This window comes from Kocuria sp. CNJ-770 (genome assembly GCF_001942375.1).
Taxonomy (GTDB): domain Bacteria; phylum Actinomycetota; class Actinomycetes; order Actinomycetales; family Micrococcaceae; genus Kocuria; species Kocuria oceani.
Map to the genome: position 1 here is coordinate 1 of NZ_MKJW01000092.1, position 42,407 is coordinate 42,407.

A 42,407-nucleotide genomic window follows, 5' to 3' on the forward strand; every position below is an offset into this window, starting at 1 on the left:
CGACGCTGCGTACTACCTGTCGAAGAAGGACCGCGGGTTCCCCGAGAAGATCTATCTGCTCGGTGCCGACCACCACGGCTACATCGGCCGGTTGAAAGCCATTGCCGCCTGCGCCGGGGACGACATGGAGCAGAACATCCAGGTGCTCATCGGCCAGACGGTGTCCGTGAACGGAGCCCGCCTGTCGAAGAGGGCAGGGAACATCATCGAGCTGCGGGATCTGTTGACCTGGCTGGGCACAGATGCGCTGCGATACTCGCTGGGCCGATCCTCGGCGGACTCGGCGATGTCCATCGATCCGCAGCTGCTGCAGAAGAACACCAACGAGAACCCGGTGTTCTACGTCCAGTACGCCCATGCCAGGACCCACGCCGTCGCCCGCAACGCGGTGTCGGCCGGAGTGGACACCAGCAGCTTCGACGCCGCGTCGCTGAGCCATCCCACCGAGAGCGACCTGCTGGCCGCGCTCGGGCAGTTCCCCGGCGTGGTCGCCCAGTCGGCGACCTTCCGGGAACCCCACCGCGTCGCCCGCCACCTCGAGGTCATCGCCGGCACCTACCACCGTTGGTATGACGCCTGCCGCATCGCTCCCCTGGGAGACGCTCCGGTCGAGGTCGTGCACCGCTCGCGCCTGTGGCTGAACAACGCCACGCAGCAGGTCCTGGCCAACGGCCTCGACCTCCTCGGCGTTTCCGCACCCGAGAGGATGTGACCGAGTACGCATCGATCTGTCCCGTGCCGGGTTCAGCAGAGCTTGCCGGTGTGCCTCGCGATTGCCGGAGGCAGACCCGCCCCGGCACGTGGATCGGAAGGTGCTGACGTCCCGCACCGCGCATCCAGGAGATGCCGTCCTGTCGTTGTGGGCAGCTCACGACGGGGGCGTTCCTGAACGCACATCCCGTGATGGACCGGGTGCTGATGTGCGGCGGCGGAGGGCAACGAGCAGGGCAGCGGTGGCAGGTTCATAGGATCGGACGACCGCGGTTCACCTGCCTCGTGCGGCCAGCCACACCGAGCAGGCGAACAGCGGGGCGGTGAGCACAGCAGCCGCGATCACCGCGGTGCCCAAGGGCACCCCGTTGCCGCTGTCGTTGCCGAGGGCCTGAGTGGCGATGCCACCGCCCATGCCCAGCCACAGGGCGGCCACTGCTTCTGCCAGTCCGAAGTGCCGGGGGCGTGTCGTGCGGGCGCGTGCGCGAGTGAAGTTGCCCAGCATGACCAGCACGATGAGTGCCCCGAAGACGACAGGGCCACGGGCCCCGCCCCACAGGTCGGCGCCCAGATAGAGGAGCGCGGTCATGAAGAAGCCGCCGATGAGCGTCCAGCTCGCCAGGATCAGCGCCTCGCTCCGGCCGGAGCCACGGTCTCGGGTCACGGGAGTCGCCGCGGATGTCGATTCGGTGTGAGGCAGTGCGTCGTCTCCGTCCATGTCTTCACGGTAGTGATCACTCCGCTGATGGCCAACAGGCACGGGGGAATGGGCCAGGTCGCCGAACGGCGTGGGCGGAAGAGGCAGGAGACCCGCATGAGACTCGTGCGGCACTCGTCCGTGCATTCCATCGGCCCAGCCCTGGCCGAGGCGGCTCAGGCACGCACTGTGTCGCCGTTGGGGTTCCCGCTCGGGCTCCGACGACGTCGGCGCACCGTGCTTCCGCTGCAATTGGCGACGAGCTGCGCCGGAAGCTCCTCTGGTGCGCGCGGTGTCCGCCACGCAGGGTTGTGCAGGTGTTCCCGGTGCGCGAGGAGTTATGGTCGCACTTCCGGAGAGCTCCGGCAGTAGAGCTCCTGCGCGAGAGGACTTGATGAGCGAGCAGCCCGTCACCGTCGAGGCTCCGCTGCACGGCCCGTGGGGACAGATCCAGTCCTGGTTGCAGGCCGGCCCACCCGGAGCCGGCCGGCTGCTGGAGCAGGTGGCGTTCTCACCGGTGCTCAGCGACCAGTCCTTCGCCCCTGGCGACGAGGAGCTGCGCGAGCTATGGGGCACCGGCGGATGGGTCAGCTGGCTGGGCGGTCCCGCCGCAGCACCCCTGGACGGGTGGCCGCGCACGGTCGATGGCACCGCCCTGGCGCACGTGCTCACCCTGCATCTGGCCGATCTTGCCGGGGTGCTCGATGACCAGGCAAGGCCGTGTGGTCCGGACTGCGGGAAGGGCTTCCTACCGTCGGGGTGCTGGAGGTCTTCCATGATCTGCGCACCTTCGGCACGGACGCCACCGATCAGGACCGCGGCGCCTGGGTGGTGCGCTGGGTGGCGGACCCTGCGCGCACCGAGCTGGTACAGCCACCAAAAGGGGTCGACACGCCCTCGGCGGCGTGCCAAGTGGTGCTGGCCCTGCCCGGGTTCACCCTGCCCCCGGCCGCCGATGCCGCCGGTGGGGCGGAGGAGGAATTCGAGAGCGCCCGGGCCGTGGAAAAGTCGGTACGACGGGCGTGGCTGGCCCAGCGCACCGGCTCCACACGGGGCCATCCGACCTTGGTCAGCCACGTCTACGGGCACAGCCAGCACGGGGAGATCCGTGCCCGGGCCCTGCTGCACAACGTGCTGCCGCTGAGCGCTGCCGGTGATGAGCACCGCCTGGTCCTGGACCTGGAGAGCTGGACGGCCCTGTCAGGGTGGTTCGGCGACGCCGGCAGCCTCGAGGTCTGGATGCGCGACTCCGACCTGCAGGCCCGTCGATTCGACCGCGCGTGGTGCCTGATCCGCACCGACTGAACCGGATCCACGGCCGGCGCCCTGAGCGACCGCCTCAGATCCCGGCCGCCTATCGCAGTTCGGTCTCCTCTCATCGGCAAGGACCACGAAGGATCCGTGCGGGCCACGGAGCGAGGTGGGTTGACGGCGAACTCTGGAAGGGGGCGCCTATCGTCGATGCTCTGCATCGCCGAGCTGGCCCCGGATGTCATCCACGTCGTAGTACCGGTGTTCCTCCACGATCTCCCCCTCGGGCCCGAAACGACAGAACAACGCCACCGTGAACTCCAACGGGCGCCCGGTCGGCGGTCGCGTCCCGGTGGCCAGGACCAGCAGCCCGGCATGCACCCCACGAACCGTCACCTGCGCCGCCGCGCAGTCCTGATCGACGACGACGCGGTTCAGCTCCGCGCTCACATTGGGCAGGGCGACCATGTAGGCCCGGGTGTCGTCCTGGACGGGTTTACGCCCCCGCAGCGGTTGCCGGTGGGCGGGATGCACGACCCAGGCGTCCTGCCCGTAGAGGGCGGCGACGCCCACGGCGTCGTGGGCGTTGAAGGAGGCCACCCACCGGTGGAAGACATCCCGGTGCTGATCCGCTGATGAGGTGCTCACGATGCGAGTTCCTGTTCTGAGGTCCTGTCTGGTGCGGGGTGCTCTTCGAGAGTAGGAGGCCGCGGCCGGGTCCCGGATGACCTCACCGGATGTTCCCCGGATCGCCGTCAGTTCGACATGTCCAGCGGAGCTCGGGACGTCACCCCGGATCGGCTGGCCGGGCTCAGCGACCGCGAGCACGAGGTCGCCGAGGGGGTCGCCCGAGACCTGTCCAACACCCGGATCGCCCAGGACCTGTACCTGTCCGCACCGGCCGTCAAGACCCACGTCGGGCGCATCGTCACCGAACTCGGCATCGACAACCGGGTGCGACTGGCCATCCGGGTCCTCGAAAGCCGCCAGGAGACCACCTCCGGGTGACACGACCGCCGGCTTCCAGCCCTCGACGGCACCCTGGAGCCGGCGCTTGCCCGCGTCTGCATCATGAGATCTGCACCGTGGGGAATGGCGAGGGCCGCAGGAGTCAGTCCAGGGGTGCGATCGCCAGCCACAGTTCGACGTGGACCGGGCGCCCGTGCTGGTCGAGGACGGTGGCTGGGAGCTCGGGTTCTGCCAGCGGTTCGTAGGGGTTGGCCGCGGACCACTGTCTTTGAGCACGTCCAGGCCCAGCTCGTCGCGGAATCGCTCCATCGCCGGGTTCGGGCCGTGGTGGACCAGCGGCATCCTGCGCCGTCGCCCGAGGAGGGTGAATGCTGCCTCGTCCTGGAGCCGGTAGTCCATGGGGCGTGTTCCTTCTACGGAGAGGGAGAAACGCAGCGGAGGTCGGGACCGCAGCACCGCACCCGAGCGTCGGGCGTCCGCCGGGCCTGCTCCGTGCACGGCCCGGAAGGCGCTGCTGAAGCGTCGGCCTAGCCATAGCCGAAGCGCACGGCGATGTCCTGCAGCGGTTCTTCACCGGCGAGCACGGGCGAGGCTGCAACGGTCATGCGCCGGCGCCGAACGTACTCCGAGACGGGCATGCCCGCCAGGACCGAGAACATCCGCCGGAAGTGGTGCTGCGAGGTCAGGGTGATCCGTGCCAGGGCGGCGACGTCGATCGCACCGGTGCCCCGGTGCGCGGCGCCCTCGGCGAGCCGCTGCTCGATGTGGGCCATTGCTCTGTTCCACGGTTCCATGCTTGGCCTCTCCTGCGTTTCTGCTGACAAGTCCACGCTAGGCCGCCGGCGAATGGAAGCGCACGACGATCCGTGCCCTTCCTGATCGGGTCCTCATGCCCGATATCGCGGTGCGAACTCCGTGGTGGCTCTCGTGACGGCGACCGGGAAGGCTCCGATCGACCGCCGCACCCACGGCACTGCAGTCAGGGGCGTTGTTGGGGTCGGTGGGGTGTCGGGTTGTTGCCAGTCCGCCAGACCTGCGTGAGGGGACAGGGCGTGGGCCCGGAGTCGTCGTGGGGGCTGGGTGCCGTCGAGGGGCAGCCGGTAGAGCCGGGGGCGGTACCTCGCCACCGGCAACCGGGCCGGTCCCTCACGGTCAAGGACAAGCCCCCGAAGGCCCTGGGCCGTCGTTCCGCCGGTCGACATCCCGTCCGCCTGGGACCCCGCCATGGACGCGAGGGAGCGTCCCAGGACGTCACTGCCGGTGAGCTCCCCGACGGTCCACCGATCGAGGGCCGCAGACGGGCCCGAGGACGGTCAGCGCATCCCCGCCGTTCGGGGCGATCGCTGTCCCGACGAACCAGAACCATGCGCACGCCGACCACAGGCAGGCCCGGCTCAGCTGCCCGTGACGGCGTCAGCCCAGCCGCGGACGCTGGGGCAGCGGTCCGGTCTCCCCGCGGCGATGCGTGCGGTGCTCGTGGTGCAGCACCAGGGCGAAGGCCAAGGCACCGACGACTCCCACGACCGTGTGCGGCAACCAGTACCCCGCCCTGTCTCCCCGCTACCCCGGGCAGGGACGACGTGAACGGCGAACACCAACCCGGTGACCACGAGCGCGCCGGCCAGGGCACCACCGCAGCGACCAGTGGTGCCGGCAGCTCCGCGGTGTCATCCCGCCTCTCCCGATCCTCGTGGGCTCAACGCAGCCAGGCCGGGCCCCTCGTGTCCGTCCGCACACATGGGGGAGAGCTGACGAGAACGGCGGCTGCGGAGCCGGACATAGGCTGGAGCGAGCGCGACCGTAGGTCATTCGTTCACACCCGTCTCTGTGGAGCTGGCGACCATGATCCTCCCGAAGGTCCGCGATCCCCGTCTCGTGACCATCCGCCGCGGTGGCACCTTGACGGACACCGACCACCGCCTGCTGGCGCTCTGGGCGGCATCCTGCGCTGAGCACGTCCTGCCCCTCTTCGAGTCGGCGCACCCCGGCGACCTGCGCCCGCGCGCAGCCATCGACCATGTCCGCGCCTGGGTGCGCGGGGAGCTCACGATGATGGAGTCCCGGGCCGCCGGAGGCCACGCCATGGGGGCGGCCCGGAACAAACGCGGAGCGGCCCGGCACGCCGCCTACGCCGCCGGGCAGGCCGGCGCGGTGGCGCACGTGGCCGCCCACGAGCTCGGCGCGGCCGCCTACGCGATCAAGGCCGCACGAGCCGCCGCCGTGGACGGTGAGGCCGAGGCCGCCGGCCGAGCAGAATGCCGGTGGCAGCGCGAGCAACTGCCGGACGGCATTCGCCAACTCGTGCTCGAGGACCAGCGATTGCGCAACGACATCTGCTGGCGGGTCTTCGACTGCTGAGCACACGGGGATCCTTCGGGACGCTCGACTACGTGACCTGCCGCGTTGCAGCAGGAATTCCTGTCTGATCCACCTCGGGGAGGTCGCCGTCGGCGCCGCCGCCATGGGACGCTTCTTCGCGCTGCTGCAGAAGAACGCCCTGAACCGCCGTCGCTGAGCCACTCTGCCGGTGCAGCAGTCCCAGGGGGACCACTGTTCAGCTGTATCGCCGCACCCCGCCCTGCCCCCGCGGGTCTGAACAGGAGCGCCCAGCAGCGCCACCTCGCAGGCGGATCAGGCTGATGTCTCTGAAGCGATGCGCGCAAGCTCCTCGCGCAGGATCTCGATCGCCCAGACGCTGTCCTCCGAGGGGAACTGCATCAACAGGTGGAGCGCCAGTCCGTCGATGAGCGCGTGCAGGCGGCGTGCCTGATGGAGGATGTGCTCGTCGCGCGGTCGTCCTGTGAGCAGTTCGACGAGCCGGGTGCAGCCCTCGCCCAGCTGTTGGTAGGCGTGGTTCCTGATCGTCACCAGTTCCGGCAGTGCGGGAGCTTCGGCGACGAGCGCGATGTTGACCTCCAGTTCCGCCCTGCGGTGCGGATCCAACGGCAGCAACTGCATGAGAACGTCGAGCGCGTACTGCTGCGCATCACCGGCGGAGGGAAGGGCGACGATGCGGTCCGTGGCCCGTTGCACCATGAGCTCCGCGGAGAACCTCAGCAGCCCCGCCCTCGTCAAGCGCTACGGAACGGATTACACGAAGGAAGTCTGGAAGGACGCCGCCCGGACCGGGCTCGCAGTCGGTATCGCCGCCGGCATCCTGTGGATGCTCATGACCCTCATCGCCGGCCCCAGCAGGACCCAGGCACTGCTCGGGGTCTACCCGATCCTGGGCATCTGGTTCGCGATCGACTTCATCTGGGCGATCAGCTAAGCGGTGTGGCCCAGACGAACGCCTGCGGTGAAGACACAGACGACCTCGGACGAGGTCGGTGGGGAGCACCGCCGGCGATGCAGAACGATCGTGGTCGACGCTGGCGGCAGGAGAACGCGCTACGACCTTGCCTTGCCGAATTCCGAGGCGCTGAAACTCGCGGGCGTTGCTCAAGGGCACAGCCCATGCCGCGCAAAGGTGTCGGGATCGGGCGATGTCCCCTCGGGGTGCCGGGCAGAACGGCGCGCTTCCACGGCACGACCGGATGCCCCCAGCCGGGTCAGCGGAGGCGACGGACCCGTGCGGAGGAGCCCTCGGGTCACGACTACGTCGTCCTCGAGGGGCCGTCGAGGCGCTGGTCCAGCACGTTCCGGGGTGCGCCTGCGGCGTCGTCGGGGCGTCTTTGACGTTCGTTCAGTCGCTGCTTGCCGATGGCCTCCTCGACGGCGTCGGCGGCGCGAATGAAGCCGAGATGGCTGAACGCTTGCGGAAAGTTACCGGCCAGCCGGCCGGAGGTGGGATCGTATTCCTCGGCGTAGAGGCCGAGGTCGGTGGCGTAGCCGGCCAGCTGCTCCAACAAGGCCTGCGCCTGGCGGTGACGGCCGCTGTGCGCGTACTGCTTCACGAGCCAGAAGGAACAGATCAGGAACGGGTACTCGTTTCCGGGCAGGCCGTCGAGGCCGGCCTCGGTGCGGTAGCGGTGCAGCAGTCCGGACTCGTCCAGCAGGTCCTGTTCGATCCGGGCCACGGTGCCCAGCATCTGAGGGTCGTCGTAGGAGAGGAAGCCCGTGTGCGGCAGTTGGAGCAGGGAGGCGTCCACCTCGGTGTTGTCGTAGGTCTGGGTGAAGCAGTTCAGTTCGGCGTTGAACCCCTTGTCCAGGATCTCTTGGCGCAACCGGTCCCGCAGTTCCCGCCAGCGCTCCACCGGGCCGTCGAAGTCGTGTTCTTCCACGGCCCGTACTCCTTGGTCGAAGGCCGCCCACATCATGGCGCGTCCGTGGACGAAGAACGTCGGTTGCCCGCGCATCTCCCAGATGCCGTGGCCGGGACGCTCGAAGTTGTCCTCGCAGAAGCGCAGCAGGTTCTTCTGCAGCCCCCAGGAGTACTCGTCCTCCTCGATCCCGGCGTCGCGCAGAGCGGCCAGGGCGAGCATGACTTCTCCCACGACGTCGGCCTGGTACTGGCCCACGGCGCCGTTGCCGATCCGCACCGGGGTGGAGCCCTCGTAGCCGGCCAGGTGGCTGAGGTCCGTCTCGGGCAGCTGACGCTCACCGGCGATCCCGTACATGATCTGGAGGTCTTCGGGGTGCCCGGCCACGGCTCGCAGCAGCCAATTGCGCCAGTGCAGTGCTCCGTCGGTGAAGTCGTGTGCGATGAGCGTTTCGATGGTCAGAGCCGCATCGCGCAGCCAGGTGTACCGGTAGTCCCAGTTGCGCACGCCACCGAACCGTTCGGGCAGGGAGGTGGTGGGGGCCGCGACGATTCCACCGGTGGCCTGGTGGGTCAGGGCCCGCAGCACCATCAGGGACCGCAGCACCAGTTCGTCGTGGCCGTGGTGGCTATCCACCCGCTGGGACCAGTCCTGCCAGTAGGCCACCGTCCGTTCCCGGACGTCCTGGGGTTCCACCGGGGTGGGTGGGTAGCGGTGTGACTTGTGCCAGGTGAGCACCCAGTTCAGGGTTTCGCCGGCGGTCAGGCGGAAGATTCCGGTGAGCCGGTCGGCGACGGCGCCCTGGTAGTCGTCGGGGTGTCCCTTCGGGGAGACCTCGTGGCGGTGTTCCATGCCCTCTTGCGGCTCAGTGCGCTGGGCTTCGTGGGGGTGCAGCAGCGGCCCGGCGAGCAGCAGGGCGTTGGGTCCGGCGACCGAGAGCAGCCCCTCGCGGGCGGTCCCTTGCAGGTCCACCCGCCGGGTCCAGGGTTTGGCCCGGTTGTAGTCGAAGCGGATCCGCAGATCGTGCTCGATGGCCACTGTGCCGCGGGTGCACGTCACCTGCCGCACCAGGTCCGCCTGGCGGTCGCTGGGTGGCATGAAGTCGGTGACCACCGCTGTCCCGGTCGGAGTGGCCCAGGTGGTCTCGAGCACGAAGGTGCGCGGCAGGTAGCGGCGGGAGAGGACCCTCCCGTCCACGGCGGAGAGCTTCCACCGTCCGTCCTCCGGGCCTCCGAGCAGGGCCGCGAAGACCGAGGGGGAGTCGAAACGGGGGAAGCACAGCCAGTCGATGCTGCCCGCACGGGACACCAAGGGCCCGGTGCGCAGGTCGGACAGCAGGGCGTAGTCCTCCAACGGGGTGGAGGCGGTCTCAGCGCGGTCATCGCTCATGCACATATTCAACCAGCGGCTCCCGGACCCGGGCCGGGACAGCAGGAGTACCGTGCTGATATGGACACCACCGGTACGGAGACGATCGGCACCCTGGTTGTTCTGGGCGCCACCGGAGACCTCACCTCGCGGCTGCTGCTGCCCGGCCTGGGCCGGTTGCTCAGCGAGCAGCCCGAGCGGCGGCTCCGTCTGATCGGCGCCGACCTCGCTCCGCGTGACAGCCGGCAGTGGACCGAGGTGGTCCGGGAGGCTTTCGACGGCGTCGGGGCGACCGGGCCGGCGGTGGAGCACACCGTGGCCCATGCCGATTACCTGGTCACGGACGCCTCGTCCGCCGAGGACCTCGAGCAGGTGCTGGCCTCGACCACGGGCATCCCGGCCGTGTACTTCGCTCTGCCCCCGGCCGTGACGTCTCGAGCCATCGGGGCCCTCCACCGGATCACGATTCCGGACGGCACCGTGCTGGCCCTGGAGAAGCCTTTCGGTGTCGACCAGGTCAGTGCCGCCCAGCTCAACCGGCGCCTGACCGCCCTGGTGGGCGAGGACCGCGTCTTCCGGGTCGACCATTTCCTGGGCAAGTCCACGGTACTCAACATCTTGGGTCTGCGTTTCACCAACTACCTGTTCGAGCCGCTGCTCAATCGCGACCACGTCGCGAAGGTCGAGATCGTCTACGACGAGGCACTGGGGCTGGAGAACCGCGCCGGTTATTACGACCGGGCCGGCGCGCTGGTGGACATGATCCAGTCGCACCTGCTGCAGGTCATGGCGCTGGTCACCATGGACGCACCGCTGTCGGTGCACGCCACAGAGCTGCGCGCGGCCAAGGCCGAGGCCCTGCGCGCGGTCCGCCCCTACGCCGGCGACGCGGTGGCGGCTGGCCGCCGCGCCCGTTACACCGCCGGGAGCATCGGCGGACGCGACCTGCCCTCCTATGCCGAGGAGCAGGGAGTGGACCCGGACCGCCAGACCGAGACCCTGGCCGAGGTGACCTTGGAGTCCACCACCTGGCGGTGGGCCGGAGTGCCGTTCGTGCTGCGTTCGGGCAAGGCCCTGGACGCCGCCCGGCGCGAGATCGCCGTCACCTTCCGTCAAGTGCCCCACCTGCCCGTGGGCCTGGACGGGGTCACGGCTCCCACGGTGCTGCGGATCTGCCTGGGCCCGGACCGCATGGTGCTGGAGCTCAACGTGAACGGCTCCGGCGATCCCTTCGTCCTGGATCGCGGCCGTCTCACTGCCGAGTTCGGGGCCGGCCGGCTGAACCCCTACGGAGAGGTCCTCCACGGACTTCTGGACCGTGACCCGTCCCTGTCCATCGGGGGCGAGGCCGCCGAGCACTGCTGGCGGATCATCGATCAGATCCGAGCCGCCTGGCAGGCCGGTCAGGTGCCCCTGGAGGAGTATCCGGCAGGGTCCACCGGGCCTGAGCACTGGGCCTCCGCGGGGTAACACTTCTTGCACCCAGCGGAAGCGGCGTCATCCGAACCGGAGGCTTCACGGGTGCCCAGCCGGAGGCGGGCGCCCCCGGAGCCGTGCTGCTGGAATTGTCGGCGATACCGTTCCTCCACCGGGTCCGGATGACTTCCCGGCACGGAAGAAGGCCGTGGTGGACGGCCCATGGGCTTCGGGGGGGCGCTGAAAAGCGGGTGACGTCCTCCACGCCTCCGTGGCACCGATGTCACCTCGCCGCCACGGGTCCGCTTGGAGGACCCGGCACTGGACCTGTACGACCCGGGAACGGTCCCGGAGTCCCGCAGCAGTTCCCGCTCGACGACGCCGTAGCCATCCTGGCCAGGTGTCGCTCTGCCGGGCTTCCTGACGAGTCGGGGGACGGGGGAGCTCACTGCTCTGCCGGGTGGGCCGGCTCCTCGCCGGGAGCGGACTCGATGTGCTCCGGGCTCGCGCCCACGTCCCGGACCGTGTGCCCGCCGAACTGGTTGCGCATCGCCGCGATCATCTTCATCGCCGGAGCCTCGTCCTGCCGTGAGGTGAACCGGGCGAAGAGGGCGTTGGCGATGTTGGGCACCGGCACGGCGAGGTCCAGGGCGGCCTCGACCGTCCATCGGCCCTCACCCGAGTCCTCGGCGTAGCCCTTGAGCTGGTCGAGGTGCTCGTCCTCGTTGAGCGCGTTCACCGCCAGGTCCAGCAGCCAGGACTTGATGACCGACCCTTCCCGCCAGGAGTTGAAGGTCTCCCGGACCGAGCGGACGTGCCCGGCGGCCTCGAGCAGTTCCCAGCCCTCCGCGTAGGCCTGCATGATGGCGTACTCGATGCCGTTGTGGACCATCTTCGCGAAGTGGCCGGCACCGTGCTCACCGGCGTGGACGAAGCCGAACTCACCGGCCGGCTTGAGCGAGTCGAAGATCGGCTGCACCTTGGCCACGGTGCCCTCGTCCCCGCCGACCATGAGGGCATATCCCTGGGTGATGCCCCACACGCCGCCGGAGACCCCGCAGTCCAGGTACTCGATGCCCCGGCCCGCCAGCCGCTGCGCCCGCGGACGGTCGTGCACCCAGCGGGAGTTGCCGCCGTCGATGATCACGTCGCCTTCCCCGAGCACTCCGGCGAGCTCGTCGATCACGGTGTCCACCACCGTGTCCGGGACCATGATCCACACGACTCGGGGCGTGCTGTCGATCTGCTCCACCATGTCGGTGAGGCTCTCGGCGTCGGAGAGCCCGGGGTCGGTGTCGAAGCCGACCACGGTGTGCCCGGCCTGGCGCAGCCGCTGCCGCATGTTGCCGCCCATCTTGCCCAGTCCTACGAGTCCCATCTGCATGGCGCGCTCCATCGTCGATCGAAGTCTTCCGTCCGCCGCGGCACGGCGGCACCGATTCGAGCGTGCCGGCCGAGACCCGCCGGGTTCGCCATCGTGCCCGACGACAGCAGGTAACGGCAATGGGAAGCAACGGTGAAGGTGCTCGTAAGACGCACTGGAGCCGGCAGGCGCGCTCCGGCCGGACGAGGGAACGCACCAGGAGCCAGAGAAGGATCTGCACGAAGCCGGGGTCGGTCCCACCCGTGTCCGTGGTGCCCGGCAGCACCGGTGCTGGTCCCCGCACCGCTGGTGCCTCAGCTGTTGGCAGGACCTCCGGCACACCGCACATTGGTCCGCCGCGCCATGAGGCGACAGCTGGTGGCGTTCGTGAACTCCGAAGCCCTGGTCACGGCAGTCTCGCGCGTGCCGTGTTGCCACCGTTCCAGGGCAGTGGGAATCCGGTGTCCGGCAACTCTGGGGCGGCCTGGAAATCGCCGTGGCGCCGGGACCATGGATGGGGCGCAGACGGACCACCCGCGCACGGACGTGCCGGTGGCGCGACCTGCCTCGCGTGCTGGATCAGCCGAGTGCCGGCCGTTCAGCAGGAGGGCACATGCGTACCGTCGGGATGTTCGACGGCATGAGCTGGGATTCGACGGCGGGGTGGCAACGGCTGGCCAACAAGGTGGTACGTGCTCGACGTGGCGGTGTTCGTTCAGCTCGTGTCCTGCTCGACTCCGGGGGCATCGCCGATGTGCAGCGGTTGCCGTCGGCGGGGCCACCCCTCAAATCAGCTGCGCGAGGGCGAGGGACGGACGAACGGGAACGTCAGCACCTCACGGATGGTGGTGCTGTCCGTGAGCAGCATCACCAGTCGGTCCACTCCGATGCCCAGGCCTCCGGCCGGGGGCATGCCCGTCTCCAGGGCGTAGAGGAAGTCCTCGTCGATCTCCATGGCCTCCACGTCCCCGGCGGCTGCTCTGAGGGACTGCTCGGTCAGTCGCCGCCGCTGCTCGACGGGATCCGTCAGTTCCGAGTACGCGGTGCCGATCTCCATTCCGTTGGCCACCAGGTCCCAGCGTTCGACGAGACCGGGAACGCTGCGATGAGGGGCGGTCAGCGGGGACGTCTCGGCCGGGAAGTCGCAGTAGAAGGTGGGGTGGATGGTGGCCGGTTCCACCAGCTCGCCGTAGAGCTCCTCGAGCACGGCCCCCGCTCCCTTGCCCGGCCCGATGGCGACCTCGTGCTCCCCGGCGATCTGCAGCAGCTCGTCGAGATCGGTGTCGATCGAGACGGGGCGTCCGACCGCCCGTGAGACGGCGTCGGAGACGCTCACCACGGGCCAGGGTCCGGAGACGTCGGTGAGCACGGAGGCCCGGCCGGCGCCGTGGACGTCGCGCAGGGGGAGCAGGGGCGAACCGTGCAGGGCGGTGGCCATGGTCTTGATGAGGCGTTCGGTCAGTTCGCGCATGTCGTGGTAGTCCGCCAGCGGCTGGTAGGCCTCCAACGAGGTGAACTCCGGGTTGTGGGTGGCGTCCGCGCCTTCGTTGCGGAAGTTGCGTCCGATCTCGAAGATGGGCCCCGAGCCGGCCACGAGCAGCCGCTTGAGGGCCAGTTCCGGGGCGATGCGCATGGTGAGCGCGGTGCCGTAGGCGTTGATGTACGTGCGGAACGGGCGTGCGGAGGCCCCACCGTGGACGGTGGCGAGCATCGGGGTCTCGACCTCGCGATAGCCGGCTTCCACGAGGAACCGGCGCATGGCCGTGATCGCGGCCGATCGGTCCTCGAGCACGGTCAACGCCTGCGGGTGCACCATCAGGTCGGTGGAGCGGCGCCGCAGGCGCGCCTCCGGGTCCTCGAACCCGGAGAAGGGCACCGGGTGCAGGGCCTTGGCCACCACGGTGAGGGCGGACACGAGCAGGGAGGGCGTCCCGTTCCGGGATCGGCCGGGGCGGGCCTCGACGACGACGAGGTCACCGGTATCCAGGGCCCGGGTCAGCACCCCGAAATGCTCCGCCCCGAGGACGTCGCGCTCGAGGACGGCTTGCCGGGTGGTCCCGGCGTCCGTGAGGTCGAGGAAGACCACCCCGCCGTGGTGGCGGATCGCCCGCACCCGTGCGTGCACCCGCCATCGGGGTCGGGCCCCGACCTCGCCGTCGGGCGGTGTCGTGCTCGTGGCCGCGGCCGGATCCACGAGCCCGACGGACGAGGCCGGCGCCACTCCGATCGGGTACGGGGGCGCGCCGGCCTCCTGGAGCATGCGCGCGTGCCGGAGCCGGTCCTGGGTCTGCCGGCTGCGTCGCGGCTCCCGCACGGACACCGGCACCTCCTGGAGGGCCCGGATCCGGCGCAGCTGGCTCTCGTCGAGCCGGTGCCCGCCTGCCGGTGCGGTGAACGGCATGGGCAGGAACCCCTCGGCCTGGCCTGCCGCGGCCCCGGCGCGGGCCAGGGCGAGGGCGCCGTCGAAACAGAGATACCGGGGCACCCACTCCGGGCGGTACTTGGCGTTGGCTCGGTAGAGACGTTCCAGCTGGAAGAACCGGTCGAAGAACCCCAGCACCGAACTGTGCATCCTGGTCAGCCCGCCGGCGCCCAGCAGCTCGGCGTCGGCGAAGACCGAGCGGAACATCGCGAAGTTCAGCGACACCTTCGTGATCCCGCGCGCCGAGCCCTTGTCCATGAGTTCGGCGACCATCATCTCGGTGGTTCCGTTCGGCGCCTCGGGGGAGCGGCGCATCACGTCCAGGGAAAGGCCACGCCGCCCCCAGGGCACGAACGAGAGCAGTCCCACCACCTCGTCCTCGCCGCGATGCGCGGTCACCACCACGCACTGCTCGTCCGCCGGATCGCCCCACCGGTTCAGCGCCATGGAGAATCCGCGGTCCGGTTCGTTCCCGCGCCACTGCTCCGCCAGGGCACCCAGTTGCCCCAGCTCATCGGCGGGCAGCTCCGCGTGGCGGCGGATCCGCACGCTCAGCCCCTCCCGGCCGGCTCGGCGCACCGCCCGGCGCACCTCGGTCATCGACGTGCTGGCCAGGGAGAACCGGTCGGTGTGCAGCACGGCCTCGTCCCCCAGCGCGGTCACCGCCAGCCCCGCGGCGGCATGCGCCCTCGCTCCGGCCTCGGAGGCCGCCAGCACCGCCGGGGCCCAGCCGTACCGGCGCGCCCGGTCCTTCCACGCGGCCACGGCCTGGGGCCAGGACGACGGGTCACCCACCGGGTCGCCGGAGGCCAGCGACACGCCGCCGACCACCCGGTATGCCACCGCTGCCCGGGCATCGGGGGAGTAGACGATCTCCTTGTCACGGCGTGTGGCGAAGTAGCCCAGCGAGTCGTCCTCTCCGTGGGCCGTCAGCAGAGCACGCAGTGCCACCTCCTGTTCACCCGACCACTCCTCGTTGCGCCGCGACGGGCGGAGGAACACGTAGAGCGCCGAGAGCAGGGTCAGGGCCAGCAGCAGCGACGTGAGCAGCGGGATCCATTCGGGCACCGCCTCGTGGTAGCGCGGATTCCCGACCGGGACTCCCAGGGCGCGAGAGATCGCCGCGGCCAGGACACGCCAGTCGTCGACCGCCGTGGCGGTGACGGCCAGGAGCAGGAGGTGCGTGAGGGCCACGGACGCAGCGGTCCCCGCGACGAGCGTCAGCGCAGCGGCACCACCGGCTCCGGACCGGGTCCGGGCCGGGAAGGCGTCCCGCACCCACCAGGTCAGCCACAGCAGGGGCAGGCCGATCACCACGGCCAGCACCTCGAAGGCGAGATGTGCGGGTCCCGTCGTCCGGATCCGGTCCACCTCGAGGCCGAACCCCCACGCGCCGACGAGGATGGCCGCGGAGATCAGCATTCCGGCGATCTCGAAGGCAGCCACGACCACCAGCGCCATGCGCTTGCGCCGGACGAGGGCACCGGTGAGCAGCAGCAGCGTGACGACCGAGACCAGCGACGGGCTCAACGGGATGTTGAGCGCGCCCAGGACCACGGTCGGCCAGTGCACGAGGGACGGTCTCAGCAGACGCACGAGCAACAGCAGGAGGGCGACCACCGTGGCCAGGGCGAAAGCCCGGATCAGGATCCGCGCCCACCGCTCTCGGGCGGGCGGCACCGGAGCGCGGTCGGCCTCGGGCACCGGCCCGTCGACGTCGCTGGCCGCGGGAACCGAGGGGACCAGTGCGGAACTTCCCATGGGCGCAGATCCTTCCCGGTGACATCCGCTGCCAGCCTAGGCACGGGAGCGGTCCTGCGATAGACAGAGCACGTTGATCGGCAGGTCGATGAAGCGGCCGGCGCGGCGGTGGAAGGGCAAGCGGTGGACCTCTGGAGCTTTCTGGGAGCAGCGGCCGCGACCGGCCTGGGCGGCTTCGACCCCGGCCCCGCCCTGATCGGGGCCGCCGCGCTGGGCTCCGGGATTCCCCACCGACACGTGCTGGGCTTCGGAGCCCTGCTGATCTCGGGAACCGCGGCCTGCGGCATCGGAGTGACCGCACTGATCGGTTCGCGGCTGTCCCGGGTGGACTGGCACGTGCTGCTCCGCGACGGGGCCACAGCGGCCTGGATCGAACTGGCCGTGGGTGCGGGGCTGCTCGGTTATGCCGCGCACCACCTGGTCCGACACCGTCACGACGCGAGGGGCTCGACCCGGCGTCCTCCCAACGTGGCGGGTCTGTACCTCACTGCCCTCGGATTCATCGGCATCGTCGTGTTCGACGTGCCGTTCGAGATCTTCGTGACCACCGCAGGCAGTCAACCCCAGTGGCTGGTCGGCACCGGATGGATCCTCTGGGCCGCCATCTCCCAGCTGCCGTTGGCCCTGCTCCTCGTCGCCGTCCTGGCCAAGAGGCACACCGCAATGGTGCGTCTCGTGACGGCCGCACAGCAGCGCCTGGGCCCGCTGACCCATCGGCTGCTCGGCATCGCACTGGGCCTGGTGGGACTGTTCCTGACCGCGGACGCGCTGCGGTTCCTGGCCATCGGCCGGTTCCTCGTCGATTAGACCGGACCCCGGCGGGCGCCGGTGGAGCTCGTGCGAGCTCTTCCACGGGTGCGCGGCGCCTCTGTTCCGGAGGCTCTCGGCGGCCTCGACAGGACGTGATGCCGCCGCCGGGACAGTCGTCAGGGGCGTGTGGCGACGACCGCTGTCGGGTCCAGGACGCCGGGATCCTTTCTCCGCCGGCAGGCGTACGATGAGCCGCGTCGGCGTCCACCGGCCGGAGGAAGTGGTTCCTGTGCGCACCTTTCCGCACTTTCTCGCTGTTCGCCACCAGTCGGAGCGCCACGAGGCGGAATTTTCGCCCCGCGCGCTCCTGCCTCCGGGAACGGCCTCCGCCGGTGCACCGTCGCCTCCTGCGCCGTCGCCTCCTGCGCCGCAGACGGTGTCCTCGTGGGCCGACGGGCTGGGCCGGGCCGGGGCCCGGGCCGTGCAGCTGCTGGCCATCACGGCCGTGGCCGTGATGGTCCTCTACGCGCTCCTGGCGCTGAGGATCGTCGTCCTGGCGGCCTTGATCGCGCTCATCCTCGCCTGCGCGGTCCGCCCGCTGGTGGTTCGGTTGACCCGCCACGGGTGGAGCGGCACCGGCGCGGCCGTCACCGTCTTCGGGGCTTGCTCGGCGTCATGGGCGGGATCGTCACCGGAGTGGTGCTGGGCGTGCGCGGGCAGCTCGACGACCTCGTGACCGCGTCCACCACCGGCTGGGAGCACCTGCAGCAGCTGCTCGCGGCCGGGCCGCTGCCGGTGGACGCGGGCACGGTCAACGCGGCCCTGGCGCAGCTGCGGGACTACCTGGCCAGCGCCGGTGCGCGGCAGAGCGCTCTGAGCGGTGTGACGGTCGCTTCCGAGGTACTGACCGGCGCCGTGCTGATGGTCGTCGTCCTGTTCTTCTTCCTCAAGGACGGCCCGCGGCTGTGGAACTTCGTGCTGCGCTGGTTCGCCGGGAACACCCGGGCCAGACTCGCCGAGTCCGGGGACCGGGTGGTGAGCATCCTGGGCTCCTACGTGCACGGCATCGCCCTGATCGCCACCGTCGACGCCGCCTTCATCGGGATCGGGCTCTGGGCGCTGGGGGTGCCTCTGGTCGTCCCGCTGACGGTCATCGTGTTCCTCACCGCCTTCGTGCCCATCGTGGGCGCGCTGGTGGCCGGAACACTGGCCGCGCTGGTGGCGCTGGTGACCCATGGTCCGGTCTCGGCGCTGATCGTCGTCCTGATCGTGGTGGTCGTCAATCACCTCGAGGGCTACTTCCTGCACCCGGTGGTGCTGGGGCACACGCTTCGCCTGCACGGACTGGTGGTGCTGCTGGCCCTCGCCGCAGGGAGCGTGCTCGTCGGGGTCGCCGGAGCGGTGCTGGCGGTGCCGCTGATCGCCGTCGCCTGGTCGGTCCTGCAGGTGTGGACGACCCGCTACCAATTCGGCGAGGACCCGGTGCTGGGACCCGATCCCGTCTCCCCGAAGGAGAGCACGGCCGATCGGGTCAGCCGGCTGAACCGCCGCCGGTACCAGCGCATGCGTGGCCCAGCTCGTGCCGCCCCCTGGGCCGTGCCCCCGCCACCGCGGCTGCCCTCCCGGACCCGGAGCTCGCCCTGACCCAGGGGATCGCGAGGTCGTCCGGCGCCCGCAGTCGGCAGGACGGGCGGTGAAGCCTCGTGCGCAGCGGTGCCGGCGCGTGCAGGCACGTCGTCACGGCGCGGACTGCTGTCGCGCCGGGAGCGAGAATTGCCGCCCGCGCCGGGTTTCGCCGCCGGCGCGGGATCCGTGACCTGTGAGGCCCTGGTATGTGCCGGTCGGCGTTCTGGGTCGGGTGTGAAGGTGTGGCCCGGCGGGGTGAAGCCCTGGGCGTAGGGCTCCGGCATCTCGGTGGATTCCCCGGGCCAGTGGTCTCGTCGAGTCCGAGGGGGTCGAGGATCTGCTCCTCGAAGACCTCCCCGACCGGCTGCCCGGTGACCTGCTCGGTCACCATCCCCAGCAGGATGTAGTCGAAGTCCTCGGGCAACGGCTCGGTCGTCTGCGAGCCGGGTTCCCGGGTGACGACGTCGTCGACATCGGTCACACGGGCTGCGGAGTCCGGGTCCGGAGGCGACGGTGTTCCTGACGCGGCCGGGGTGGCCGACGGGCCGGCCGGGGAAGACGGGCCGGCGGCTGCCCCGCCGGCCCCGGATCGTTCCCCGACCACCCACGACGTCCCGCCGGCCTTCGGTCCGGGGATGTCGCCGTTCAGCCCAGGGTGTGGAGGCTGAAGGCCGCCAGGAAGCCCAGGGTGGCGATCAGCCGGAGTACAGGGCTGCCTTCTCGAAGGCCTCGGGGATCATGGTGTCGGTGATCATCGCCAGGATCGCCCCGGCCGCCAGGGCGTTGACGAAGGCCAGCGTGGCCGGTGGAGCCCCGTCCAGCAGCAGGTAGCCGGCCAGGGCCGCCAGGCCCGAAGCCACCGCGATCGCCCCCCAGATGCCGAACACGTACCCGGGCCCGCGCCCGGCGTTCTTCATCCCGGCGCTGCTGGAGAGCCCCTCCGGGACGTTGGAGATGAACACCGCGGCGAACATCGGCAGGCTCAGACCGCCCCCGGTGAGCAGGCTCAGTCCCAGCACCATGGATTCGGGCACCCCGTCCAGCAGCGCCCCGATCGCGATCGCCCCGCCGCTGCCGGACTGATCGGACGGAGAGGGCTGCTGATCCCCGGAGCGCTTCCGGTGCTGGGCTCCCTGCCGGGCCAGCAGGACGTTGAGGGCCACGTAGGCGACCGCCCCGACCAGGAACCCCCACGCGGTGGGTCCCAGCCCGCCGCGCTCCACGGCTTCCTCCACCAGCTCGAAGGACAGCGCGGAGATCAGCACCCCGGACCCGAAAGCCATCACCACCGCGATCACCTGGGCCGGCACCCGGACGAACCAGGCGATCATCGCGCCCAGCAGCAACGCGGCCCCCGCGACGAGGCCGGCTCCACCGGCGAGCAGCCACTCAGGCACGAAGGCACCTCGACTTGATGATCACCGTGCTGACTATATGGGCAGACATCGCAGCGGCACCAGCCGGTCCCACCGCCCGCCCGATGGGTGCACCGCCCCTTCCCGGCCCACCGGGGCGCCCCGTGGCCGACGCCTGTGGTGGAGGGTTCCTGTCACATCGCCGGCGTGGGATCTCCTCCGGAGGCATCCACAGTGGCACAGCCTTACCGGCAGGTCGGGGCGGAAGCACCGGGTGCTGGACAGGGTCAGGTGTCGAAGTGGGTGGTGGCCGGACCTGTGCCCACGGTGGCGACCAGGTCCGCGGCCAGGTCGCGCAGCTTGGTGTTGCGGTGGCTGGAGACGGCCCACCGGGAGTCGGTGACCACATCACCGACGCGCACCACGGTGTGCTCTCGGATCGCGGTCAGGCAGGGGCAGTTGCGGAACCGGTTCTGGGTCTCGTCCAGGGCTCCGGCCTCGGGGCTGGAAGAAGCCACGGTGGTTCCTTCGCGTGCACGCAACAGGGTGACCCCGCACCAGACGTCGGTGCCCTCGGGGGCCGGGCGGCGGGCCAGGGTGGCGGTGAACTCGTTGAGCAACTCGACGATGTCCTCGGGGTCCAGCAGCAGATGGGGGCGCAGGTCGCGGGCGGCACCGCTCGGAGTCCGGGCTGACCTTGCGGGGCGTCCGTTCCTGGCGAGTACGGCCCGCGAGACCCGCAGAGCGTAGCCAACCCGACGAAGCGCCAGCACTTCCGAGTCCACGCCTGGACGACGACCGGCTCACGGTGCCGCCGCAATGCTCCCGTGCCGGGGGCGCCGGCACCGTGATCGATGCAGCAGCCGGGACCGTCTCGGACCCAGTCGGCGGAGTGGCCGTCCGGACCCCGATTCGAGAAGCATCTCGACAACACCGCCCGGCAGCACCCCCCCTGGGGCACCCGCCCCGGTGGGGCGTCCATGGTGGGTCCGGTGACGTGCTGTCCACCTGGTGTCCAGGACTTCGTTATGCCCGTGTGACGGGTTTCGGAGATACGGAGGAGGCTGAGCTCCTACGTTGGAATGACCAGCAGAAAACCATCGAGTCGAACGGAGAACATCATGTCGACCAGATCGAAGAAAACAATGTTCGCTCTGCCGGCCGCGGCGGCTGTCGCCTCGGCGCTGATGGTCGGTTGTGCCGAGGAGACGCCGGTCCAGGAGGCCCAGGAGGCGGGTCCCACCGCGGAGGCCGCCATTCTCAACGAGACGGTCACGATGCAGAACGAGGTCACCGAGATCCTCGGCCCGAACCTCTTCACCGTCGGTGAGGACGAAACCCCCGTGGTGGGCGTGAACGCGTCCGCCGAGGACATCCAGGACGGGGACATGGTCCAGGTCACCGGCACGGTCCGCCAGATCCTGGAGACCGACATCGAGACCGGCTGGGGAGTCGACTTCGACGAGAGCGAGACGTCCTACCTGGTCGAGCGTGAGCTCGACCTCGGCGTGGTCGCCGAGGACGTCCAGGTCATCGAGCAGGACCCCTGATCCCCAGGGGATACGGAACCCTCCCCACCGGTGAGGTGGGGAGGGTTCCCGTTCGGGTCGAGCGAACCGGGCACCCGTTCGACGACGGTGACCATGGCCCCGGCCCGGCCCGGCCCGGCCCGGCCCGGCCCGGCCCGGCCCGGCCCGTCGCGGCGTGGTCGCCAGCTTGGGGGACGAGAGATCCGGCCGCCGAGGTGGTGCCTGCCGGCGCCGGTGGTGCTCATCGGTGTGCGGTCCACAGCAGAAAGGATGTCGATGAACTCCTCCGCGCACGCCGACGACGGCCGGCGGCACCGGCACAGCCGTGTCAGGTCCTGGTTGACCGGGATCGTGGCCGTGCTGGCCGTCCTGGGGCTGATGGTCACCGGGTACGGGGTGGCGGTCGAGCCGCGGCTGATTCTCGACGAGGAGCGCATCCAGGCCCGCATCCCCGGGCTGGGTCCGGGGTGGGAGGGCGCTGAGGTGATGGTGTTCTCCGACCTGCAGGTCGGCATGTGGTGGGACAACACCGGAATGATCGAACGCGTCGTGGAGACCACCGTGGCCGCCGACCCGGAAGCGGTGCTGCTGCCCGGGGACTTCGTCTACCGGAGCGAGGCCGACCTCGATGAGCGCGTGCAGGACGTCACCCGACTGCTGGACCCGCTGACCGGGGCCGGAATCCCGGTGTACGCGGTGATGGGCAACCACGACTACGCCGTCGGTGCCGTGGAGGAGCTCACCACCGCCTTCGAGGAGCACGGCATCGAGGTGCTGGCCAACGAGGCCGTCCCGGTGCCCGGCGCCGCTCCCGGCCCCGGGTTGTTCATGGTCGGGATCGGGCCGTCGTCGGTCGGGAAGGCCGCGCCCCAGGAGGCCTTCGACGGCGTGCCGGAGGCCGCCCCGCGGCTGGTGATGATGCACGACCCCACCACGTTCCCGGAGCTGCCCGCCGGTGCCGCCCCGATGGCGGTGGCCGGGCACACCCACTGCGGCCAGATCGCGGTGCCGCTGCCGTCCCGGTGGTCCTATCTGGGGCTGACCGAGGAGGAGGAGCTCGTCGCCGACGGCTTCGCCCCGCCCGACTACGGGGCTGAGGGCAACGAGATGTTCGTGACCTGCGGGATCGGCTTCAGCCTGGCCCCGGTGCGGATCAACGCCCCGCCCCAGCTGCTGACCATCGAGCTGCACGGGGCCTGACCCGCCCCGGTCGTCACCCGCGCAGGACTGCTCGGCGCCGAGACCGGCCTGGTCCGAGGAGGACCGGCCGATGTGCCGGTCGCAGCAGCCGGCTACCTCGTCCACGTCGTCCTGGTCGACACGACCCTGGAAGTCCATTGCCAGGGTGCCGGTGACCTCCGCGCCGGCGCTCTCCTCGGCGTCGGGAAAGGCGTACTGGGCGCTGACCAGCCTGTGGGCTCGGTGGCAGCGGTGGGAGGCGGTCCTCGTGCTGCTTCCAGGGTGTTGCCACGCTGTTGCCAGGTCCTGTGGGGCTCCGGGGCGTCTAGCCTGGGCCCACGAGGTGTGCATGATCGAGGGATCGGGGGACCTCATGCGGGTGAGCGTTTTCGGGGCCGAGAACGACATCGGCCGCCAGGTCGTGGAGGAGCTGCTGTGCCGGGGCTACACGGTGCGGGTCTTCGTCACCGACCCCACCACGGTGCCGGTCGCCTGGGGGCCGCGGGTGCGGCTGAGCACCGGGCGGCTCACCGACCCGGTGGCCGTCGGCGCCGCCGTGGGGTGGGGGGAGGCGGTGGTCAACGCCCTCGATCCTCGGCTGACCCGGCACGGTGCCCACCTGGTGGAGGGCACCGGGGTCGTGGTGGCCGCGATGGCCCGGCACGGGGTGCGCCGGTACATCGGCCTGGGCAGCCCCGCCGTCGGGCTGTGCCCGAGCGAGCGCCCGACCGCCCGGGTCCGTGTCCACCGGGCCTACCTCCGGGTGGTGCACCCGCGGGTGCAGCACCGGATGCAGCAGATGATGGCCCTGGTCACCGGCACGGGGCTGGACTGGACGCTCGTGCGGTTCCTGCGCCACACCGGCGGCCGGGGGCCGGGGCTGAAGTACGTGGGCTACTTCGGCCGCGACGACCTGGGGTGCTGCGCGGCCGCCGGTGACATCGCCGCCTTCGCCGTGACCCAGCTGCTGGACACCCGTCACGTCACCGACGCCCCGGCCGTGAGCAACTAGAGCAGCGCCGGCCCCCTGCGCTCGAGGAGCTGGCGGGCACGGTGAGCCCGCGGCCCACGACGGTGAGCGGGGGAGCATCGGCCGGAGGGGTGTGTGGTCCCGGGCGCGCCGGCCAGGCATAACGATCTGCTCACGGCGCGGTCGGAAGACGCGCAGAAGGGCCGGGTGCTCCTTGCAAAGGGATGAACAGCTTCCTTAGGGTCGTTGGGCATCAGCCGTGGGCGCAGCTCGAGCAGGCCCTCGGCGAGAACGACCGCACCGCAGGAGGCGCACCATGAGGACACGAGACCGACGCAGCACCCGGGCGATGGCCGCCGGCATCGTCGCCGTCGCCGGACTCGGGCTGGCCGGATGCAACACCGAGGGCCCTGAGGAGGGCACGGACGTGGAAGACGTCTCCGAGGGCGAGGTCCTGGAGTCATCGCCCGCCCCGGACAACAACCCGACGGCAGGGGACACGTTCATCGGCAACTACGACCAGGATTTCTACGACGAGAGCGAGACCTACGCCGGTCAGGAGGTGACCCTCTCGGCGGAGGTGACCGAGACGCTGTCGACCGACACGTTCGTCATCGCCGGGGCCTCCGGCACCGCGGTGGACCCGCTGCTGATCGTCGAGGAGCAGGAGATCCCGCCCCTGGACGACGGGCAGGTGGTGCAGGTGACCGGCACGGTCGCCCAGGACTTCGACATCGCCGCCACCGAGGACGAGCTGGGCATCGACCTGGAGGACGAGCTCTACGCCGACTACGAGGGCGAGCCCTACCTCATGGCCACCCGCGGGGAGATCCTCGAGCAGGAGTGACTCCCGGCCGACGTCGACCACCACCATGGGGCGGGCATTCCCGGACCGGAGGCCCGGCCGGCCGGGGCCCGGCCCCGCACATGCACCCCGAGTTCAGCGCCCCGTGGGGCTGCTGAGCGATGACCGTGTCAGGATCGACCCATGGCCTCGACCGCTCACGGCGCGCAGCGCCCCGCCGAACCGGGGCCAGAACGTGAGCTGCCCTCAGCGCACGGCAGTGCCGCAGCAGCGGTGCCCGTGCCGGTGCGGGTGGCCGCGGCCTGGTCCTGGCGGGTGCTGGTCGTGGCCGCGGCCGTGGGAGTGGCCGGCTATCTGCTCTCCACGGTCACGGTGGTCGTCGTCCCGGTGCTGCTGGCGGGCCTGCTGGCGGGTCTGCTCTTTCCCCTGACGAAGTGGGCGCGCAGCCACCGGGTGCCGGCCGGGGCGGCCGCCGGTGCCACCGTGCTGGGACTGGTGGGCTTCGTCGTGGGACTGCTCGTGCTGGCGGGCCAGCAGATCGTGGTCGGCTTCGCCGAGCTCTCCGGCAGCGTGGTGGCCGGCACCGGGGAGCTGCTGGACCGGCTGCAGGACACCCCCCTGAACTTCGGCACGGGAAACCTGGAGGCCTGGGTCACCGACCTCGGGGCCACGGTCCAGGACAACAGCGAGGCCCTGCTCGACGGGGCACTGTCCTTCGGGGCCACGGCCGGGCACGTGCTCACCGGCATCCTCGTCCTGCTCTTCACCCTGCTGTTCCTGTTGGCCGACGGGGAGCGGATCTGGCTGTTCGTCGTCGGGCTCTTCCCGCTGCCGGCCCGCCGGGCGGTCAACGGCGCGGGACGCAACGGCTGGGAGGCCCTGGTCCAGTACGCCCGCGCCCAGGGACTGGTGGCCGCCATCGACGCGGTGGGCATCGGCACCGGGGCCGCCGTGCTCGGGGTGCCCCTGGCCCTGCCGATCGGGATCCTGGTGTTCCTGGGCTCCTTCATCCCCATCGTGGGGGCGGTGGCCACCGGGGCGGTGGCGGTGCTGGTGGCGCTGGTGGCCAACGGGACGACGAACGCGCTGCTGATGCTGGGCGTGGTGGTCCTCGTCCAGCAGCTGGAGGGCAACGTGCTGCAGCCGCTGATCCTGGGCAAGGCGGTGTCCCTGCACCCGCTGGCCGTGTTCCTGGCCGTGGCCACCGGGTCGATCCTCTACGGCATCGCCGGGGCGCTGTTCGCGGTGCCGATCCTCGCCTTCGCCAACACGGTGGCGCGCTACCTCCTCGACGGCACCTGGCGCACCGACGAGCGGATCGCCTCCCAGCCGTTCTACTACCCCTGGGAGATCCGCCGCCACGCCCGCCGCCACCAGGCCACGCACGAACAGCTCCTGGCGCAGCTGGAGCGCTTCCACCGGACCCGGACCCTGGAACGGCGCCGCGCCCGCAGCGAGGATCGGAACGCCGAGCACTGACGCACGCTCCCGCCCGTTCACCGGAGGAGGGAGGACGCTTCTTCGCAGAATCTTCATCGCCTCCGGCCCACCGGAAGGGACCAGAGGTCTACCGTCGGTAGTACGTCACGGCCGGCGGCGCCACGTTGCCGCGACCGATCCAGCACCGGCAGAACGGAGGAGACCCGTGCCCAGCACCAGCAACGACCGGAACCACGAGCACCAGCAGGAGCACAACCAGCACGGCCAGGACCAGCACGAGGGCGATCAGCAGAACGGACGCTCGCCCCACGGGGGCCTGAAGATGTACTGGCGCTTTGCGGCCATGATCCTCACGGCCATGGTGGTGATGTACGCGACCATGTTCATCGGCTCCTGGGAGTGGAGTCACGTGCGCTGGAGCGAGAACCGGCTGTTCATGACCCTGACCATGGGTGGGACCATGGTCCTGGTCATGCTCGCCTGGATGCTGAACATGTACCAGAACACCAAGGCCAACGTGGCCGTGGTCGTGGTCGGACTCCTGATGTTGGGCGGTGGGGCGTTCCTGGACCGCAGCCAGACCACGGTGCAGGACACCGCGTACATGAGCTCGATGATCCCGCACCACTCCTTGGCGATCACCCGCTCCGAGCGCGCCGAGCTGGCCGATGTGCGGGTGTGCCAACTGGCGGTGGAGATCAGCGAGGCCCAGCGGCGGGAGATCGACGAAATGGACTGGCTGATCGCCGACATCGAGGCCAACGGCGTCGCCGAGACGCTCCAGGAGGCCCAGGCCCGGCCGATCCCCGACTTCCCGGCCTCCGCCCAGCGCCAGTGCCCGGGGGAATGACCGGGGCCTGTTTCACCGCAGTGTCCACCCTCCGAGCCGGGCCGGTGGGCACAGGGCCAACCCCTCCGACGTCGGTCTCAACCGGCGCGACCTCGGTGGGCGGATCGGGCTGTGACGTGGCCTGATGATGTTCGGCTTCTTTCCCTGAGCGGTTGCGCCCGGCACGGAACCCGGGAAAGGTATTAAGCACGCTGATCATTCGATCGGCTCGGCGTGGAGCACGACCGGTGGGACGGTGCGCGTCGTGCCCGTCGCGCCGTGGACACGATTCTCAGGAGGACACCATGACGGATCAGAACTTCTCCGGAGCCACCACCCCCAGGGGGCGGCGCAACGACGTCGTGGCCGCCGAACGAGAAGAGTACGGCGGCATGAAGTTCGGCTCGGCGTTCTTCGGCTGGCTCACCGCCACCGGCACGGCGGTGCTGCTCACCGCGCTGCTCTCGGCCATCGGGGCCGGAGTGGGAGTGGCCACCAACACGGATCCGGGTCAGGTCGCCCAGCAGGCCGCCCAGGACGCGACCACGGTGGGGATCGTCAGCGGCATCGTGCTGGCACTGATCCTGCTCATCGCCTACTTCTGCGGCGGGTACGTGGCCGGGCGCATGGCGCGTTTCGACGGGGCCAAGCAGGGGATCGCCGTGTGGCTGTGGGCCCTCCTGATCGCCATCGTGCTGGCGGTGCTCGGCGCGCTGGCCGGATCCCAGTTCAACGTCCTGGCTCAGCTCAACGGCTTCCCCCGGATCCCGATCGGCGAGGGAGCCCTGACGACCGGGGGGATCATCGCCCTGGTCATCGCCGCGCTGGTCCCGCTGATCGGGGCGGTGCTGGGTGGGATGGCCGGGATGCGCTTCCACCGCAAGGTCGATCAGGTGGGAACCGCCCATCGAGCCGGCCTCGGCGGCTGAGGCCGACCGGCCGTCAGAACCGTGGCTGCGCCCGGCACCGATGTCACCTCGGTGCCGGGCGCAGCACCGTCTGCTTCAGGGTGCGTCGCGGTCCTCGAGTTCGGTCACCGCTTCGCGGTGACGGTCGAGCGTGACGGGGTGGGTCCCGGCCGGATCGGTGAGGTCCTCGTGGTCAGGCGGACGACGGACCCGGCTGCGCGGCACGTGGATCTCGGCCGCCGGGAGCTCCCGGAGTGCGGTGAGCAGACCGTCGAGCAGGGGGGAGAATCCGCACCGCTCCGACTCGTACCCGGCGCGGCTACAATTTGGGCAACTGACCAAGGCACGTGCCCAACCGAAGGTGGAGGCCGTGGGTTCGTCGACCTCGTCCGCGCGCGGTGTCGAGGTCCGCCGGCGGCTGCTGGCGGCCGCCGCGGAGCTGATCCCCCAGCTGGGCTGGCGCGGGGTGAGCACCCGGGTCGTGGCACGGAGGGCCGGCGTGGCCCCTGGGCTGGTGCACTACCACTTCGGATCGGTGCCGTCGCTTCTCCGGCAGGCCGTCGTCCAGGTGATGGGAGACGTGCTGGCTGCGGTCCCGCCCATGCTCTCCGAGGCGGAATCCGGGGACGAGGCGCTGGGGCGACTGCTCGCGTCCTTCGACGACTTCGACGGGACGGACCCGACGTCCTTGCTGTTCGTCGAGGCCTACCTCGCGGCGACCCGGGACCCCCAGCTGCGGGTGGAGCTCAGCCGGATGCTCGACGAAGTGCGCGCCGCCGTGGCCGCCTGGCTCGACACCAGGGGCACGCCGGCGCCCGCCGCGACGGCCGCCGTGCTGGTCGCAACGCTGGACGGTGTGATGCTGCACCGGGCCCTGCAGCCGACGGTGACTCCCGAGGAGGTCGCGCCGGTGCTGCGCCGGCTGCTGGGTGACCCTCCGAGCGGGACGCTGGGAAAGGGGAGCGAGGGATGATGAGAGCTTTGATCTGCGGAGCCGGCATCGCCGGTCTCGCGCTGGCGCAGCGGCTGAGCGCCCACGGATGGGCGGTCACCGTGGTGGAGCGAGCGCCACGCCCCCGGGAGCAGGGGTACATGATCGACTTCTTCGGCCTGGGCTACGACGCGGCCGAGGCGATGGGTCTGCTGCCGCGGCTGCGCGAGCTCGCCTACCCGATCGAGGAGGTGTCCTACGTCGATGCCTCGGGGCGGCGCCGCGCCGGCATCGACTACGTGCGCGCCGCCCGGCTGGTCGACGGGCGGCTGTTGACCCTGATGCGGCCCGATCTGGAACGGGCCCTGCGCGAGCAGGTCGCACCGGAGGCCGACCTGCGGTTCGGGTGCACGGTCGGGTCCCTGGACCTCCTGCCGGCCGGCGTCCGCGTGGCCCTGACCGACAGCACCGTCATGGAGGTCGATCTGCTGGTCGGCGCGGACGGCATCCACTCCTCGATCCGTCAGATGGTCTTCGGGGACGAAGCGCAGTTCTTCCGCTACCTGGGCTTCCACACGGCGGCCTACGTCTTCGACGACCCCGTGATCCGGCGACGTATCGGCAGCAGCTACGCTCTGACCGACACGGTCGACCGTGCGATGGGGTTCTACGGGCTGCGCGACGGACGGGTCGCCGCGTTCGCCGTTCACCGCGACCCGGTCGCGGTGATCCCCGCGGACACCCGCGCCGCGATGCGACGCGCCTACTCCTCACCCGGCTGGGTCGCACCCCGGGCGCTGGCGGCCTGTCCGCCGCCGTGCGACCTGTTCTACGACCTGGTCGCCCAGGTCGAGGTGCCGCAATGGCATCACGGCCGCGTCGTCCTGCTCGGTGATGCCTGTCAGGCCGTCTCCCTGCTCGCGGGTCAGGGTGCCTCGCTGGCGGTCGCCGGAGCCTATGTCCTCGGCGAGCAGCTGACGGCCGGGGGCCCGGTCGAGGACGCCCTGTCCCGCTACGAGCAGGCCTGGAAGCCGGTCGTCCAGGCGAAGCAGGAGGCCGGCCGCCGCAGCGCGCAGTGGTTCCTGCCCTCCTCGCGGCTGCGGCTCCGGCTGCGCCGTACTGCGCTGAAGCTGGCCGCTGTGCCCGGTGCGGACAGGATCATCGGCGCCGGCCTGGTGGGCAGGACACCCAGGTCCCTGACAGACCTCAGGATGAGGGGGCGGCGCCGGAACCCGTCCGAGGGAAACCGAGCGACGCCACAGGACGATCCGGAATCCACCCCCCGGGTCCACTCGGTGCCGGAAGCGGAGCCTGCGGTGGGCACGGTCGTCGCACCCGGGGCGGCAGAGATCCGCGAATGCTGTTCCGGTGCCCGGGCTGTCCTGCGCCGACCCGGCGGAGCCATCGGGAACGGTGGGGCAGGAGCCGTCGGCCGCGTCCGTCGTCGGGCAGGAAGGGAGCAGTCCATGACCAGGACCAGACAGGACCCGCCGCAGAATCCGAGTGGGTGGTGGAGAATGGGGCATCTTCTGGACCGCGTGCTGGATGTCGTCAGCGTCGTGCCTCTGCTGGGGTGGCTGATCAGAATCATCGGCAGATGAGGCAGAGCGGGGGCAGGGGAGTGTGCCGCCGGGGGATCTGCCACGGAGCGTCTCCGGGAGCGCCGCGCCGACGAGACGGGGGCCGGCCTCGGCCTTCTTGACCACATGGACGACGGAACCCAGACTGATCACCCCGGAGCGCGCCGAACAACGGCGCCGGAAGTCGAAGGTGGCCGCATGTCCTTGCAGGCCTATCTGGACAGCATCGAAGCGAAGACGGGGCTGACGCCGCGGCAGCTGGTCGACCTGGCGCACGAGCGCGGGTTCGACGCATCGACCAGGGCGACCCCGATCATCGAGTGGCTCAGAGAGGACTACGGCATCTGCCGTGGCCACGCCATGGCGCTGGTCCACGTCATCACCAAGGGTCCCGGCATCAGCGCCAAGCACGTCGGGAGCACGGGGACCCACCGCGACCGGACGGACACCCTGTGGCTCGACGGCGCGGCGACCCGTCCGCAGTAGGCCCTTGTTCCCTCCCTCGGCAGGTCCGGGCCTCGTCTCGTGCTCGACCCTGCAGGAACTGCCGGAGGCTGTTGGGCGCTCGTCGGCGCTGTCGCCGTTCCCGGGCTCCGGGCTCCGGCCCGGGGCCGGTGGACTCCGGACGGGCAGCCTGGCCGTGCTGCAGACGATCGCCGACCAGTACAGGACCGCCGTCCTCGTTCCGGTCTCGCGGGGCTCGACGGGGACGGTGTCCGCGACGGCTTCGGTCCTGACGTCGATGTCATCGACCGCGCACTGCACCGCGCGTTCGACGCCGTGGCGGTGGATCCAGAGCGGATCGGTATCGCCGGGTTCTCCGACGGCGCTTCCTACGCGCTGGGCCCGGGGCTGGCCAACGGGGACCTGTTCGGCCACGTCATCGCTTTCTCCCCGGGCTTCATACCGTCCGCTGCCCACCGGGGACAGCCCCGGATCCTGATCTCCCACGGGGTGACGGACCCGGTCCTGCCCATCGACCGCACCAGCAGACGGTTCGTGCCGGCCCTGCAGCAGACCGGCTACGACGTCACCTACCTCGAGATCGACGACGCCCACACCGTTCCGCTGGACATCGCACGCAAGGCGGCAGAATGGCTGGGCTGGAACGATCCGCCCGCCGGGTAGAGGAAGGGCCAGGGCGTCCACCTGGCGCGGGCCTCCTGACCGGGGCGGACGGCCTGGACGACTCCGCCGCGCCTCGCGCACAGCAGGGTCCCGGTCTCGGGCCCGGGCAGAGCGGTAGCCGGTTCCCTCATGACCGAGGTGGCCGCCACTCGCGGCGACGTGCGCGCCGGGACGTGCCCACCCGGCCACGCTGCCGGCCAGGAACTCCGTCACGCCGGCCGCGTCCCGGACCCGCTGCTGGTGCTCACCGTCTCCTCGGCCCGAGTTCACGTCCGGACCGTCACCGGAGGACCACAACGGACTCAGCAGGCTTACCATGTCAGGCAGGAGTCGTCCGTGGAGCACATCACGGCGGGAGCGGCCCTGGCGGTGTCCGCACCTCTCCCGGCGCCGGCGGCCTCGATCCGGCGCTCCCGTGCCTGCACTACCTGAAAGGTCGTCATGACGCGATCCATCGCCGACCAGACCGTCGCCGAACTCGGCGGGCGACTGAGCGTGCTGACCCGCCAGCAGAAGGACCACATCGAGCTCGACCGGCTGCTGCGGCAGCTGGACGGGGCGGAGGCCGCCGCCCAGGGGCAGGTGCTGCTGCGGATCTACCGCCTGGTGTTCCCGCACGCCTTCGCCGAGGAGTCCGTGCTGTGGCCGGTGATGCGCCGCGTCCTGCCTGACGGGCACGAGCTGACCCTCCAGGTGGAGCAGGAGCACCAGGAGGTCAACGAGCTCGTCACCGCCCTCGAGACCCTTCACGCCGATGACCCGCAGCGGGAGGCGGTGCTGGCCCGGCTGGTCGAGGTGCTGCGCGAGGACGTGCGCGACGAGGAGGACGAGCTGCTGCCCCGGCTGCAGCAGCTCCTGGGCCCGGCCCGGCTGCGTGGGCTGGGCCTGGCCTGGGAGGTGCTGCGCCGCACCGCTCCCACCCGCGCCCACCCCGTCGTGGCCCGGCGTCCGCCCGGCAACGTGATCGCGGCCCTCCCGCTGTCGGTCCTCGACCGGTTGCGGGACGTCGCCGACGCAGCCGTGCTCCGTGGGCCGGGACGCGGCGCACCGGTGCTGCGCTCGGTCAGCACCGGCCTGGGCGCTCTGGCCCACCGGGTCGAGGGCCTGCCCGTGATGCGCCGGGGTGAGGACCCCTCCACCGGCCGCCCGGGGTTCTAGTCACCTGCCGCACCCAGGGGCAGCTCCGGCCGATAGAGCAGCCGGCCCCGCACGCCACGTCATCCGGATCGTCGCCCTGGCCGACAGACCGCACCGGCCGGGGCTCGGCGCCCGGTGCCGGTTGCCGCATCGGAGCCCCCGCTCCACGTGTGTCGACCCGGGTGGTGTGCGGACGCCGGTGTGCGGACCGTGCCCGGACGAGAGCGTGACAGGACTACTGCAGCAGCGGATTGAGCCAAAGGGAAACGATGCCGACGGCGATCACGCACCCCGCGGCCACGACGAACCCTGCCACCATGGTGACCAGGGCCCACGGACGTCCGGGGCGCCGGGTCCGGGATGTAGGGGCACTCATGACAATCCCTCCGATCGACGTGACCGGAGGTCTGTCCCGACCCGCATCGGGGTCCGCCCGCCGGACCCTGTGGGGGTCGGGATGACGACGGGGCGTCGGTGGGATACTCCCCTCCCTGTGCCGAAAAGTGAAGCAGAATTCACCTGTCCGGTCAAGATCGCGCCCGTCCCGCCCTTCCGCACCGCCTCGGAGGAGGAGGTGGCCGCGCTGAAGCCGCTGTGCCGCCGCTGTCCGAGAGCCGAGGGGGACCACGAAGCGGGCACCTCCAGCACCCGATCGCAGACGCCGGTCGGGTTGGTGCCATTCACCGTGCTGAAAAGGCAGAATCGCGGCATGAGCTCCGACACCGGCGCCTCCGACGCCGATACCCCGCCCCCTCCCTCCGCCGTGCCCCCCGGTCCGCTCGCACCGGAGCAGAGGGGATCAGAACGCCCGGCCTGGACGCTGCTGACCAACCACGGCCACGTCCTGCTGGCCGTGGCCGAGTCCCAGGATGCCCGGGTCGCCGATATCGCCGCCCGGGTGGGCATCACCCCGCGGGCGACCCTGGCCATCCTCAAGGACCTCGAGGACGCGGCCTACCTCACCCGGCGCAGGGTCGGCCGGCGCAGCCACTACACCGTGGACGCCCACCAGCACTTCCGCCATCCGGCCACCGCCGCCCACGAAGTGGGCGAACTGCTGGCGATCTTCGCGGATCCGTCCCGACCCTGAGGCACACCTCCTCCGGGAGGATGCGGAACAGGGGCGGGTCTGTCGAACGCTGGTGCGTTCCAGAATCCATGGCGCGGACCCTGTGTGCTGCCGACGAGCGGTCGGCGTCAGGGCCTCGCCACGCACATCCGGCCAGGCCGTGCCCCTGGTGGGACGGTCACCGTGGCTTCGGCGGCAGGGCTGCCACCCAAGCGATCCCGGCAACGACCTGCACTACCCCGGCGGCCCGCATCAGGCCGGGATGCTGGACGAACTTCGCCACCACCCGGCGCACCGGGTCCGGACCGATCATCCACCGGGCGGCATGACGGGCCGGGAAGAGCGCGGCAATGACACCGTCACCGATGGTGACCAGGGCAATGCTCTCTGCGATACGGACCTGCACGGAAACCTCCGGAGGACATCGATGTCGGAGTGCCAGTGTGCCCGGATGTCGCCCGGAACGTCCACAGCAGTCGGCGCTTCGCGTGACACGGCACCTGGACGTGCTGGTGTGACGCGGCGTCGAGGACCGGTGTCCCACCCCGTTCTCGGGGCAGCTCCAGCGGAGCCTCGGTCCGGCGGGTCGTGGGAGGACCGTAGGATGCGGTCATGTCGATGGTGAGAACGTGCCGTGCCCTGTCCGCCGGGACGCTCGGTGTGGCCGTGGTCCTGGGCGCGGCGGGGTGCGGAGCTTCCGCCGGCGTGGAGGAGGGGCCCGGCCCGTTGCGCATCAGCGCGATCCCGGACGTGGATCCTTCCGACCTGGCCGAGCGGGAGGAGGCGATGGCAGCGTACTTGGCTGATGAGCTCGACGTCGCGGTGGAGTACGTCCCGGTCAGCGACTACGCGGCGTCGGTCAGTCTGTTCGGCACCGGAGACCTGGATGTGGTGTTCTACGGGGGCCTGACCGGGGTGCAGGCCCGGCTGCGCACCGAGGGGGCGGCTGTGCTCGCGCAGCGCGACATCGACGAACGGTTCCGCAGCGTCGTCATCGCCCACCGGGACGCGGGACTGGAGCCGGTGGAGGACGTCGCCGGCCTGGCGGAGCTGGCCGGCTCCCGCTTCACCTTCGGCAGCGAGTCCTCCACCTCGGGCCGGCTGATGCCGGCGTACTTCCTCGGTCAGGCCGGCGTCGACCCCGAGGCCGACTTCGCCGGGGCGCCCGGTTACTCGGGCTCGCACGATCTGACGATCGACCTGGTGGAGTCCGGCAGCTATCAGGCCGGGGCAGTGAACCTGCAGGTCTGGGAGGCGCGCACCGAGGCCGGAACGGTGGACACGGGCGTGGTGCAGGAGATCTTCACGACCCCGGCGTACGCCGACTACCACTGGGTCGGGGCGCCCGGCCTGGAGGAGCGCTTCGGCGGCGGCTTCACCGACAGGCTGCGGCAGGCGCTGCTGGACGTGGACGGGTCGGATGCCGAGGAGGCGGCGCTGCTGGAGCAGTACGGGGCGGGGGCGATCGTCCCCGCCGAGCCGGGGGACTACGACCGGATCGAGCAGATCGCTCGCACCCTCGGTCTGGTCGGATGAGCCGTGACCGGGTGACCGCCCCCGGGGAGACCGGCCCGGGTCAGGCGGGGATCGTGCTGCGGCTGCGGGGTGTGAGCGTGGCCTACGGGAACCGTCCGGCCCTGGACGGGGTGGACCTGACCGTGCGCCGGGGTGAGCGGGTGGCCCTGGTAGGGCCCAGCGGGGCGGGCAAGTCCACCCTGCTCGGACTGGGCAACGGCACCGTGGTCCCCACACGGGGACGTCTGGACGTTCTCGGCGTCGAGCCGAGGGCGCTCTCACCCGGTGCCCTGCGGAAGCTGCGGGCCAGGATCGGCTCGGTGCATCAGCAGCTCCACCTGGTCGGGCCGCTGCCGGTGGTGCACAACGTCAACGCCGGGCGGCTGGGCTCCTGGGGCCGGCTGCGGGCCGTGCGCTCCCTGGTCCGACCGGTGCAGGTGGACGAGGCGCGCACCGCGCTCGAGCGGGTGGGCATCGGCCCGGATCTGCACGTGCGCACCGACCGGCTCTCCGGAGGCGAGCAGCAACGGGTGGCCCTGGCCCGGCTCCTGGTGCAGGACCCGGAGCTGGTGCTGGCCGACGAACCGGTCGCCAGCCTGGACCCGGCGCGGGCCGAGGACGTGATGCGCCTGCTCTGCGGGCTGCTGGAGCAGCCCACCGGCCACCGGCGCACCCTGGTGGTGAGCCTGCACGACTTCGACCTGGCCGTGCGCCACTGCGATCGGGTGATCGCCCTGCGCGGTGGCCGGGTGGTCCTCGACGTTCCTGTCGAGGAGGTGGACGAGGGCACGCGGGCAAGGATCTACGACCTGGCCCCGGACCCGTGAGGCCCGGCGGCGTGAGCGCCCCGACCCGGCTGACGGTGGCCCGTGACGCCGGGGGCCGAGCCGGCCGGTGGCGGCCGGCCGGTGGCGGACGGGGATGGGCCGTCGTGTGGATGCTGGCGGTGGTGTGGTCGCTGGGCGGCTGGCTGGCCGCCGACGGCCCGGTCGTCAACACCTCGGGCTGGTCGCGGTTCGCGGAGTTCTTCGCCGCCGCGCTGTCTCCCCAGCTGTCGACGGACTTCCTGCTCAGGACCGGGTCCGCGGCGCTGAGCACACTGTCGTACGCGGTGCTGGGCACCCTGCTCGCGGTCGTCGTGGGCCTCGTCGTCGGGGTGCTGGTCTCCGAGACCTGGTGGGCCGCCGGTACGGGGGCGAGGTCCCGCCGGGGGGTGAGCCGCGTCGGGTGGCTGCTCACCCGGCTCGCCCTGGCGGTGCCGCGGGGCCGTCTGGGCGCTGCTGCTGCTGAGCGTGCTGGGACGGGATCCACTGGTGGGGGTGCTGGCGATCGCCATCCCGTTCGGGGCCATCACGGCCAAGGTCTACGCGGAGATCATCGACGAGTCGGCCGGTGATGCGTATGCGGCGTTGCGCGCGGCCGGTGCCCGGCGGGGACCGGCGCTGCTGTACGCGGTGCTGCCGACCGCGCTGCCGGACCTGGTGTCCTACGCGTTCTACCGGTTCGAGTGCGCGGTGCGGTCCGCGGTCGTCCTCGGCATGGTCGGTGCCGGGGGCCTGGGCTTCGAGTTGGTCCTGAGCTTCTCCGGTTCCCGGCATGCCGAAGTGTGGACGCTGATCTACACCGTCGTCGTGATCGGGGCAGTGGTGGAGCGGTGGGGCTCCGGTCTCCGGCGCGCCGGTGGGGTTGCCCGCTCCAGGCTCTCCGCGGTGGCGGTCCTCGTGCTGGTGCTCGCCGCCCTCGTGCATCTGGGTCCCAGCCTGTCCCGGGTGCTCTCCTTCCGGACAGCGGAGCTGCTCGCGGGTCTGGTGGCCGAGATGTTCCCGCCGAGCCTGCCCGAGGGCGGATGGTCCCGTCTGCTGGAGGGAGCGCTGGTCACGCTGCAGATGTCCCTGGTGGCCGGCACGGTGGCCGCAGTGGCCGCGGTGGCCGTGGCCTTCGTGGCCGCCCGCGGCGGGACCACCCCGGCGCACCGATCCGCCGGGATGCTCGCGCGCTGGCTGCTGCTGCTGACCCGGTCGCTGCCGCCCCCGATCTGGGCGCTGCTGTTCCTCTTCCTGCTCCTGCCCGGCGCCCTGCCGGGGGCGCTGGCGCTGGGCGTGTACAACTTCGGCGTCCTCGGCCGGCTCTGCGCCGAGGTCGTGGAGAACCTCGACCGCCGATCCCACGACCACCTCGTGGCCACCGGGGCACCAGCGGTGAGCGCCTTCGCATACGCCGTCGTCCCCCAGGCCGGTGGACGCTTCCTCACCTACGGTCTGTACCGCTGGGAGGTCGCCGTGCGCGAGACCGTCGTCGTCGGCATCATCGGAGCCGGAGGGCTCGGACGACTGCTGGAGGACCAGCGTGTCGCCTTCGACCTCGACGCCATGGCCGGCACCGTCCTGGCCCTCATCGTGCTCTGCGCCCTCGTCGACCTGATCAGCGCCACCGTCCGCGGCAGCCTGCGCCGATGACGAGGTGACCACGGTGCCGCGGCGGCAGACAGGCGCCCCGCGAGTTCACCGACGGCATCGCGCAACACCATCGGCACCGTCGCGCCGTGGGCATGGGCACCGCGCGGCGGGGTCCGCTCCCTCCCGCCGCCGCACGGATCTCAGCGCGGGAACCGTGCCGCAGCCATCGGCTCCCCGTGCCGGCGACGGACCAGGACAGCCGCCGCCCCGACCACGGCCAGCCCCGCCCCGGCCACGATGCCCAGGACACCGGCGCCGGCCGCACTCGTGGAGACGACCACACCCAGCAGAGCCCATGCGCCGGCGGCGACGAATCCCGGATGGGCGCGGAAGAGCACCGCACCGACGACGAGGCTGATCATCGCGCCCAGGAGGAGCAGCCCGAGGTACGCCGGGTTCGTCCGGGCGGTTCCGGGCAGCACGGTGGCCGTGTTCACCCAGACCGCGGCGGCAGCCCACCCGGTGTAGAGGCCGACACTGGTGCCCAGCAGCCACCTCGTCAGCGGCTCGGTGGGGGTGGTCACGACGATGCGCAGGGCGACCCCGAGGCAGGCGAGCATGAGCAGGAAGACCGGCACCGACCAGACCGGGGAGGACACCGCTGCGAGGAGCCAGGCGGTGAAGCCCAGCTGGGCCAGCGACACCGGCCATTGGACCCGCGCATAGGGAGCCGTGGCGGCTCGCTCTCGCGGCAGGCCCCAGAGCGCGGAGGCCACGCACCCGATGACGATGATGCCCCAGATGCCGAAGAACGGCCCCGGCGGAACGATGACCGGGTCCGAGGCTGACTCGCCGGTGAAGCCGGACAGGGCCGGGCTTGCGGCCTGGGTCATCGCGGTGGCCAGCAGCACCCACCGCCCCCACGTGCCGACCGTCCGGGCGAACGGCCCCGTCATCACCGGCGCTGTGTCCGACCGAGGAACTCGTCCCGGTTGCGTGCGGCCGTCGCCGTGGCGGCATCGCCGTTGAATCCCCTCGGCAGGGCGCTGACGGCATTGGCGGCGAGACCGACCGCGGCGGCGTGCCACCAGCGATAGCGGCGGGCGGGGGCCGCAACCGACGGGGCGGAACGGACGGTGGAGGTGGTCATGGTGCGGTGTCCTTCGGTGACTGGGGACGGGATCGTCCTGTGCGGAGGTGGCGCGGGCGAAGTCGTGGAAGTGCGCGGTGACGGCGCGCAGGTAGCGTCCGATCACGGCCTGCTCCTCGGGGCTGAACTGCTCGACGAGAGCGTCGAGGCGCTCGAACAGGGGCTGCAGGGCGCCCAGCGTGCGGGCGACGGCCGCGTCGGTGGGCTCGAGCACCTTCCGGCGCCGGTCACTGGGATGGGGGCGTCGGTGCAGGTGGCCGGCCTCTTCGAGCCGGTCCACCAGTTCCGTGGCGGAGCCGGTGGAGATGCCCAGGCGTCCGCTCAGCTCGGCCGAACCCAGCGGCACGGACCCGCTCATCACGTGGTTGAGGGCCGAGTAGTCCAGGGGCCGCAGCTCGAGTCGGCGGGCCAGTTCCTGGTCGACCTCCTGGGCGGCACGCACCAGCGCGCGCACTGCCCAGGAGAGTTCCGGGGCGGTGAGCCGCTGCCGCTCGGAGTCCTCCACCGGGTCCTGTTCCGGCTGACGCGTCATAGCACGAGACTACGGCGGGAACACTCGGAAACGGAGAGTCTCCGATGCGGAGTTATCCGAAGGCAACGTGGCCCGTCGCTCCGGCCGTGGAGTGCTCACGGTGTTGGTTACGGTGACCGCCGTCCAGCCCGGGCTGGGCGGCCTCTGGCCCGGCTGCTGCTCGGTGAGCACCGCACCGCCGGCACTCTCGCGGGCGGTCCGGCCGTCATCCTCTGCGCCGGCCCGGCCGTTGGGGTGCGGCGGAGCTCCGCCCCTCGCACACTTCCTCTGCGGATCGAGCTGCCCGGTTCCATCACGGAACAGGGGGGCGGCTCAGCGGCGTCCTGCGCTGCCGGTCCCGGGCCCGTAGTGCCGTTCGACCGTGGCCACGCGCACGGTGTAGTCCGCGTACCAGTCGCGGGCTCCGCGGCGCTGGGCCTCCAGGTGCTCGGTGACCTGTTTCCAGGCCCGGGCGTGCTGAGCGGTCTTCCAGTAGGACACCGTGATGCCGAATCCATCCGCGTTGCGGGCGCTCTCCATCGACAGGAACCCGGGTTGCCGGCGGGCCAGCTCCTCCATCTGCTGAGCGATCTGCTCGTACCCGTCCCCGGGAGTGGAGGCCGTTCGCCGGCTGGAGAAGATCACCGCGGTGTACGGGGGCCGCTCAGGGGTCATGCATCCAGTATCGGGGATGCCGGCCCGTACCGGTGAGGCGTGCAGCCGGCACACGCCCCGGGCCCGGACCGCGTCCAGGCGCCGGCGCTCTCGGTCCAGGCGGGTCTCCAGCCGTCCGGTCCGCTCCTGGGCCGGAGGCGGTTCAGCGGCCCTGGGTCAGGTCCAGGTACTGCTCGCCGGCGTGCTGTTCGGTCCGCAGCAGTTTCGACAGCGGCCCTTCGTGCGCGGCGAGGGCCCGCTGCAGCAGACCGGCCACGGTGTGCGGGCCCACGGTGATCGGCTCCCCGAAGGGTCCCTCGGGTTCCGCACGGGGGACGACGACGCCGCCCGGATCGAAGGCGACCGTCTCGCCGTGGGCATTCAGCAGTTCGCCGATGAAGTACTCGCCGGTGCGCTGGTCGGCGTAGACGGTCAGCCGCACGGCTTGGGGGTGGAGGCGGCGCAGGTGATCGGCAAGGAGCCCGAGCAGTTTTCTGGCGTAGGCGCGTTTGGCCCGGAGGAGTTTCGCTTCCGCGGTGGACAGGACGGCGTGAGCGTTCATCGGATGACCCCCAGGGTGTGGCCGTGCGCTCGACCGGAGCACGCCGGTCCGGTGGAGCTCACCGCGGCTGCGTGCGTGCCGATCGGCAGGAACGACGGGAAGGAGCGGGGCGACGGGGCCCTCGTGGACGTGGGCACCTGCCGTCCCCTCGCTGGGCCGGAGCCCGCAGATCCCGGTGGGAAGGGCTGCGCAGGTATCAGTTTCGGCGGTCTGCGCGGTCCTCCGGGGTCCGGTCGATGTCCAGGAGCTCGTTCGTGCAGGGCAGGAAGGGAGGACAGCGGGCATCCAGCATCGTGGTGGCAGTGAGCATCAACCGGTCGCGCTCCACGGCCGGCAGGTGGAGGAGCTCGTGCAGGTACGCCTCCAGCTCCAGTTCCCCGACGACCCCGCCGTGGTCGAGATAGCGCAGCCACAGCCGGTGGAGTGTGAGGTCGGTGGTCGCGAGCGAACGCCGCAGCGCTCGGGCCTGGACCAGGTTGAAGGTGACGTCATCGGCCATGGGAGCCTCCGGATCCGGGAACAGTGAGGACCAGGTGCCGGGTCGAGCGGGTGTCGCTGTCACCCCGCCGGCATCACCGGCGGGGACAGGGGATCGTCGGCGCTCCAGCAGGAGGACACCGGCCACCACCGCGCCGGGCACCGCGACCAGCAGCATGACGGCCGGCGTGTCGGTGGCCACCGCCAGGACCGCCACGGCGGCCGGGGTGGTGAACACGAACAGACGGACCCCGGTCCGCAGGGCTGGACTCACCTCAGGACCTCGAACCACGACGGGGCAGGACGGACGCTGTCGAGGTAATGCTCTCCGCCCCCCCGCTCTGGACGCGCCGGGCCCGGCCGTGGCCGCCCACCCACGGTCCTCGGGCACCGTCCGGGGGCGGCCACGGCCGGTTCCGGCGGGTCCTCCCGGGAATCGTCGGCAGGGCACCGGGCACCCCCGTGGGGATAACCCGGTCGGCGGGGTGCAGCAGGGCCTCGGTCACCGGCTGCGGCGCCGGTCCGGTGTCATGGACGGCGACGGACAGTGTCCGCAGGCGCTGCGCTCCGATGTCCTGCTCGGTCATGGCATCCCCCTGCCCCGGCCACCCAACGGCTTCCCGTTCCTGCCCGCATCACCGGCTTCACCGCAGCTCCGCCGAGGCGACACGAGCCTGAGACGCCGGCACTGCACGGCGACCCACCCCCGTCCGGGCCCCGGTGACAGCGGCCCTCGGTGACAGCGACCCCCGGACGACGAAGAACGCAGGCGTCCCGGCCCCGGTGAGGCGGTCACCGGCTTCGTGCCGGCACGGATCCAGTCTGCGGCCCGCCGGTGACCTGCAGGTGACCACGGGATGACCGGCAGGGGTGACCACCGTGTGGCGCCGGGGTGCCCGTCGTCGACACGCCGCGCGAGCGCACGCGACCGGCGTCGTCGCCTTCACGCGAACGGCGGGGCAGCGGTACGGCGGGCCGGTGCTGCGGGTGGGGCGCGGGGGTCGGCGGCCTGGACCGCCGCGGTCGGCGTCCGCGCCTTCCCGTGCTCCTGGTGCGCCGGGAGGCCTGTGCGGAGGGCATCCCCGGCGGAAGGGGAACGGGAACGGACGGTCCGATGAACAGATGGATGCCCCTGGGCGCAGAGCCGTGGGTGCCGGCGCAGCCCCTACGCTGGGGGTGGACAACGACGTCGCCCCCCTTTCCGGCGCCGCGGTCCATCCGGCATCGCGGTGCGCTCGACCGCCAGGAGGCACCGAACCATGACCGCTCCTTTCCGCATTCCCGCTGTCCTCGGCGACACGCCTGGTCTCGGCGGCTCCGACGGGCGCCGGGATCCGATCCGCCTGTCCCGCTACAGGATGCGCGCCGACCGCCCCGGGCTGCGACTGCGCGCCGGGGAGACGGTGCTGTGCGCCCTGTACGCGCCGACGGAGTCGCACCTGCTCGTGCTGGTGCGCTGCGAGACGGACGGGCACAATCCCGGTGTCCTGCTGTCCGTGGCCGAGGTGGAGTACCTGGGACCGACCGAGGAGATCCTGGGGCCCTGCGCCTGGGGACGGCCGGGCGTGCGCCCCTGAGCGGCCACCATCCGGGTGCTGCCGCGGAGCCGGCCGGCCCCGACGTTCGACGGTCTCGGCGGCCGGCCGGTGTCGAGGACCGGCGCGGGCGTGTCGTCGGCCGGGCCGGGGCTCAGTCGCCCACGGCGTCGCGGCCGCGCCGGACGATCAGCGGGTCGGGCGGATAGAC

At 71.3% G+C, this 42,407-nt stretch carries 42 protein-coding genes; 27 read left to right on the forward strand and 15 right to left on the reverse strand.

The window, feature by feature from the left end; genetic code table 11:
• Nucleotides 1–712 (forward strand): DALR anticodon-binding domain-containing protein (locus BJF77_RS09175; RefSeq protein ID WP_255396198.1); only part of this gene is annotated, 712 nt, incomplete at its 5' end.
• Between the two features lie 273 nt (nt 713–985).
• Here the strand turns inward: BJF77_RS09175 and BJF77_RS09180 are convergent.
• On the reverse strand, nt 986–1,375 hold the full coding sequence (locus tag BJF77_RS09180) for a hypothetical protein (protein WP_139318498.1): 390 nt from the start codon (nt 1,373–1,375) through the stop codon (nt 986–988).
• A gap of 792 nt (nt 1,376–2,167) precedes the next feature.
• On the opposite strand from BJF77_RS09180, the gene BJF77_RS20000 reads away from it, so the two are divergent.
• Nucleotides 2,168–2,713 carry a DUF1963 domain-containing protein gene (locus BJF77_RS20000; protein ID WP_075871958.1) on the forward strand — a complete coding sequence of 182 codons (546 nt, stop codon included), beginning with the start codon at nt 2,168–2,170 and terminating at the stop codon, nt 2,711–2,713.
• A gap of 147 nt (nt 2,714–2,860) precedes the next feature.
• On the opposite strand, the gene BJF77_RS20810 is transcribed toward BJF77_RS20000, so the two are convergent.
• A complete protein-coding gene (locus BJF77_RS20810) occupies nt 2,861–3,307 on the reverse strand; it encodes a nuclear transport factor 2 family protein (RefSeq protein ID WP_075871959.1) in 447 nt (148 codons plus the stop codon).
• Between the two features lie 117 nt (nt 3,308–3,424).
• Between BJF77_RS20810 and BJF77_RS09195 the strand changes: the two genes are divergently transcribed.
• Complete coding sequence (locus tag BJF77_RS09195) at nt 3,425–3,667, forward strand: response regulator transcription factor (RefSeq protein WP_075871960.1); 243 nt, start codon at nt 3,425–3,427, stop codon at nt 3,665–3,667.
• A 488-nt stretch (nt 3,668–4,155) separates the two neighbouring features.
• Here BJF77_RS09195 and BJF77_RS21025 read toward each other — a convergent pair whose 3' ends face one another.
• The gene (locus BJF77_RS21025) at nt 4,156–4,422 is read right to left on the reverse strand and encodes a helix-turn-helix domain-containing protein (protein ID WP_222844985.1); all 267 of its coding nucleotides are present in this window, start codon (nt 4,420–4,422) and stop codon (nt 4,156–4,158) included.
• Between the two features lie 1,048 nt (nt 4,423–5,470).
• On the opposite strand from BJF77_RS21025, the gene BJF77_RS09205 reads away from it, so the two are divergent.
• Entirely contained in the window at nt 5,471–5,986 is a 516-nt protein-coding gene (locus BJF77_RS09205; protein ID WP_075871962.1) for a putative immunity protein, read from the forward strand.
• Nucleotides 5,987–6,259: 273 nt separating this feature from the next.
• On the opposite strand, the gene BJF77_RS09210 is transcribed toward BJF77_RS09205, so the two are convergent.
• Nucleotides 6,260–6,664 (reverse strand): TetR family transcriptional regulator C-terminal domain-containing protein, encoded by a 405-nt coding sequence (locus BJF77_RS09210; RefSeq protein ID WP_083665055.1) that lies wholly within the window; start codon nt 6,662–6,664, stop codon nt 6,260–6,262.
• Between BJF77_RS09210 and BJF77_RS09215 the strand changes: the two genes are divergently transcribed.
• Nucleotides 6,663–6,899 carry a hypothetical protein gene (locus tag BJF77_RS09215; protein WP_139318500.1) on the forward strand — a complete coding sequence of 79 codons (237 nt, stop codon included), beginning with the start codon at nt 6,663–6,665 and terminating at the stop codon, nt 6,897–6,899. The genes BJF77_RS09210 and BJF77_RS09215 overlap by 2 nt on opposite strands.
• 325 nt (nt 6,900–7,224) lie before the next feature.
• Here BJF77_RS09215 and BJF77_RS09220 read toward each other — a convergent pair whose 3' ends face one another.
• On the reverse strand, nt 7,225–9,219 hold the full coding sequence (locus tag BJF77_RS09220; RefSeq protein ID WP_083665056.1) for a glycoside hydrolase family 15 protein: 1,995 nt from the start codon (nt 9,217–9,219) through the stop codon (nt 7,225–7,227).
• Between the two features lie 60 nt (nt 9,220–9,279).
• Between BJF77_RS09220 and BJF77_RS09225 the strand changes: the two genes are divergently transcribed.
• Entirely contained in the window at nt 9,280–10,668 is a 1,389-nt protein-coding gene (locus BJF77_RS09225) for a glucose-6-phosphate dehydrogenase (RefSeq protein ID WP_075871965.1), read from the forward strand.
• A gap of 391 nt (nt 10,669–11,059) precedes the next feature.
• Here BJF77_RS09225 and gnd read toward each other — a convergent pair whose 3' ends face one another.
• Nucleotides 11,060–11,998: a phosphogluconate dehydrogenase (NAD(+)-dependent, decarboxylating) gene (gnd, locus tag BJF77_RS09230; RefSeq protein ID WP_075871966.1), complete on the reverse strand. Its 939-nt coding sequence runs from the start codon at nt 11,996–11,998 to the stop codon at nt 11,060–11,062.
• 769 nt (nt 11,999–12,767) lie between these two features.
• A complete protein-coding gene (lysX, locus tag BJF77_RS09235; protein WP_187347264.1) occupies nt 12,768–16,160 on the reverse strand; it encodes a bifunctional lysylphosphatidylglycerol synthetase/lysine--tRNA ligase LysX in 3,393 nt (1,130 codons plus the stop codon).
• A 123-nt stretch (nt 16,161–16,283) separates the two neighbouring features.
• On the opposite strand from lysX, the gene BJF77_RS09240 reads away from it, so the two are divergent.
• From BJF77_RS09240 to BJF77_RS09250, 3 genes are all read left to right on the forward strand, one after another.
• The gene (locus BJF77_RS09240; RefSeq protein ID WP_075871967.1) at nt 16,284–16,967 is read left to right on the forward strand and encodes a hypothetical protein; all 684 of its coding nucleotides are present in this window, start codon (nt 16,284–16,286) and stop codon (nt 16,965–16,967) included.
• A 379-nt stretch (nt 16,968–17,346) separates the two neighbouring features.
• Nucleotides 17,347–17,646, forward strand: coding sequence for a hypothetical protein (locus BJF77_RS09245; protein ID WP_139318502.1), 300 nt, complete (start codon nt 17,347–17,349; stop codon nt 17,644–17,646).
• Nucleotides 17,586–18,554: an AI-2E family transporter gene (locus BJF77_RS09250; protein ID WP_139318503.1), complete on the forward strand. Its 969-nt coding sequence runs from the start codon at nt 17,586–17,588 to the stop codon at nt 18,552–18,554. The genes BJF77_RS09245 and BJF77_RS09250 overlap by 61 nt, the downstream gene beginning before the upstream one ends.
• Here the strand turns inward: BJF77_RS09250 and BJF77_RS22605 are convergent.
• The 3 genes from BJF77_RS22605 to BJF77_RS09265 form a co-directional block, all read right to left on the reverse strand.
• Nucleotides 18,442–18,927 carry a hypothetical protein gene (locus BJF77_RS22605; protein ID WP_369821384.1) on the reverse strand — a complete coding sequence of 162 codons (486 nt, stop codon included), beginning with the start codon at nt 18,925–18,927 and terminating at the stop codon, nt 18,442–18,444. The two genes, BJF77_RS09250 and BJF77_RS22605, sit on opposite strands and share 113 nt — an antisense overlap.
• Nucleotides 18,928–19,231: 304 nt before the next feature.
• A complete protein-coding gene (locus BJF77_RS09260; protein ID WP_255396199.1) occupies nt 19,232–19,933 on the reverse strand; it encodes a ZIP family metal transporter in 702 nt (233 codons plus the stop codon).
• A 245-nt stretch (nt 19,934–20,178) separates the two neighbouring features.
• Nucleotides 20,179–20,511 (reverse strand): hypothetical protein, encoded by a 333-nt coding sequence (locus BJF77_RS09265; RefSeq protein WP_075871971.1) that lies wholly within the window; start codon nt 20,509–20,511, stop codon nt 20,179–20,181.
• A 501-nt stretch (nt 20,512–21,012) separates the two neighbouring features.
• On the opposite strand from BJF77_RS09265, the gene BJF77_RS09270 reads away from it, so the two are divergent.
• From BJF77_RS09270 to BJF77_RS09330, 13 genes are all read left to right on the forward strand, one after another.
• Nucleotides 21,013–21,441, forward strand: coding sequence for a hypothetical protein (locus BJF77_RS09270; protein WP_139318504.1), 429 nt, complete (start codon nt 21,013–21,015; stop codon nt 21,439–21,441).
• 255 nt (nt 21,442–21,696) lie between these two features.
• Nucleotides 21,697–22,620, forward strand: coding sequence for a metallophosphoesterase (locus BJF77_RS09275; RefSeq protein ID WP_158041218.1), 924 nt, complete (start codon nt 21,697–21,699; stop codon nt 22,618–22,620).
• A 328-nt stretch (nt 22,621–22,948) separates the two neighbouring features.
• A complete protein-coding gene (locus BJF77_RS09280; protein ID WP_053004886.1) occupies nt 22,949–23,611 on the forward strand; it encodes an NAD(P)-dependent oxidoreductase in 663 nt (220 codons plus the stop codon).
• Nucleotides 23,612–23,885: 274 nt separating this feature from the next.
• A complete protein-coding gene (locus tag BJF77_RS20530) occupies nt 23,886–24,416 on the forward strand; it encodes a hypothetical protein (protein WP_158041220.1) in 531 nt (176 codons plus the stop codon).
• A gap of 141 nt (nt 24,417–24,557) precedes the next feature.
• Nucleotides 24,558–25,853 carry an AI-2E family transporter gene (locus BJF77_RS09290; RefSeq protein ID WP_075871973.1) on the forward strand — a complete coding sequence of 432 codons (1,296 nt, stop codon included), beginning with the start codon at nt 24,558–24,560 and terminating at the stop codon, nt 25,851–25,853.
• A 166-nt stretch (nt 25,854–26,019) separates the two neighbouring features.
• Nucleotides 26,020–26,664: a DUF305 domain-containing protein gene (locus BJF77_RS09295; protein ID WP_238986032.1), complete on the forward strand. Its 645-nt coding sequence runs from the start codon at nt 26,020–26,022 to the stop codon at nt 26,662–26,664.
• Between the two features lie 284 nt (nt 26,665–26,948).
• The gene (locus tag BJF77_RS09300; protein WP_075871974.1) at nt 26,949–27,572 is read left to right on the forward strand and encodes a hypothetical protein; all 624 of its coding nucleotides are present in this window, start codon (nt 26,949–26,951) and stop codon (nt 27,570–27,572) included.
• Between the two features lie 349 nt (nt 27,573–27,921).
• On the forward strand, nt 27,922–28,524 hold the full coding sequence (locus BJF77_RS09305; RefSeq protein ID WP_075871975.1) for a TetR/AcrR family transcriptional regulator: 603 nt from the start codon (nt 27,922–27,924) through the stop codon (nt 28,522–28,524).
• Nucleotides 28,521–30,083, forward strand: a complete 1,563-nt coding sequence (locus tag BJF77_RS09310) for an FAD-dependent monooxygenase (RefSeq protein ID WP_075871976.1) — start codon at nt 28,521–28,523, stop codon at nt 30,081–30,083. Before BJF77_RS09305 ends, BJF77_RS09310 begins: the two co-directional genes overlap by 4 nt.
• Before the next feature lie 177 nt (nt 30,084–30,260).
• Nucleotides 30,261–30,548 (forward strand): DUF4287 domain-containing protein, encoded by a 288-nt coding sequence (locus BJF77_RS09315; protein ID WP_075871977.1) that lies wholly within the window; start codon nt 30,261–30,263, stop codon nt 30,546–30,548.
• A 39-nt stretch (nt 30,549–30,587) separates the two neighbouring features.
• Nucleotides 30,588–31,190: an alpha/beta hydrolase gene (locus BJF77_RS21620; RefSeq protein ID WP_075871978.1), complete on the forward strand. Its 603-nt coding sequence runs from the start codon at nt 30,588–30,590 to the stop codon at nt 31,188–31,190.
• A gap of 441 nt (nt 31,191–31,631) precedes the next feature.
• The gene (locus tag BJF77_RS09325; RefSeq protein ID WP_075871979.1) at nt 31,632–32,348 is read left to right on the forward strand and encodes a hemerythrin domain-containing protein; all 717 of its coding nucleotides are present in this window, start codon (nt 31,632–31,634) and stop codon (nt 32,346–32,348) included.
• Nucleotides 32,349–33,036: 688 nt separating this feature from the next.
• The gene (locus tag BJF77_RS09330; protein WP_369821383.1) at nt 33,037–33,417 is read left to right on the forward strand and encodes a helix-turn-helix transcriptional regulator; all 381 of its coding nucleotides are present in this window, start codon (nt 33,037–33,039) and stop codon (nt 33,415–33,417) included.
• A gap of 157 nt (nt 33,418–33,574) precedes the next feature.
• Here the strand turns inward: BJF77_RS09330 and BJF77_RS09335 are convergent, their stop codons facing one another.
• Nucleotides 33,575–33,802, reverse strand: a complete 228-nt coding sequence (locus BJF77_RS09335) for a hypothetical protein (RefSeq protein WP_075871980.1) — start codon at nt 33,800–33,802, stop codon at nt 33,575–33,577.
• Nucleotides 33,803–34,008: 206 nt separating this feature from the next.
• Between BJF77_RS09335 and BJF77_RS09340 the strand changes: the two genes are divergently transcribed.
• From BJF77_RS09340 to BJF77_RS09350, 4 genes are read left to right on the forward strand one after another with little or no spacing between them, the layout of a single operon-like run.
• The gene (locus tag BJF77_RS09340) at nt 34,009–34,932 is read left to right on the forward strand and encodes a putative selenate ABC transporter substrate-binding protein (protein WP_222844987.1); all 924 of its coding nucleotides are present in this window, start codon (nt 34,009–34,011) and stop codon (nt 34,930–34,932) included.
• Nucleotides 34,929–35,738, forward strand: coding sequence for a phosphonate ABC transporter ATP-binding protein (locus BJF77_RS09345; RefSeq protein WP_083665061.1), 810 nt, complete (start codon nt 34,929–34,931; stop codon nt 35,736–35,738). The genes BJF77_RS09340 and BJF77_RS09345 overlap by 4 nt, the downstream gene beginning before the upstream one ends.
• Nucleotides 35,739–35,749: 11 nt before the next feature.
• Nucleotides 35,750–36,307 (forward strand): hypothetical protein, encoded by a 558-nt coding sequence (locus tag BJF77_RS20025; protein WP_139318505.1) that lies wholly within the window; start codon nt 35,750–35,752, stop codon nt 36,305–36,307.
• On the forward strand, nt 36,231–37,367 hold the full coding sequence (locus tag BJF77_RS09350; protein WP_139318506.1) for an ABC transporter permease: 1,137 nt from the start codon (nt 36,231–36,233) through the stop codon (nt 37,365–37,367). Before BJF77_RS20025 ends, BJF77_RS09350 begins: the two co-directional genes overlap by 77 nt.
• A 140-nt stretch (nt 37,368–37,507) precedes the next feature.
• On the opposite strand, the gene BJF77_RS09355 is transcribed toward BJF77_RS09350, so the two are convergent.
• The 4 genes from BJF77_RS09355 to BJF77_RS19465 form a co-directional block, all read right to left on the reverse strand.
• Entirely contained in the window at nt 37,508–38,989 is a 1,482-nt protein-coding gene (locus tag BJF77_RS09355) for a MarR family winged helix-turn-helix transcriptional regulator (RefSeq protein WP_083665063.1), read from the reverse strand.
• Between the two features lie 312 nt (nt 38,990–39,301).
• Nucleotides 39,302–39,643, reverse strand: a complete 342-nt coding sequence (locus tag BJF77_RS09360; protein WP_075871982.1) for an antibiotic biosynthesis monooxygenase — start codon at nt 39,641–39,643, stop codon at nt 39,302–39,304.
• Between the two features lie 142 nt (nt 39,644–39,785).
• Nucleotides 39,786–40,184 carry a hypothetical protein gene (locus tag BJF77_RS09365; protein ID WP_139318507.1) on the reverse strand — a complete coding sequence of 133 codons (399 nt, stop codon included), beginning with the start codon at nt 40,182–40,184 and terminating at the stop codon, nt 39,786–39,788.
• 196 nt (nt 40,185–40,380) lie between these two features.
• The gene (locus BJF77_RS19465) at nt 40,381–40,935 is read right to left on the reverse strand and encodes a hypothetical protein (protein ID WP_083665064.1); all 555 of its coding nucleotides are present in this window, start codon (nt 40,933–40,935) and stop codon (nt 40,381–40,383) included.
• 985 nt (nt 40,936–41,920) lie between these two features.
• Between BJF77_RS19465 and BJF77_RS09375 the strand changes: the two genes are divergently transcribed.
• Nucleotides 41,921–42,238 (forward strand): hypothetical protein, encoded by a 318-nt coding sequence (locus tag BJF77_RS09375; protein ID WP_075871984.1) that lies wholly within the window; start codon nt 41,921–41,923, stop codon nt 42,236–42,238.
• Nucleotides 42,239–42,407: the final 169 nt, after the last annotated feature.

Coding starts and splice junctions, on each gene's coding strand:
- BJF77_RS09375 (WP_075871984.1), top strand. CDS start 41,921: ATGACCGCTCCTTTCCGCATTCCCGCTGTCCTCGGCGACACGCCTGGT.
- gnd (WP_075871966.1), bottom strand. CDS start 11,998: ATGCAGATGGGACTCGTAGGACTGGGCAAGATGGGCGGCAACATGCGG.
- BJF77_RS09250 (WP_139318503.1), top strand. CDS start 17,586: ATGGGCGGGATCGTCACCGGAGTGGTGCTGGGCGTGCGCGGGCAGCTC.
- BJF77_RS09330 (WP_369821383.1), top strand. CDS start 33,037: ATGAGCTCCGACACCGGCGCCTCCGACGCCGATACCCCGCCCCCTCCC.
- BJF77_RS09215 (WP_139318500.1), top strand. CDS start 6,663: ATGAGCTCCGCGGAGAACCTCAGCAGCCCCGCCCTCGTCAAGCGCTAC.
- BJF77_RS09345 (WP_083665061.1), top strand. CDS start 34,929: ATGAGCCGTGACCGGGTGACCGCCCCCGGGGAGACCGGCCCGGGTCAG.
- BJF77_RS20530 (WP_158041220.1), top strand. CDS start 23,886: ATGAGGACACGAGACCGACGCAGCACCCGGGCGATGGCCGCCGGCATC.
- BJF77_RS09360 (WP_075871982.1), bottom strand. CDS start 39,643: ATGACCCCTGAGCGGCCCCCGTACACCGCGGTGATCTTCTCCAGCCGG.
- BJF77_RS09300 (WP_075871974.1), top strand. CDS start 26,949: ATGACGGATCAGAACTTCTCCGGAGCCACCACCCCCAGGGGGCGGCGC.
- BJF77_RS21025 (WP_222844985.1), bottom strand. CDS start 4,422: ATGGAACCGTGGAACAGAGCAATGGCCCACATCGAGCAGCGGCTCGCC.
- BJF77_RS09280 (WP_053004886.1), top strand. CDS start 22,949: ATGATCGAGGGATCGGGGGACCTCATGCGGGTGAGCGTTTTCGGGGCC.
- BJF77_RS09340 (WP_222844987.1), top strand. CDS start 34,009: ATGTCGATGGTGAGAACGTGCCGTGCCCTGTCCGCCGGGACGCTCGGT.
- BJF77_RS09365 (WP_139318507.1), bottom strand. CDS start 40,184: ATGAACGCTCACGCCGTCCTGTCCACCGCGGAAGCGAAACTCCTCCGG.
- BJF77_RS22605 (WP_369821384.1), bottom strand. CDS start 18,927: ATGGTGACCGAGCAGGTCACCGGGCAGCCGGTCGGGGAGGTCTTCGAG.
- BJF77_RS09225 (WP_075871965.1), top strand. CDS start 9,280: ATGGACACCACCGGTACGGAGACGATCGGCACCCTGGTTGTTCTGGGC.
- BJF77_RS09210 (WP_083665055.1), bottom strand. CDS start 6,664: ATGGTGCAACGGGCCACGGACCGCATCGTCGCCCTTCCCTCCGCCGGT.
- BJF77_RS09195 (WP_075871960.1), top strand. CDS start 3,425: ATGTCCAGCGGAGCTCGGGACGTCACCCCGGATCGGCTGGCCGGGCTC.
- BJF77_RS09275 (WP_158041218.1), top strand. CDS start 21,697: ATGAACTCCTCCGCGCACGCCGACGACGGCCGGCGGCACCGGCACAGC.
- BJF77_RS09355 (WP_083665063.1), bottom strand. CDS start 38,989: ATGACGCGTCAGCCGGAACAGGACCCGGTGGAGGACTCCGAGCGGCAG.
- BJF77_RS09315 (WP_075871977.1), top strand. CDS start 30,261: ATGTCCTTGCAGGCCTATCTGGACAGCATCGAAGCGAAGACGGGGCTG.
- BJF77_RS09310 (WP_075871976.1), top strand. CDS start 28,521: ATGATGAGAGCTTTGATCTGCGGAGCCGGCATCGCCGGTCTCGCGCTG.
- BJF77_RS09290 (WP_075871973.1), top strand. CDS start 24,558: ATGGCCTCGACCGCTCACGGCGCGCAGCGCCCCGCCGAACCGGGGCCA.
- lysX (WP_187347264.1), bottom strand. CDS start 16,160: ATGGGAAGTTCCGCACTGGTCCCCTCGGTTCCCGCGGCCAGCGACGTC.
- BJF77_RS09325 (WP_075871979.1), top strand. CDS start 31,632: ATGACGCGATCCATCGCCGACCAGACCGTCGCCGAACTCGGCGGGCGA.
- BJF77_RS09220 (WP_083665056.1), bottom strand. CDS start 9,219: ATGAGCGATGACCGCGCTGAGACCGCCTCCACCCCGTTGGAGGACTAC.
- BJF77_RS09270 (WP_139318504.1), top strand. CDS start 21,013: ATGTCGACCAGATCGAAGAAAACAATGTTCGCTCTGCCGGCCGCGGCG.
- BJF77_RS09205 (WP_075871962.1), top strand. CDS start 5,471: ATGATCCTCCCGAAGGTCCGCGATCCCCGTCTCGTGACCATCCGCCGC.